This is a genomic window from Streptomyces sp. NPDC048461 (genome assembly GCF_055587105.1).
In genome coordinates, this window is sequence record NZ_JBVJGW010000005.1 from 58952 (window position 1) to 102298 (window position 43347).

The following is a 43347-nucleotide window of genomic DNA, read 5'->3' on the forward strand; positions in this document are numbered from 1 at the left end:
AGGTAGAGGCAGCTCACCAGCTGCGACACCGTGCCGAGCAGCAGGAACGACAGCGCCGGGTAGGCGTAGCCGGGGTCGACGAACTGCACGAAGAAGGAGAGCAGGAACAGGATGGCCTTGGGGTTGACCAGGCTCACCAGCAGCGCCCGCCGGTAGGGCCGGCCGGTGCCGCCCTCCGGCTCCGCGCCGGTCAGCAACTCCTCCTGCGTGGCCCTGCGGTCGCGCCACATGGCCCGCGCGGTCCGCATCATGCCCACGGCCAGCCACGCCAGGTAACCGGCGCCGAGGAACTTCACCACGCCGAAGAGCAGCGGGCTCGCCTGGAGCAGCGCGCCCGCGCCGGCGGCGGTCAGCACCATCAGGACGGCGTCGCCCGTGAACACCCCGGAGGCGGCCTTGTAGCCCTCCTTCACTCCGCCGCGCGCCGCCACGGACAGCACGTAGAGCGAGTTCGGACCCGGCAGCAGCACGATCAGCACCAGGCCGGCGAGGTAGGTCGGAAGATCTGTCACACCCAGCATGCGCAGGAGTGTCCCACAGGGTTGCACCTGTCGCGCCACCCCGTTTCGCCCACTGGAACCGGCCCCGTCCGCAGCGCCCCGGGAGCCCCGCGCGACCGCGCCCGTCAACCGGCGGCCCCCGCCCGTCAACCGGCCGCCCGCGCACCGCCGCACGCCCCGCCGCCCGGTCCGGGACGCGGCCCGGGCCCGCTGTTCACAAACCCGGGTGAATGCCCTGGACCTACGGAAAACCCCCCGGATCACCCGGCCGACCCGCCGGATCCCGTCCCGTCAGGCCGCGGGCCCCGCGGACCGGTTCGGCCGCAATTCCGGCCGCGCCGCGCGCCGGTCGGACACCTCCGCGTGGAACAAGCGGGTCCGGGACTGATAGAACCTTCCCCGGCCACCGCAGGGTGTGCCCCCGCCGTGAGCTCCTTCGAACGGCCGCGGGCGTCCCCCGGTCACAAAGGCGCAACATCCCGGGACTCAGTGCAACTGTCCTCGCGCCCCAGGCATCACCTACTTACACGACGTAGAAAACGGGGGACAGCAATGCAACGCCAGAGAGTCATAATCCGCACGCTTGGGGTGGTCACCGCCGTCGCGCTCGCCGCGACCGCCTGCGGACCGCAGAAGTCGGGGGCCTCGGGCTCCCCTTCGTCGGTTTCCGCATCGCCCACGGCGGGCGCCTCCCCCGATGCCTCCCCGAGCACCGACGACAAGCCGGGCGAGCCCTCCGCGTCGGCGTCGCCGTCCCCGTCGAAGTCCGCTTCGCCGTCCGCCTCCGCCTCGCCGACGCCGACGGTCAAGCAGGTCATGGCCAACGGCGACGACAGCGAGCAGGTGCGCGAGCTCCAGGCCCGGCTGAAGCAGCTGGGGCTGATGTCGGTCGCGCCGACCGGCTTCTACGGCTCGAAGACGACCTCCGCGGTCAAGTCCTTCCAGTCGAAGCACGGCCTGACCGCGACCGGGTCGGTCGACGAGCCCACCTGGAAGAAGATCCAGGCCGCCACCAAGAAGCCGACCGCCGACGAGCTGCGCCCGCCGACGGTCAACGAGCCGGACGCCCCGGACGCGCGCTGCATGGAGGGCCGGGTGATGTGCATCAGCAAGGAGAGCCGCACCCTCGCCTGGATGATCGACGGCAAGGTCGTCTCCACCATGGACGTGCGCTTCGGCTCGGAGAACACCCCGACCCGCGAGGGCGTGTTCAACGTGGGCTGGAAGGCCAAGGAGTGGACGTCGACGATCTACCACACGCCCATGCCGTACGCGATGTTCTTCAGCGGCGGCCAGGCGGTGCACTACTCGGCCGACTTCGCGGCCCGCGGCTACGCCGGCGCCTCGCACGGCTGCGTCAACGTCCGGGACAAGGGCAAGCTGTCCGCGCTGTTCGACCAGGTTCAGGTCGGCGACAAGGTCGTCGTCTACTGGTGACGCCCGCGGCGGCCGGTGGAGGTCCGCCGGCCGCGGTGACGGTCGGGAAGTAAAGGGCGCGGGCAGGGCCGGGGGAACGTGCCCCGCCCGCGCCGGTTGCGCAGAGCCCAGGGGTACGGGGGGAACCCCGGCTCATGCGCGGCCGATGACCAGTCGGCTCGCTACGTACTGCGTCACCGGTTCGAAAAGTGTTACAGGCAGGTCAGCACACCGATCAGCGGCGGTCGCGCAGGCCCGCACCGCCCGGCAGCGCCGGGGACAGGGTCGGGGCCCGGAAGACGCCGTCGTCCCCCGTGCCGCCCGCACCGCCGGACGCGCTCGTCCCGCCCGCGCGGCCGGGCGCCCCGGGAGCGTCGCCGGGCAGGCCGCCGGCGTCGGTGACCCCGTCCAGCAGCGCCTCGCAGTAGCGCGGGATGCGGGAGAGCCCCCGGGCCAGGTTCGACAGCTTCTCGCGGCGGTCCTTGTCGAGGTGCCCCGCCCGGTAGTCCTCGCAGAGGGTCGCCGCCCTGCGCTTCGCCCGGTCGTGGTCGCGTTCCTTGCTGCCGCCGTTGGCGAACGTGTTCCCGTTGCCCTCGGTGTCGCCCGCGTCGTCCTTGCCCGCGGCGGCGCCGCCCTCGGCGCTGCCCCGGTGATCCCTGCCGGTGCCGCCGGCGGCGAGCCCTCCGGTGGAGGTTCCGGTTCCGGTGGTGGCCGCGGCGTCCGGCTCCGCGGACCCGTCCGGTTCCGGCGTCGCCGTGGCGCCGCCCGGGTCGGGCTGGACGGTCGGGCCGCCGCGGAGCGGGGTGGGCGGCAGCTGCGGGGCGAGGGTGGGCAGGTCGCCGTCGGCGTCCGGGGCCGTGTCGGAGTCGGCGCTGACCGACAGCGCCGGTACGGGGCCCGCGCTGTCGAAGCGGTCCTGGTCCAGCAGCCCGGCTCCCGCCGCGGCGGCCAGCCCGCCCACGGCGACGCTCGCCAGCGCGGCCGCGAGGCCGAACCGGACGTGGCGCCGGGCGCGGGGCGCCGCGACGGGCGCGAGGCGGCCGAGGTCGAGCAGGGCGTCCCGGGAGGCGGCGGCCGGCAGCCGGGCCGGTGCGGGGCCGTGAGCGCCGCGCGCCGCCCGCGCGGTACGGAAGGCGGCGACCGCCGCGGCCTCGCCGGGCAGCTCCCCGCGGACGGGCGGCCGCTCCGCCAGGGCGTCGAGGGCCGCGCGCAGGCGCGCTGCCTCTCCCCGTGCGTGCGGATCGGCGGACGGTCCCACAGGTTCCGCCGGTTCTCCGCGCAGCAGTCTGTCCGCCGCGGCTCTGTCCAGCCACCTGTTGCGCTCGTCGGCCATCACATGTCCTTCTGCGTCCGCCAACGTGAATGCGTCACACCGGTTTGTTCTACGAGGCCCCCGCCACGGCCGCGTTGTGCGGGTACGGCGTCGAGATCCCTCCCGCCCCCGCCGTCCCGCGCCTGGCCACCGGCATTATGGCCGACCGGGGCCCGCTCGTCCGAGTCCGGTTCCGATTCCGTTTCCCGGCCCGGCGCGAACTCGCCCGTCACGCCCTGCGCGCCCAGCAGCTCCGCCAGCTTCTTCAGGCCCCGGTGCGCGGCGGTGCGGACCGCGCCGGGCCGCTTGCCGAGGGTCTCGGCGGCGGTCTTGGCGTCGAGTCCGACGACGACGCGCAGGACGACGGCCTCCGCCTGGTCCTGGGGCAGCTGGGCTATCAGGGCCATGGTCGACCCGGTGGCGAGGGACTCCATGGCGGCGCCCGCGGTGTCGCACTCGGCGGCCCAGCCGGTGAGCTCGGTGTCGTCGCCGCCGATGGCGGGGCGGCGGCCGCGCATGCGGATGTGGTCCAGGGCCCGGTTGCGGGCGATCCGGGCGGCCCAGCCGCGGAAGCGGTCGGCGTCGCCGGTGAAGGAGTCGAGGTCGCGGGCGATCTGCAGCCAGGCCTCGGACGTGACGTCCTCCGCGTCGCCGTCCCCGACGAGCGTGCGTACGTATCCGAGCAGGCGCGGGTGCACGGCGCGGTACACAGCACGGAACGCGTCCTCGTCGCCGTCCTGTGCCGCGAGCACCGCGGCGGTCAGCTCCGCGTCGTCCCCCAGCAAAGTCCCCAACCCGTTCACTGTCCTGTACCTCTGGCGCAAATCAGCACGTTACGGCTTTCAAGCACCTTCGTCCACGAGTTGTACAACCAGCAACCAACCCTGCGCGGAGCGAGGTGTGACACAAAACGCACTCGGGGCGCTGACAGGGGTACGGGCTTGTCGCACGAGTCCGTGACGGACGGCGACCGGGGCCTCTCCTGTGGGGGGTGGCGGCCTCGGTCGTCTTCCCCTTCCCGGTCCGACCGCGCCGGTCCCCCCGGACGGCCCGCGCGCCGTCCGAACGGCTGTCCCACACTCCGTACCAGGCGTCCACGTCATCCTTTCGGCTCTCTTCCGGGTGATTTCCCCGTGGGAGTACGACACACCCGACCCCACGTCGCTAGCGTGGCGGTACACCCGCGCCACGCCCCGAGGAGCCCCCCGCTGTCCAGCCATCTTCCGGCACAGGTCCGCGGAAGCTCCGACCCCGTACACGGCTCCGGGCTGACGCGGTTCAACGCCCTCTCCCCCGAGGCGGCCCACGCCGCCCTGCTGCACTGCTGCGGAAGCCGCCGCTGGGCCCACCGGCTGACCGTGCACCGCCCGTACCCCGACGCCGGCGTCCTGCTCGCCGCGGCCGACGAGGCCTCGTACGACCTCTCCCAGGCGGACCTGACGGAGGCGCTGGCGGGCGAGAGCTCGGCGGAACTGGAGCACGGCGCCTCGTACGCCGCACTGCTGGCCCTCGACGCGGCCCACGCCGAGTACGAACGCAAGTTCGGCCACGCCTTCGTGATCTGCCTGGACGGGCACCCGCCGGCGGAGCAGTCCGACCAGCTGCTGGCGGCGATCCGGCGGCGGATGGGGCACGAGGTGGACGAGGAGCGCTCGATCTCCGCGGACGAGCTGCGCCGGGTCGCGCAGGGCCGCCTCCTGGACCTGACACGCTGGCTGACGTCGGCCGATGGGCTGACTGCGGAGGAATTCGGGCTATTTGCCCCTGTGGGATAGTCCGTCCGTGCCTGTTTGATCACACCGATGACCCCCGCGCAAGGGAACCGACAAAGCGTCGCTACGATGTCCGGGGCCGGAGGACCGTACCCGGCCGGGCCCGACCGACAAAGAAGCCGGCTGGCCCCCGCCCCGCTTCCGGAGGGTTTTCCGTGCCGGCTGGAACGTTGTACCGCGGCCGGGAAGGAATGTGGTCCTGGGTGGCTCATCGAGTCACCGGCGTCCTCATTTTCTTCTTCCTGTTCGTACACGTCCTCGACACCGCACTCGTCCGCGTCTCCCCCGAGGCGTACGACGACGTGGTGGCTACCTACAAGACTCCGATCGTCGCGCTGCTGGAGTACGGCCTCGTCGCCGCAATCCTGTTCCACGCGCTCAACGGTCTCCGCGTCATCGCCGTGGACTTCTGGTCCAAGGGCCCGCGCTACCAGAAGCAGATGCTCTGGACCGTCGTGGGCATCTGGATCGTGCTGATGGTCGGGGCTCTCTACCCCGTACTCGGCCACGCCTACCTTGAACTGTTCGGGAAGTGACACGCATGTCTTCTGACACTTCTTCGCCCAAGGTCATCGGCGACGTCGAGGGCGTGTCCCTCTACGACGTCGACAACCCGGCCCCGTACATCGAGGCCCCGCGCAAGCGGACCGGCAAGACCCCGCGCTCGACCCGCGGCAACTTCGAGATGGCTGCATGGCTCTTCATGCGCCTCTCGGGCATCGTCCTGGTCGTGCTCGTGATCGGCCACCTCCTGATCCAGCTGGTGCTGGACGGCGGCGTCTCCAAGATCGGCTTCGCCTTCGTGGCCGGCCGCTGGGCGTCTCCGTTCTGGCAGGTCTGGGACCTGCTGATGCTGTGGCTGGCCATGCTGCACGGCTCGAACGGTCTGCGTACGGTCATCAACGACTACGCGGAGCGCGCCAACACGCGGCTGTGGCTGAAGGGCCTGCTCTACACCGCCACGGTGTTCACCATCCTTCTGGGCACGCTGGTGATCTTCACCTTCGACCCGAACATCCGCTAGGCAACGGGGCTGAGGCGTAACCAATGAAGATCCACAAGTACGACACCGTCATCGTCGGCGCGGGCGGCGCGGGCATGCGCGCCGCCATCGAGTCGACGAAGCGCAGCCGCACCGCCGTGCTGACGAAGCTCTACCCCACCCGCTCCCACACGGGCGCGGCGCAGGGCGGCATGGCCGCCGCGCTGGCCAACGTGGAAGAGGACAACTGGGAGTGGCACACCTTCGACACGGTCAAGGGCGGTGACTACCTGGTCGACCAGGACGCCGCCGAGATCCTGGCGAAGGAGGCCATCGACGCCGTCCTCGACCTGGAGAAGATGGGCCTGCCGTTCAACCGCACGCCGGACGGCACCATCGACCAGCGCCGCTTCGGCGGCCACTCGCGCAACCACGGCGAGGCGCCGGTCCGCCGGTCCTGCTACGCCGCGGACCGCACGGGCCACATGATCCTCCAGACGCTCTACCAGAACTGCGTCAAGGAGGGCGTGGAGTTCTTCAACGAGTTCTACGTCCTGGACCAGCTCCTGGTCGAGGAGGACGGCGTCACGAAGTCGGCCGGCGTGGTCGCGTACGAGCTCGCCACCGGCGAGATCCACGTGTTCCAGGCGAAGTCCGTCATCTACGCCTCCGGCGGCACCGGCAAGTTCTTCAAGGTGACCTCCAACGCGCACACCCTCACCGGCGACGGCCAGGCGGCCTGCTACCGGCGCGGCCTGCCGCTGGAGGACATGGAGTTCTTCCAGTTCCACCCGACGGGCATCTGGCGCATGGGCATCCTGCTGACGGAGGGTGCCCGCGGAGAGGGCGGCATCCTCCGCAACAAGGACGGCGAGCGCTTCATGGAGAAGTACGCGCCGGTCATGAAGGACCTCGCGTCCCGTGACGTCGTCTCGCGCTCCATCTACACCGAGATCCGCGAGGGCCGCGGCTGCGGTCCCGCCGGGGACCACGTGTACCTGGACCTGACGCACCTGCCGCCGGAGCAGCTCGACGCCAAGCTGCCGGACATCACCGAGTTCGCCCGTACGTACCTCGGCATCGAGCCGTACACGGACCCGATCCCGATCCAGCCCACCGCGCACTACGCCATGGGCGGCATCCCGACCAACGTCGAGGGTGAGGTCCTGCGCGACAACACCACCGTCGTCCCGGGCCTGTACGCGGCCGGCGAGGTCGCCTGCGTCTCCGTGCACGGCGCGAACCGCCTGGGCACCAACTCGCTGCTGGACATCAACGTCTTCGGCAAGCGCTCGGGCATCGCCGCGGCGGCGTACGCCCACGCGCACGACTTCGTCGAGCTGCCGGAGAACCCGGCGCAGCAGGTCGTCGACCTCGTCGAGCACCTGCGCAACTCCACGGGCCACGAGCGGGTCGCCGACCTGCGTCTGGAGCTCCAGGAGACGATGGACGCGTGCGTGATGGTGTTCCGTACGGAGCAGACCATCAAGACCGCGGTCGACAAGATCGCGGAGCTGCGCGAGCGCTACCGCAACGTGTCCGTCCAGGACAAGGGCAAGCGCTTCAACACGGACCTGCTGGAGGCCATCGAGCTGGGCAACCTGCTCGACCTGGCCGAGGTCATGGCCGTGTCCGCGCTGGCGCGCAAGGAGTCCCGCGGCGGTCACTACCGCGAGGACTACCCGAACCGCGACGACGTCAACTTCATGCGCCACACCATGGCGTACCGCGAGGTGGACGCCGACGGCAAGGACTCCGTCCGGCTGGACTACAAGCCCGTCGTCGTCACCCGCTACCAGCCGATGGAGCGTAAGTACTGATGGCCACCCCGACCCTGTCCAAGACGGACCAGATGGAGGCCGCGGCAGCCGCCTCGCCCTTCATCACGGTCACCTTCCGGATCCGCCGCTTCAACCCGGAGATCTCGGAAGAGTCGACCTGGCAGGACTTCCAGGTCGAGATCGACCCGAAGGAGCGCGTGCTCGACGGTCTCCACAAGATCAAGTGGGAACTCGACGGCACGCTGACCTTCCGCCGCTCGTGCGCGCACGGCATCTGCGGCTCCGACGCGATGCGGATCAACGGCAAGAACAGGCTCGCCTGCAAGACGCTGATCAAGGACATCAACCCGGAGAAGCCCATCACCGTCGAGGCCATCAAGGGCCTCACGGTGATGAAGGACCTCATCGTCGACATGGAGCCGTTCTTCCAGGCCTACCGCGACGTGATGCCCTTCCTCGTCACCAAGGGGAACGAGCCGACGCGCGAGCGCCTGCAGTCCGCCGAGGACCGCGAGCGCTTCGACGACACCACCAAGTGCATCCTGTGCGCCGCGTGCACGTCCTCGTGCCCGGTGTTCTGGAACGACGGCCAGTACTTCGGCCCGGCGGCGATCGTCAACGCGCACCGCTTCATCTTCGACTCGCGCGACGAGGCCGGCGAGCAGCGGCTGGAGATCCTGAACGACAAGGACGGCGTGTGGCGTTGCCGCACGACCTTCAACTGCACCGACGCGTGCCCCCGCGGCATCGAGGTCACGAAGGCGATCCAGGAAGTCAAGCGCGCCCTGATCACGCGCCGCTTCTGATCCGCGCTCCGCAGCAGTAGCCGTACCGGGCCCCGTGCCCCGGACCACCGTCCGGGGCACGGGGCTTCGGCGTGCGGGCCTTCGGCATGCGGGAACGGTCCGTTCTGAGCACGCGGGGTACGGGGGCGGGCCTGCCTGTGGAAGGATCGGCCGTATGAGCGAGCAGCAGCCGAACCCCTACGCGAGCGACCCGAGTCAGGGCGGCCAGAGCGGCCAGTCCGGCCAGGGCGACTACAGATGGGGTCCGGGCGAGGCCAGTTACGGCTACCCGCAGCCCTACCCGGCAGCCTCCGCCTACCAGCCGACCATCGGCGGCGCGGGCTTCCCCGTACCGGCGTACGGCCCGGGCACGGGCGGCGGCGGGGGCGCGATGCTGTCCCTCGGCGACATCAGCGTCGTGGGCGACCAGATCATCACCCCGTCGGGATCGATGCCGCTGCAGGGCTCGATGTGGAACGCGACGGACTTCTCGCGCACCGAGGAGAAGATCCCGACCCACGCCATCGTGCTGGCGGTCGTCTTCGCGGTCTTCTGCCTGCTGGGCCTGCTCTTCCTCCTGATGAAGGAGAAGGTCACGACGGGCTACATCCAGGTCACGGTCACCAGCGGCGGCCGCCACCACTCCACGATGATCCCGGCGGCGGACGCGCACGCGTACGCCTGGGTCATGAACCAGGTCAACTACGCCCGCTCGCTGAGCTTCTGAGGAACGGTCCGGGCCGGCTGCCGCCCCCCGGACCCCCATCCCGCCGCACGGGCCACCCGCACCTGCGGGGGCCGGGCGGCCATCGCCGCTTCCGCCAGTGCGGCCAGCGCGTGCGCCGTCGACGGGTCCGGCGGGAGCAGCGCCAGCGTCCAGGCCAGGCCGCGCAGGGCGTCGGTGTTGTAGGGGTCCCAGGGGTGGTCCCGCACCCCGCTGGCTCCGTCCACGGGCAGCGTGCGCGGGCTCCCGGCCAGACACAGCCAGCTCAGCACCGCCACCCGCGTCTCCTCGGCGCCCCGGGCCGCGATCAGCGCCCGCGCCGCCCTGTTCCACCCGCCCGTGGGCCGCGTGGCCTTCGCCGACCGGGCGTGCGCGAGCAGTGCGTTCCAGCGCGGATCGGCCATGGCCAGGTCCGCCCATGCCTCGCCCACGTTGAGCACCGGCTCCGTGAGCAGCCCCAGGACCCGCTCGACCCCCTCGGTCCGCACGGCCGCGAGGGCCGTACGCCGGACCCGTACGCCCCCTTCTCCCCGGGGCCGGCCATGCAGAACGCCGGCACGGACGCCCCGCCCGGGGTTGGGCGGGCTTTCGCTTGAACTTGTTCAAAAAACGCCCTAGAGTCAGTCCTGCCAAGCATTTGAACACGTTCAAGGGGGCTGAGGGCTATGGACCTCACCGTGGTCGCGTACGTCATCTACCTGCTCATCAGCATCGGCCTCACCGTCTGGGTGGCCCGCACGCTCAGCCGCAACGGCCGCGTCTTCATCGGCGACGTCCTCCAGGGGAACGAGAAGCTCGCCGACGCCGTGAACCACCTCCTGGTGGTCGGCTTCTACCTCGTGAACATCGGCTTCGTGACCCTCTACCTGCGCTCGGGCGAGACCATCCTCGACGCCCGCGGCCTCTTCGAGGCCCTGTCGCTCAAGCTCGGCGTCGTCCTGCTCGTCCTCGGGGTCATGCACCTCGGGAACGTCTGGGTGCTGAACAAGATGCGCCGCCGGGGCATCATGGAGCGCCAGCACACCCCGCCGGTCGCCCCCCAGGGGTGGACCGCGCCGGCCGGGGCCTGAGCCGGTGACGGCCGGGGCAGCGGTGCGCAGACTGACCGTCCTGTACGACGCGGGCTGCCCGGTCTGCGTCCACATCAGGCACTGGCTGATCGGGCAGCGCCACCTGGTCCCCATGGACCTGGTGCCCGCGGCTTCCTACGAGGCGCAGCGGCGCTTCCCGCGCCTCGACCACGCCTCGACGCTGAAGGAGATCACCGTCGTCGGGGACTCGGGTCAGGTGTGGACGGGCACCGACGCCTTCATCGTGTGCCTGTGGGCGCTGGCCGAGCACCGGCCGAAGGCCAACTGGCTCGCCACCCCGGCGGGCCGCCCCTTCGCCCGGGCCGCCCTGTACACCGCCTCCGCGTGGCGGCAGGCCGTACGGACGGAAGGCGGCCCGCCGGTGGCGGGGAACGACCCCGCCCGGACGGAGCCGCCGGTCTGTGACGACCGGTGCTCCGTCCCCGGATAGGCTCGTGCACCGTGACTGATCAGAAGGCTCCCAAGAGCGAGCAGACCCGCACGCTCATCCTCGAAACCGCGCTCCGGCTCTTCCAGGAGCGCGGCTTCGACAAGACGACCATGCGGGGCATCGCCAAGGAGGCCGGTGTCTCGGTCGGCAACGCCTACTACTACTTCGAGTCCAAGGAACACCTGGTCCAGGGCTTCTACGACCGGATCGGCGCCGCCCACCAGGCGGCGGTCCGGCCCATCCTGGACAACGAGACCGATCTGCAGAAGCGGCTCGCGGGCGTGCTGACCAGCTGGATGGACATCGCGGCCCCGTACCACGAGTTCGCTTCCCAGTTCTTCAAGAACGCGGCGGACCCCGAGAGTCCGCTCAGCCCCTTCTCCCCGGAGTCGGAGCCCGCCCGCAAGGCGGCGATCGACATCCACCGCGAGGTGCTGGCGGGTGCGAAGACGAAGGTTCCGGCCGAACTGGCGGACGTCCTGCCCGAGTTGATGTGGCTCTCGCAGATGGGCCTGGTCCTGTACTGGGTCTTCGACCGCTCGCCGGACAGTCAGAAGACCCGCGGTCTCGCCGAGCGCGGCGCGCAGCTGACGACGCGGGGCATCGTCCTGGCCCGGTTCCGGGTGCTGCGGCCGCTGGTGCGGGAGGTCCACGAACTGTTCGCGGACTTCCTGCCGGGCATGGCGCAGACGGTCGCGTCGAAGAAGCGGGCCTCGGACCCCGACCCGGACCGGGACGGCTCCTAGCCTGGCGGCGCCGGAGCCGCCAGGCGGCTCTCGCGCCGGCCCCGGGGCACGCCGCGCTGCCCGGCTCTAGAGCCAGTCGAGTTCCCACAGGCGCCACACGCCCGTTCCGTCGGACAGGTACTGGGCGCCGGTGACGGCCTCGCGGGACATCACGTAGTCCTTCTTCTGCCAGATCGGCAGCATCGGGACCTGCCGGGCGACCGTCTTCTGGAGCTCGCGGAAGTCGGCGTCCGCCCCGGCGCGTTCCGAGTGGGACTGGGTACGGGCGATCAGCGCGTCCACGGCCTTGTCGGAGAAGCCGTTGTTCATGGACGAGTCGGTGCCGACGAGCGGGGCAAGGAAGTTGTCGGCGTCCGGGAAGTCGGCGATCCAGCCGATCGTGTAGGCGTCGAACTCGCCCGCCGCGTAGCCCTTCTGGAAGTCCGCCCACTCCTCGACGGGCTTGATCTCCAGCCGGAAGAGGCCCGTGGACTCCAGCTGCCGCTTGAGCTCATCGGCTTCGGGGAGGTTCGCCCCGCGCGCGTTGACGCCGACGGTGAGGGTGACCGGGACGGCGGTCCCGGCGTCCTTGAGCAGCTTCCTGGCGGCGGCCCCGTCGGGCGTCGGGTAGGCGTCGAAGAAGGGGGTGCCGTGGGCGGCGATGCCCGCCGGGACCAGCGAGTAGAGCGGGGTGACCGTGCCCGAGTGGACCTCGCGCGCCATCTTCGAGCGGTCCAGGACGGTGGCGACGGCCTGGCGGACGGCGAGCGGGGCGGCCGGGGATCCGGGGCGGACGTTGAAGACCAGGGAGCGGATCTCGGTGCCGCCGGAGGCCTGGTAGCGGGTGTCCTTCAGGCCCGGGTTGAGGCCCGCGAGGACGGCGGGCGGCATCTCCCGGTGGGCGACCTCGATCTGGCGGTCCTTCCAGGCCCGGTCGAGTTCGGCGGAGTCCTTGAAGTACCTGACGGTGACGGGTGCCCGCGCGGGCTTGGCCTGGCCCTTGTAGGCGGGGTTGGGCTTCAGCTCCGCGCTCGCGCCCGCCGTGTACGCGCCGAGCGTGTACGGGCCCGAGCCGTCGGCCTTGCCGTCCGTGCGCAGGGCCTTCGCCGGGTACTTCTCCCTGTCGACGATCGAGGCGGCGCCCGTCGCGATCTTGAACGGGAAGGTGGCGTCCCCCGCGGAGAGGTTGAAGGTGATCGTGCGCCCCTCCGCCTTCACCGACCGCAGGGTGTTGAACAGGGGGGCCGGGCCCTGGTCGGAGTTGATGGCCCTGACCCGGTCGAAGGAGTGCTTCACGTCCTCGGCGGTGATCGCCCGGCCGCCCGGGAACTTCAGGTCGGGGCGCAGCTCGCACTGGTAGGTCGTGAGCTTCTGGCCGACGAACGCGCAGGAGGACGCGGCGTCCGGGACGGGCTCCGCGGAACCGGGCTTGATCGTCAGCAGCGACTGGTAGACGTTGCTGAACAGGGCCCAGGAGCCCGCGTCGTACGCGCCCGCCGGGTCCAGGGAGGAGACGACGTCGCTCGTCCCGACCCGGACGGCGCCGCGGCCGTTGCCGTCCTCGGGCAGCAGCTGCCAGGCGCCGGCGCCGGCCACGCCGAGGACCAGCCCGGCCGCGATCATCTTCGAGCGGACAGACCGCATCCCGTGAACCCCACCCCTGTACCGGTGACAGCAACACACTGTCCGATTACCGGTCATCCCATCACGGAAATTCGGCCCCGGGAAGGCCGAAATCCAATGGGTCACGGGCGGTTGGAGGGGATCAGGCCTGGTATGAGGCGAGTTCCACGACGGTGATGTCGGACGGTGCGCCCACCCGGACCGGGGGCCCCCAGGCGCCGGCTCCGCGGGAGACGTAGAGCTGGGTGTCCCCGTAGCGCTCCAGTCCGGCGACGGTGGGGTTGGCGAGCTCGGCGAGGTAGTTGCCCGGCCAGAGCTGGCCGCCGTGGGTGTGCCCGGACAGCTGGAGGTCCACGCCGTGCCGGACCGCGTCGTGGATGACGACGGGCTGATGGGCGAGGAGCACCGCGGCGCGGGCCCGGTCGCGGTCGCCGAGGGCGGCCCGGAAGTCGGGGCCCTGGCCCTCGCTCTCGCCCGCGATGTCGTTCACCCCGGCGAGGTCGAAGTACGGCAGCGCGCGGCGGGCGTTCTCCAGCGGGGTCAGTCCGAGCTCCCGGACGTGGTCGACCCACTGCGCGGCGCCGGAGAAGTACTCGTGGTTGCCGGTGACGAAGTACGAGCCGTGGCGCGCCCGCAGCTCGCGCAGCGGCTCGGCGGCATGCCCGAGGTCGTCGACGTTCCCGTCGACGAGGTCGCCGACGATGGCGATGACGTCGGGCTGCGTGCGGTTGACGGCGTCCACGATGCGCAGGGTGTGGGCGCGGCCGAGGACCGGGCCGAGGTGGACGTCGCTGACGACGGCGATCCGGAACCCGTGCGCCCCGCGCGGCAGCTTGGCCAGCGGCACCTTGACCCGCTTGACCGTCGGACCCCGCAGGACCCCGTGGGCGCCGTTCGCGACGGTCCCCAGGGCCACGGCGGCGGCGGCGCCGCCGACGGCGCGCGCGAGCGTACGGCGGCTCGGCCCGCTGACGGCGGGCCCGGCCGGCGCCTCGCCCGGCGCCCCGGACCGCGCCTCGGCGGGGGCGGGTGCCGGGGCGTCGGCGGAGGCCTTGCCGGCGGCGGCCGCCGGGGTGCTCGCGGGGGTGGCCGCCGGAGCGTGCGCGGGGGCGCCGGAAGCGGCGGGTACCGCCTCGGAGGGCGCCCGGTGGGCCAGACGGCGGAGCAACAGCGCGCGGATCGGCTCCGCGACCAGCATCGTCAGGGTCAGGTACAGGAGCACCGCGAGCCAGAGGAACCCGGGCCAGGCGACCGCCTGCTGGAGCCAGAACGGGGCCCCGGCGCGGCCGGTGGTCAGGGCGGCCACGGAGAGGAGGGGCAGGGCGATGGCCAAGGACGTGCCGATGCGGCGGGGCAGGCCGCCGGGGACCGTGGTGTCCCGGACCAGACGGATCCACAGCCAGCGGTGCACCAGGACCAGCAGGGCGAGGACCGCCAGCGCGACGAGGGCGAAGACCACGATCATCATGCGGCCGGCCCCGATCCGGTGTTCGCGTCCGTCTCCGGACGTGATCCGCGCCGCAGCGCCCGGACCCCGCGCAACCCGATCACTCCGACGGCCGTCCCCAGGAGAAAGGACGAGACCGCGAGGGTCAGGTGGACCCAGAAGTAGGAAGTGGGATCGCCCGCCGCGTCAAACGCCAGGCCACTGCCGTTCTTCCACAGGTTCCGGACGAAAGACACCCAGATGAACCAGCTCCACACTCCGAAGGCGAGTAGGAACCAGGAGGAGGAACGGCTGAGTTTCATGTCCTCAGTATCGGATTCGTCCCCAGGACGGACGCGCCGGGGTGGGCTGTCCCGGCGGTGGTTTCTTCGAAATGGCCGGTCAGGAGGGGCATGCAGCACATCGGGATGTACTTTCACCTGCGTGTCTGCAAAGAAGACCGCGCTGACGGTCCTTTCCGCCGCGCTGCTGATCCCCTCGGCCCTCGGGGTCCCCGTGCACGCGGCGCCCTCCCCGCCGGCCGACGGGAAGGGCGGGCCCGCCAAGGCCCCGTCCGCGGCCGCGCCGCCCGCCTCCATGTCCACGGTCGGCGGAGCGCTGCTGGGCCAGCCGGGGACCCAGGTGAACCTGCTGCCCGGCGCCCCCGCCCTTCCCGCGAACCTGTCGGGGCGGTCCTGGGTCGTGGCCGACGCCGAGTCGGGTGAGATCCTCGCCGCGAACAACGCGCACTGGCGCCTCCCCCCGGCCTCCACCATGAAGATGCTCTTCGCGGACACCGTGCTGCCGAGCCTGCCCAAGGACCGGGTCCACAAGGTCACCGAGGACGAGCTCTCCGGCGTCGGTTCGGGCAGCAGCCTGGTGGGCGTCAAGGAGGACCACGAGTACTCGGTCCACGACCTGTGGCTGGGCGTGTTCCTGATGTCCGGCAACGACGCCGTCCACGTGCTGTCGGCCATGAACGGCGGCGTCGAGAAGACCGTCCGGGACATGCAGGCGCACGCCGAGGAGCTCCAGGCCCTGGACACCCACGTGGTGTCCCCCGACGGCTACGACTCCCCGGAGCAGGTGTCGAGCGCGTACGACCTCACGCTCATCGCCCGCTCCGGACTGCAGAAGCAGGACTTCCGGGAGTACTGCGGCACGGCGAACGCCCAGTTCCCCGGCAAGCAGGACGCCGGGCGGGCCCGCGAGTCCTTCGGCATCCAGAACACCAACCGGCTGATGACGGGCGCACACGGCATGGCCCCGTACAAGGGCATCGCGGGCGTCAAGAACGGCACCACCACGATGGCCGGGTCCACGTTCACCGGCGTGGCGCAGCAGGGGTCCAGGAAGCTGCTGGTCACGGTGATGAACCCGAGCGCGGGCGGCGGCAACGCCGTCTACGAGGAGACCTCCGCGCTCTTCGACTGGGGTTTCGCGGCGGCCGGGAAGGTCAAGCCGGTGGGTGAGCTGGTGCCGCCGAAGAGCGAGGACACCACCCCGTACGGATCCCCCGCCCAGTCCCACGAGGGCGGTCCGGCGGCGGCCGGTACCGCCGGGGCCGGCGGCGGCGTGGGCACCGCGCTCGGTGTCGCGGGCGGCGCGCTGGCCGCGCTCGCGGGCGGCGCCTTCGTGGTGAACCGGCGCTGGCCGCGCGGCCGCCGCGGCACGGGCCGCGGCTGACCCGCAGCGGCCGCCCCGGGCCGCCGGTACGGAGCCCCGGCCTAGGAACGCGCGGGCTCCGGGCCGGCGGCCGGGCCGGAGTCCGGCGTGCGGTCCGGAGCCGGGTCCTCGGCGCCGTCGCCGTCCGCGTCGTCGCGCGTGGCGGTCCAGGACGACACGTAGAGCAGCAGCTTCGCCGTGAAGTTGATCCACAGCAGCAGCGCGATCGGCACGCCGAACGCCCCGTACATGCTTTTGGCCGCCACCTCCCGCATGTAGCCGCTGAGCAGCAGCTTCAGCAGTTCGAAGCCCACCGCGCCGATGAGCGCCGCCTGGATCAGGCGCCCGCGCGGCGGTTCGACCCCGGGCAGCAGGGTCAGGACGTAGAGCAGCAGGAGGAACGCCGCCAGGACGCCGACGAGGAACGCGCCGGACCGCAGGAGCGCGCCGCCCGCGCCGTCGCGCGGGATGCCCAGCCACTCGGCGGACTTCCCGACCGCGCTGGACCCCAGGGTCGAGGCCGCGGCCGAGGCCAGCCCCGCCCCGCCGAGGCCGAGGAGCACCAGGGCGTCCTTGCCCTTGCGGGCGAAGGGGTTCCCCTCGTCCTCGTCGTCCCGGTCCCACACCGCGCGCAGGCAGTCCCGCATGGCGCCGACCCACCCGATGCCGGTGAACAGCAGGATCGCGCCGGCGACGAGGCCGATCGTGCCCGCGTTGGCGACGAGCGCGTCGAGGTCGAGCTGGTCGGAGATGCCCGGGACCTGTTCGGCGAGGTTCTTCTGGAGCGTGGCCAGCTGCTCCTTGCTGAGCAGCGCCGCGCCCACGGCGGCGGCCACGGTGATCAGCGGGAAGAGCGCGAGGAAGCTGATGAAGGTGATCGCGGCGGCGAGCCTGGTCCAGTGCACGCGGTCGAGGCGTTCGTACGAACGCCACGCGTGGGTGCGCATGAGACGGGCCACCAGCGGCCCGATCACCGGGAGTTTCGTCAGCCAGTCCATGGAGTCACCGTAATTGAGCCGCAGGAAATAGCCGGGATTGTCGCTTTCGGGGACTACGGTCGTCGATTGTGACTTTTCGCCCTAAGGCCCGCCCGTTCCACTCCCTCGTCCTGCGCGGGCTCAGGTTCCGCACGCACCGGGCCCTGCGGCCGCTCCGTCAGGAGGGCCGTACGGTCGGCCCGGCGGCCGCGTCGGTCGGCGAGCCGCACTGCGCCGGGACGCCGGTCGGACCCGTCCCGAAGGGGTACTCGCGCAGCTTGCGCCAGACCCCGTCCGAGCCCTGCTCGTAGAGGGCGAAGCCTTCGCAGAGCCACTCGGCCGCGTAGTCGGCGAGCGCCTCGAACGCCACGTCCATCGCCTCTTCGGAGATCCCGTGGGCGACCGTCACGTGCGGGTGGTAAGGGAACGCCAGCTCGCGGCTGAGCGGCCCCGACGGGTCGCGCACCTCGCCCTGGAGGCGGGTGCACCCCGGGGCGCCCTCGGCGATCCGGACGAAGACCACCGGCGAGAGGGGGCGGAAGGTGCCCGTCCCCGACAGCCGCATCGCGAAGGCGCGGAACGCGGCCGCGACCTCGGCCAGGTGGGCCCGGATCTGCGGCAGCCGGTCCGCGTCGACCTCGGTCGGCGGGACGAGGGTGACGTGCGTGGGGATGCCGTGCGCGGCAGCGTCCCCGAAGCCGGCGCGCAGCTGCTGGAGCTGGCTGCCGTACGGCTCCGGGACCGCGATCGAAACGCCGAGCGTTACGGTCCCCACGTGTCTCTCCTCCGTGTGTCTGGTCGGACTGCTGCCGCCCAGTGTGGCGGCAGCACCCCCGATATCGCCAGGGCCCTCGGTCCGGTCAGTGCTTGGCGGGCAGGAAACCGAGGCGGTCGTACGTCTGGGCGAGGGTCTCGGCGGCGACCGCGCGGGCCTTCTCCGCACCCTTGGCCAGCAGGGAGTCCAGGGTTTCCGGGTCGTCCAGGTACTCCTGGGTGCGCTGCTTGAACGGTGTGACGAAATCGACCATGACGTCGGCCAGGTCGGTCTTCAGCGCGCCGTAGCCCTTGCCCTCGTACTTCTCTTCGAGGGACGGGATCGTCTCGCCGGTGAGGGTGGAGTAGATCGTGAGCAGGTTGCTGACGCCGGGCTTCTCCTGGGCGTCGAAGCGGACCTCGGCCTCGGTGTCCGTCACCGCGCTCTTGATCTTCTTCGCGGTGGCCTTGGGCTCGTCGAGGAGGTTGATGAGGCCCTTGGGCGAGGAGGCCGACTTGGACATCTTGATCGACGGGTCCTGGAGGTCGTAGATCTTCGCGACCTCCTTGACGATGTGCGCGGCGGGCAGGGTGAAGGTCTGGCCGAAGCGCTGGTTGAAGCGCTCGGCCAGGTCGCGGGTCAGCTCGATGTGCTGGCGCTGGTCCTCGCCGACCGGGACGGCGTTCGCCTGGTACAGCAGGATGTCGGCGACCTGGAGGATCGGGTACGTGAACAGGCCGACGGTGGCGTTGTTCGTGCCCTGCTTCGCGGACTTGTCCTTGAACTGGGTCATCCGGCTCGCCTCGCCGAAGCCGGTGATGCAGTTCATGACCCAGCCCAGCTGCGCGTGCTCCGGCACGTGGCTCTGGACGAAGAGCGTGCAGCGCTCGGGGTCCAGGCCGGCGGCGAGCAGCTGCGCGGCGGAGAGCCGGGTGTTCGCGCGGAGTTCCTTCGGGTCCTGCGGCATGGTGATCGCGTGCAGGTCGACGACCATGTAGAAGGCGTCGTGCGTCTCCTGCAGGGCGACGTACTGGCGGATGGCTCCGAGATAGTTCCCGAGGTGGAACGAACCGGAGGTGGGCTGGATGCCGGAGAGCGCGCGAGGACGATCAGAAGCCATGGCCCCATTCTCTCAGGTGCGGGGGCGGGCTCCGGCCCTCCGCTGGCCGGAACCTCCCGGGTCGCGCCGCTCCCCCGCCCGGCCCCGCACGGGTACCGGGCGGTAGTGCGGCGGCCGGATCCCGCCCCGGCCGAGCGACCGCTTTGCGCCGGTCCGGCCGCGCGGGGGCCGGACCGGCGGCGGGCCGTTACTGCGGCAGGCCGGGGGCCGGGAAGGCGGCCATGAGGTCGGCGACCTCCGCGCGGACGGCGCCGAGCGCCGGCTCGTCGCCCTTGGCGGCGGCGTCCACGGCGCGGGAGATCCAGTCCGCCACCGCCGGCATGTGCGCGGCGGTCAGGCCGCGGGAGGTCAGCGACGGCGTGCCGATCCGCACGCCGGAGGGGTCGAACGGCTTGCGCGGGTCGAAGGGGACGGTGTTGTGGTTGACGACGATGCCCGCCCGGTCCAGCGCCTTGGCGGCGACCTTGCCGGGAACGCCCCGCGAGGTGAGGTCCATCAGGATCAGGTGGTTGTCGGTGCCGCCCGAGACCAGGTCGAAGCCGCGCTCCAGCAGGGCCGCGGCCAGTGCCTTCGCGTTGGCGACGACCGCGTGCGCGTACGCCGTGAAGGAGGGCTGCGCGGCCTCGTGGAGGGCGACGGCGATGCCGGCCGTCGTCTGGTTGTGCGGGCCGCCCTGGAGGCCCGGGAAGACGGCCTTGTCGATGGCCTTGGCGTGCTCCTCGCGGCACATCAGCATCGCGCCGCGCGGGCCCCGCAGGGTCTTGTGCGTGGTCGTGGAGATCACGTCGACGTGGTCCGCCGGCGACGGGTGCGCGCCGCCCGCGATCAGGCCGGCGATGTGGGCGACGTCCGCGACCAGGACCGAGCCGGCCTCCTCGGCGATCGAGGCGAAGGCGGCGAAGTCGATCGTGCGGGGCAGCGCGGTGCCGCCGCAGAAGATCAGCTTCGGCCGCTCGGCGAGCGCCAGCTCCCGTACGGCGTCGTAGTCGATCAGCCCGGTGTCGGGGCGCACCCCGTACTGGACGCCGCGGAACCACGAGCCGGTCGCCGAGACGCCCCAGCCGTGGGTGAGGTGCCCGCCCATCGGCAGGGCCATGCCCATGACGGTGTCGCCGGGCTTCGCGAAGGCGAGGTAGACGGCCAGGTTGGCCGGGGAGCCGGAGTACGGCTGGACGTTGGCGTGGTCCACCCCGAACAGGCCCTTGGCCCGCTCGACGGCGAGGGCCTCGACGCGGTCGATGTTCTGCTGGCCCTCGTAGTAGCGGCGGCCCGGGTAGCCCTCGCTGTACTTGTTCTGCAGCACCGTCCCGGAGGCTTCGAGGACGGCCGCGGACACGTAGTTCTCGCTGGGGATCAGGCGCAGGGTCTGCGCCTGGAGGACTTCCTCCGCGGCGACGAAGGACGCCAGTTCGGGGTCGGTCGCGGACAGGGCGGGATGGCGGCTCGCGGTCATGCGGGCTCCTCCGGGGTCGATGGGAATCGGTACCCCGCGAGGCCCAGGCGAGCGGCCCTGTGTGCGGATCTGCCCGCACGACTCCCCCGGAGTCGCTTCTCCGTGCGCCAGTCGCCGTGCGTACCGCACACCTTAGCGGGCGCGCCGCACGGGAGGTTTCCGCGTCCGGAATACGAGCGACGATAAGACTGTGGCGCCACCCTCGTCACATGCTCACCCGGCAAGACGGACGATCGGAGACCCCGTGTCGACAACTGCTGATGCCATCCGCTCCGCCGAGGCGCACAGCGCGCACAACTACCACCCGCTGCCGCTCGTCGTCGCCTCCGCGGAAGGCGCGTGGATGACCGACGTGGAGGGGCGCCGCTACCTCGACATGCTCGCGGGCTATTCGGCGCTCAACTTCGGCCACGGCAACGGCCGTCTGCTCGACGCGGCCCGCGCGCAGCTGGAGCGGGTCACGCTGACCTCCCGAGCCTTCCACCACGACCGCTTCGCCGACTTCTGTACCGAACTGGCCGCGCTGTGCGGCAAGGACATGGTGCTGCCCATGAACACGGGCGCCGAGGCGGTCGAGACAGCGGTGAAGACCGCCCGCAAGTGGGGCTACGAGGTCAAGGGCGTGCCGGACGGGCACGCCAAGATCGTGGTCTGCGGCGGCAACTTCCACGGCCGGACCACGACGATCGTCTCGTTCTCCACCGACCACGACGCCCGCGACCACTTCGGTCCCTACACGCCGGGCTTCGAGATCGTCCCGTACGGGGACCTCACCGCGCTCGCCGCGGCCGTCACGGAGAACACCGTCGCCGTGCTGCTGGAGCCGATCCAGGGCGAGGCGGGGGTGCTGGTGCCGCCGGCCGGCTACCTGCAGGGCGTACGGGAGCTGACGCGCGAGCGGAACGTCCTGTTCATCGCGGACGAGATCCAGTCGGGCCTGGGCCGCACCGGCAGAACCTTCGCGTGCGAGCACGAGGGCGTCGTCCCGGACGTGTACCTCCTGGGCAAGGCGCTCGGCGGCGGTGTGGTGCCGGTCTCGGCCGTCGTCGCCGACCGGGACGTGCTCGGGGTGTTCCGGCCCGGGGAGCACGGCTCGACGTTCGGCGGCAACCCGCTGGCCTGCGCGGTGGCGCTGGAGGTCGTGGCGATGCTGCGCACCGGCGAGTACCAGCAGCGGGCCACCGAGCTCGGCGACCACCTGCACCGGGAGCTGAACGTGCTGGTCGGCGGCGGTGCGGTGACCGCGGTGCGGGGCCGCGGGCTGTGGGCGGGCGTGGACATCGACCCGTCGCGCGGAACCGGCCGGGAGATCTCCGAGAAGATGATGGAACGGGGGGTGCTGGTGAAGGACACCCACGGGTCGACGATCCGGATCGCCCCGCCGCTGGTGATCTCCAAGGAGGACCTGGACTGGGGGCTGGAGCAGCTCCGGTCCGTGCTGGCCCCCTAGGCGGCCGCGGTCAGAGGATCACGTGGGGCAGGAAGCGGGCGTACTCGTCCGTGACCGGCCCCGCGGATTCGCGGATGCCGAGCCCCGCCGCCTCGTCCTCGACGACCCACGCGCCGAGCACCACCCGGTTGCCGTCGAAGTCGGGCAGCGGGGCCAGGCCCTGGAAGCAGTACCGCTCGCCCTCCTCCGGCACGAAGGGCTCCCCGTCCCCGCCCGGCACGTGGAGGGTGACCCCGGCGCCCTCGCGGCCGAGCAGCGGCTTGGCGACGTACCCGCCCGAGCCGGACTCGGCCAGCTCGCGCGGGCCGTCGAGGTAGGCGGGCAGCAGGTTCGGGTGCTCCGGGAACAGCTCCCACAGGACGGCGAGCAGCGCCTTGTTGGAGAGCAGCATCTTCCACGCCGGCTCGATCCAGCAGGTGCTGCCGGTGCCGCCGCCGTGGTCGTAGGTGCCGATGACCTGCGGGCCGAACTCGTCGGCGGCCAGCCACTCCCACGGGTACAGCTTGAAGCAGCTGCGGATGAAGCGGAGCTTCTCGTCCACGAACCGGCCGGACAGGCTGTCCCAGCCGATCTGCTCGACGGACAGCGCCTGGGTGTCGATGCCGGCCTGCTCGGCGGTCTCCTGGAGGTAGGCGACCGTCATCAGGTCCTCGCCGAGCTCGTCGGTCTCGGAGTGCGCGAAGTGCAGCGGGCCGGGCGGCAGCAGCTCCGCCTGCCGGCGCCAGGCCTCGACGAGCCGCTCGTGCAGGGAGTTCCACTGGTCGGCGCCGGGGAAGCGCTCCTCCATCCAGAACCACTGCGGGCTGGCCGCCTCGACCAGGGAGGTCGGGGTGTCGGCGTTGTACTCCAGCATCTTGGCCGGGCCGCCGGCGCCGTCGTAGCGCAGGTCGAAGCGTCCGTAGAGGGACGGCTGGTCGGCGCGGCGGCGCCAGGACTCGGTGACCAGCGCGACCACCTTCGGGTCCGTGATGCCGAGGTCGGCGAAGCGGTCGTTCTCCACGATGTGCGCGGCCGCGGCCAGGCACATCGCGTGCAGCTCCTCGACGACGTTCTCCAGCGCCTCCACCTCGGGGAGCGTGAAGGAGTAGTACGCGCTCTCGTCCCAGTAGGGGCGCAGCGAGTCGTCGGGGTAGCGCGTGAGGGGGTAGATCAGACCCTGTTCCTCGACGGTCTTCTGCCAGTCGGGGCGGGGTTCGATGGTGTGCCGCTTCATCGTTCTGGGCTCCTCAGCCGCCGCTGGTGCCGGACTTGCTGCCGCCGATGCCGCCCCGCGTGACCGCCGACTTGTCGAAGCTGCCGCCGGAGACCTTGCCGGCGACGACGGTGCCGCCGTAGTAGTACGCGCCGTGGCCGCCGCTCTTGCACTCCTTGTTGTTCAGCTTCTCCAGCGTGGAGCGGGACGCGCACCGCTTGTCGGGCTCGTCGCTGCTGCCGCAGGCCACGAGCGTGGCCGCGAGGAGGCCCATGCCGCCGAGGGCGACGACGCCGGAGCGCATGCGGCGCTGGTTGGTACTGCTGCTGCTGTCCATGTCTGCTCCCCCTGGGTGGCGTGCTCCCGACAGACTAGAGCGGGCCCCCCGGGCGATGGAATCCGGCCGCCGTGAGATCTGTGACCTAGAGTCACTTCGTGCTGATTGGGATGATTTGTGCGCTCGGGGCCGCGCTGTGCTTCGGTACGGCCTCGGTCCTCCAGGCGGTAGCCGCGCGGGCGGCGGAGCCGGGGACCGGCTCCGGCGTGGACCCGGCGCTGTTCCTGCGGGCCGTCCGGCAGTGGCGCTACGTGGCCGGTCTGGGACTGGACGGAGTCGGCTTCGTGCTCCAGATCATCGCCCTGCGCCACGTCCCGATCTACGCGGTGGGAGCCGCGCTGGCCGCCAGCCTCGCCGTGACGGCCGTGGTCGCGGCGCGGCTGATGGGGGTACGGCTGTCCCGGACCGAGTGGGTCGCGGTGGGGGTGGTGTGCGCGGGGCTGCTGATGCTCGGGCTGGCCTCCGGGGAGGAGGGCTCGGGAACCGGCTCCGACGCGCTGCGGTACGGGCTGCTCGGCGTGGCGGTACTGGTGCTGCTCGTCGGCGCGGCCGCCGGGCGGCTCCCGGACGGCCCCCGCGCGCTGACCCTCGGCCTGGCGGCGGGCACGGGCTTCGGGGTGGTGGAGGTCGCCGTCCGCCTGATCGACGGCTTCTCGTGGAGCGAGCTCGCCAACCCGGCGCTGTACGCGCTGCTGCTGGGCGGCGCCGCGGGCTTCCTGCTACTCACCTCGGCCCTCCAGCGCGGCTCCGTCACGGCGGCGACGGCCGGCCTGGTGCTCGGCGAGACGATCGGTCCCGCGCTGGTGGGGGTGGTGTGGCTGGGCGACCGCACCCGCGACGGCCTGGCCTGGCTCGCCGTCCTGGGCTTCACGGTGGCGGTCACGGGCGCCCTCGCGCTCGCCCGCTTCGGCGAACCGGCCCCGGAACCGGGCGCTACCGCCCCCTGACCCCGTCCACGAACACGGCGAACGCCCCGGCCCCGACCTCCAGGACGGGCCCGCCGGGGTTCTTGGAGTCCCTGACGGGGACGACCCCGCACGAGGCGACCAGGTTGGTGGCGACCTCGACGCACGCGCCACCGTTCTCGCTGTAAGAGGACTTGAACCAGCGGGGGGATTCGGTCGTCACGGGGAACCCTTTCGAAGCTGTTCGATCATGGCCACGGATGCCGCCTGGGAGAGTGCTTCGGCCTGTAGCTGATGGTAGGCGGTCAACAGAGGCACTACGGAAGTACTGTCCCGCTCCAACTGCCCCCTCTGAGCCGACTCGGCATAGGACACCAGCGACCGGCTCTGCATGGTCAGGACGTAGAGCGGCAAACTGAGCGGACGTCGGTCGCCCATGCTGAACGGAGCCACCTGGAGCACGGTGTTCGGCAGTCCGGCGAAGTCGACCAGCCGCGCCAGCTGGGCATCCATCGTTTCCGGCCCTCCCACGGGCCGCCTGAGGCAGCTTTCGTCCAGCACGACGAACACGAGCGGCGGAGGCGTGCGCAGGATCGCTGCCTGCCGCTCCTTGGCAAGCGAGATCCGCTCCTCCGCCTGCTCGGGTGTGATCGCAGCCCGCTCGACGGCACGCAGGTTGAGTGCCGTCGCGTATTCGAGCGTCTGGAGCAATCCGGGCACGACGCCGACTTCGTAGAGCCGGATCTCTGCCGCGCGCGCCTCTTGCGCGACGTACTCCGGAAAGCCTTCCAGCAACGCCGTGTACCTGACGGCTTGGCTCTGCCGTTCCAGCCGATCACCGGTCCCGAACACCCTGTCGGCACTTGCGGCAAAGCGGCGAGTTGGAGGGCGTCGTCCGGTTTCGACAGCGGAGATGTGGGTGCCAGAGCACCCGATCCGCTCTGCAAGCTCCTCCTGCGTCCAGCCCCGCTCATCCCTCAGGGTGCGCACTCGTTGCCCGAAGGCCGCGCTCAGCGACTTCTCGGGGTCCAACTGCTTCCTGTTCACGCCACATCACCTAACTCCCCAATCAACCAACGCAAGTTGAAGACATCCCAACCCTAGGTCACGCTGAATCCACCCGGTAGCGAAACGACTACACAGAGGAGCGGCGCCATGCCCAACGCAGGCAACGAATGGCGGCAGCGGTTCAGCAGTACCCGGCGGGGCGCACGGCTGGCGCGGGAGCTGGCGCTGCTGGAACTGGCCCGGTGGGGCTACCCGATGGCCGGGGGCGACAGCGAGCGGGTCGCGCAGGTCGTCGCCGAGCTGGCGGCCAACGCCGTGGCGCACGGCGGCGTGCCCGGGCGGGACTTCGAGCTCGGGCTGCGGGAACTGGACGGCGTGCTGCGGGTGGAGGTCTCCGACGCGCGGGCGGGACGGCAGCCCCGGGTCCGGCCGGGGCCGGTCGAGCCCGCCGAGCACGGCCACGGGCTGCGGATCGTCGAGGCGCTCTGCGTCGCCTGGGGCGTCTCGGGCCGGCTGGTCGGCAAGACCGTCTGGGCCGAGGTGGCCACACGGGCGGCGGCGGCCCCGCGGACCCCGGCTACGGCAGCGCGGCCGTGAGCGCCGCCAGCGTCGGCGACCACGCGCTGGCGGCCGGGCTCCCGTAGCTCACGACCAGCGCGTCGCGCGCCGGCAGCTCCGCCCGCGGGTGCCGGAAGGCGGCGACGCCCTGGACGGCCAGGTCCTGCCAGGCCGCGGACCGGACCACCGCGCGCTCCGTCCCCTCCGGGAGGTCCAGCACCGCGTGCAGTCCCGCCGCGATCCCGGAAACCCCCACCCGGCCGGCCACGGCCGCGACGAGCCCGTCGCGCCGGCGGCGGTACCGCAGCCGCATCCCGCGCACGTGCCGGTCGTACGCCCCGGAGGTGATGAACTGCGCCAGCGTCAGCTGGTCCAGCGCGCCGGAGGTCGCGTCGCCCGCGGTCCGCACCGCCATCACCTCGTCCAGCAGACCCGGCGGGAGCACCATCCAGCCCATCCGCAGCCCCGGGGCGAGGGACTTGCTGGCCGTGCCCAGGTACACCACCCGGTCGGGGTCCAGCCCCTGGAGCGCCCCCACCGGCTGACGGTCGTAGCGGAACTCCCCGTCGTAGTCGTCCTCCAGGACCAGCCCGGCCGTGGACCGGGCCCAGTCGACCGCGGCCGACCGGCGGGCCGGGGTCAGGGCCGCCCCGGTGGGGAACTGGTGCGCCGGGGTCAGCAGGACCGCGCCGGGACCGGCGGTCAGTTCGCCCGTACGGGCCCCGTCCGCGTCCACCCCCAGCGGCCGGGTCCGCAGGCCCGCCCGTTCCAGCAGGTCCCGGTGGATGTCCAGCCCGTACCCCTCCACCGCCACCTCCCGGACGCGCCGCGCCCGCAGCACGCGCGCGAGCAGCGCCAGCGCGTGGGCGAAGCCCCCGCACAGCACGATCCGCTCCGGGTCCGCGTACACCCCGCGCGCCCGGGCCAGGTACCCGGCCAGCGCCTCCCGCAGCTCGGTCCGGCCGCGCCCGTCGCCGTACCCGAAGGCCTCGGCCGGCGCGTCGGTCAGCGCCCGCCGGGCCGCCGCCAGCCAGGCCGTACGGGGGAAGCCGCCCACGTCCGGGGAGCCGGGCATCAGGCTGTACGCGAGCCCCCGGCGCGCGGGGTGCCGCACCCGGGGCACCGCGGCGGGCCGCCGGGGCCGGGCCCGTTCGGCCACCCGGGTCCCGGAGCCCTGCCGGGCCGTCAGCCAGCCCTCGGCGACGAGTTCGGCGTACGCCTGGGCCACCGTGTTCCGCGCGATCCCGAGGTCGGCGGCGAAGGCGCGCGAGGACGGCAGCCGGGTCCCGGCGGGGAGCCGCCCGCTGCGCGCGGCCTCGCGCAGCGCCTCGGTGAGGCCGGCCCGCAGCCCGCGCCCGGAGACGAGGTCCAGATGGAGGTCCGCGCCGAAAGTGGCCCACGATTCCGTCATGGACATGGACCATAGCGGTGGGCTAACCGGCTCCTAGGCTGGAGCGCATGGCAACCACGGCGGAACACCCGCACTCCCACGACCGCGCCCCCGAGCACACCCCGCGCCTCCAGCTCGCGAAGCTCGCGCCCGAGGCCTACAAGGCCGTCCTGGCCCTGGAGATCGCCTCGAAGAAGGACCTGGACCCGGTCCTGGTCGAGCTGGTCAAGATCCGCGCCTCGCAGCTCAACCACTGCGCCTTCTGCCTCGACATGCACACCAAGGACGCCCTCGCCGCGGGCGAGAGCGTGGAGCGGATCGTCCAGCTCAGCGCCTGGGAGGAGTCGCGGCACTTCTACACGGAGCGGGAGCTGGCCGCGATCGAGCTGGCCGAGGCCGTGACGGTGCTGACGGACGGCTTCGTGCCGGACGAGGTGTGGGAGCGGGCCGCGAAGCAGTTCGAGGAGCGCGAGCTCGCCCAGCTCGTCACGGTGATCGCGACGATCAACGTCTGGAACCGCTTCGCCGTCGCCACCCGCATGGTGCCGGGCCACTACACGCCGGGCATGTACAACACCAAGGGCTGATCAGCCGGTCCGGAACGACTCCACGGCAGCCGTCAGGTGGGCGCGCACCACCTCGGGCTCGGCCGCCGGTCCAGCCGCCAGCAGCGCCCAGCGCCGGCCGTCGGGGGCGACGACGATCCGCTCGATGCCCCGGCGGCGGCCGCCCGCCTCGGCGCTGTCGTACTCGTAGACCAGCTCGCAGGAGCCGGCGGACAGCTCGCCGACGGACACCTCCCGGTAGCCCGGGTTCCCGTCGTCCAGGCCCCGCGAGGAGGTCCGCAGCAGGTCGCAGGAGCCGACGCCCGCGGGTTCGGTGATCCGGAAGACCTGGAGCAGCGCGCTGCGGTCGCCGGGCGGCCGGTAGAAGGAACCGCTCCCGGTCTCGCCGGTGCTCGGCCGCCAGCCCTCGGGCACGGCGACCGAGAAGCCGTCGTCGTTGCGGGCCACCGAGTACGACGGGCTCGGGGTGCCGGGCGTCGGGGACGGACTCGGGCTCGGGCTCGCCTCCCCGCTCGGCGGGGCGGTCGGCGGGCCGGAGCGCGTACCGGAGGGCCCGGACGCCGACGGGGGTGCGGCCGGGGCCTTCGGGTCGTCGTCGGCGAGGGCGAGCCAGCCCGCCACGGCGGCCCCGCTCAGCACCGCCGAGCAGAGGGCCACCAGCAGCGGCATCCGCCAGGGCCGCTGCGGGCCGGGACCCTGGCCGGGCCCGGGCGCGTACCCGGGCCCGGGCGCGTATCCGGGGTCGGCGCCGTCCGCGGCGTCGTCGCCGGTCCCCTCCGGCGGCCATCGCGGTGGCGCCGGCGGGAGCGGTGGGGGCGTACGGGGCAGCGGGGGCTGCTGCCCCGCCTCCTGAGCCGTCTCCCAGCGCTGCGCGTCCGGGTTCCAGCGCGCGCCGCCCGAGGCCACCGTCAGCCCCCCAGCGAGGCGAGCAGCCCGCCGAGCGCCGCGGCCGCGTTCACGGACTCCACCAGCGGGGCCCAGCGCTCCAGGGTGCCGCGCAGCCGGGCGGGCAGGCCGGGCCGGATCTCCCCCGTCTCCTCCAGCTCCCCGGCGGCCTCGTCCAGCTCGGCGTCGAGCGCCGTGCGGTCGGCGCCCCGGGGCAGCCGGACGAGGGCGGCGCGCAGCTCCCGTACGGCCTCCAGCAGTTCCGCCGCGCCGGGGCCGTCCGCCCCCGTGCCGCCGGAGTGGACGGTGGTGGTGTTGGTGTTGTTGCTGCCGCCGATGCTGAAGCTGCTGCCCTGCACGGTCCCGATGCGGACCTGCCCGGCGCCGGTGTCCGCGCCGGCGCCGGTGTCCGCCCCGGCCGCCCCGGTTCCCTCATCTGCCACTGCCGTTGCTCCCGTTCGTGTGATGGCTGGTGCGGTTGCTGTGGCCGCTGCCGCCGACGCTGAAGGCGCTGTGGTTCACCGACTGGATGAACACCCCGCCCTCGGCGACGTGGACCAGGCGCTGGTCGAACTCGTCGGTGTGCCAGCCGGCTTCGTGCAGGGTCTCCTTGACCCCGCCGGCCACCCGCTCCTGGATGGTCTTCAGGTACCGGTCGAGGTCCATGAGGTGGAAGAGCGACCCCTCGGGCTGCGCCGCGAGCTCCCGGACGGACAGCCCCGGCCCGGCCGGCAGCGCCCCCCGGTGGCCCGCCGTGGCCACCCGCCACACACTTCCGGTGCCCCCGAAGAGCGTGGCCAGCGAGGCGCCGAGCGAGCGGGGCGTGCGCCCCACGGCCGAGACCGCCTTCGCGAACGGGTTGTTGTTCCGGTGCCGGCGGGCGAAGTCGTCGGCCGCCTGGAACGCCTCGCCGACGGGCAGCAGCACGTGCGGCGCCACCTCCAGCATCAGCATCCGGCCCTGGGTGTGGACGCGTACGAACACGGTCACGACGAGGTTCTCGTCCCAGCCGCCGACCCGGATGCGCAGGAAGTGCCGCCGCTGCTCGCCGCCCTCCTCGACGGCGTCCGCGCGGTGCTGCTCGTAGGCCTCCGGGAGGAACAGCTCCGGCAGCCGGCCCGGGAGGCCCGCGGCGGGCAGGAACACGCACTCGTCGACGACGAGTTCGCGCAGCCGGTCCCGTACGGCGGCCTGCGCCTGCGGCGATCCGTGGGGCGTCGGCAGCCGCAGGCCCTCCAGCCGCGGCCGGATCCGGTCCAGGATCCGGGCGTTGTCGACGAGTTCCGGCGGCTCGGCGGCGCCGCGGTCGCTGCGCGGGCGCAGTTCCACGGCCAGGTGCCAGGGCCGGTACGGCAGTCCCGCACCGCAGAAGGGGTCGTCGAACCCGTACATGACCAGCCGGGAGTGCTGCTCGCGGCGGATGCGCTCCTGGGCGCGGGCGAAGCGCGCGCCGACGGCCTGTTCGGCGGGGTCGGATTCGGGGCGGGCGTACGCGCTCCGGTCCAGGTCCTGGAGGATCACCCGGGCGACGTGGCCGCGCTGGAGGCCGACGACGGTGGCCACGGCGGCGAACGCGGCCAGCACCCCCAGGCCGGTCCAGCTCTGCAGGAGGCCGCCGCCGGCGCCGACGTACACGAGCCGGGCCAGGCCCAGCGCGTCCAGCAGCAGGAACAGCGGCCGCAGGAACACCAGGAGCTGCACGCCGCTGCCGAGGGTGGCGACGGCGAGCACGAGCAGCAGCAGCCAGGCCCAGATCCGGACCAGCGCACCGGCGACCCGGCTCAGCACCCCGACGACCCCCCGGCCCCGGGAGGAGAGCCAGCCGGCGATGCCGAGCAGCAGGAACGGCACCAGCAGCACCAGCAGCGCGCCGCCGGTGAGCAGCACGCCCGCGAACCAGGCGAAGACGACTCCGGCGGCCCAGCCCAGCTCCGCCCGGCGGGCGCGCAGGGCGTGGGCGAGGACCCGGGCGGCGTCGAACCCGTAGGAGGGCGCGACGATGCGCTCCTCGTGGACGTACAGCTCCTCGATCACCCGGTCCCGGTAGTCCGAATCGAGGTAGGTGCCGGCGCACAGCAGGCGGCCCGCCTCGCTGTACGACGGGTGGACGGGCGACCTGTCGTCCGAGGTCGCGCCCGTGCCCGTGGTGGTGCTGGTGGTCACCGAATCCCCCTCCGGTGTGACGGAGGGCAACGGTAGGGGAGGTCGTGGCCGCCCGACAGGAGGGAACGAGCCAAAAGGCCCCGGCGCGCGGGGCGCCGGGGCCTTTCGGGTCGAGCAGGTGCTGCGGGTGGTGCGGGCGGTCAGATCAGGCCGAGCTCGCGGACCGCGTCGCGCTCCTCGACCAGCTCCGCCACGGACGCGTCGATGCGCGCACGGGAGAACTCGTTGATGTCCAGGCCCTGGACGATCTCGTACGTGCCGTCCTTGGTGGTGACGGGGAAGGACGAGATGATGCCCTCCGGGACGCCGTAGGAGCCGTCCGACGGGATGCCCATCGAGGTCCAGTCGCCGGCGGCGGTGCCGTTGACCCACGTGTGCACGTGGTCGATGGCGGCGTTCGCGGCGGAGGCGGCGGAGGACGCGCCACGGGCCTCGATGATCGCGGCGCCGCGCTTGGCGACGGTCGGGATGAAGGTCTCGGCGAGCCACAGCTCGTCGCTGACGACCTCGGCGGCGTTCTTGCCGGCGATCTCCGCGTGGAAGATGTCCGGGTACTGGGTGGCCGAGTGGTTGCCCCAGATGGTCAGGCGCTTGATGTCGGTGACGTCGGCGCCGGTCTTCTTGGCGAGCTGCGAGATGGCCCGGTTGTGGTCCAGGCGGGTCATCGCGGTGAAGCGCTCGGCCGGTACGTCCGGGGCCGCGGCCTGCGCGATGAGCGCGTTGGTGTTGGCCGGGTTGCCGACGACGAGGACCTTGATGTCGTCCGCGGCGTGGTCGTTGATGGCCTTGCCCTGCGGCTTGAAGATCCCGCCGTTGGCGGAGAGCAGGTCGCCGCGCTCCATGCCCTTGGTGCGCGGGCGGGCGCCCACGAGCAGCGCGACGTTCGCACCCTCGAAGCCCTGGTTCGGGTCGTCGAAGATGTCGATGCCCTTGAGCAGCGGGAAGGCGCAGTCGTCGAGCTCCATGGCGGTGCCCTCGGCGGCCTTCATGCCCTGGGGGATCTCCAGAAGACGGAGCTTGACCGGCACGTCCGCGCCGAGCAGGTGGCCGGACGCGATGCGGAAGAGCAGCGCGTAGCCGATCTGGCCTGCGGCGCCGGTGACGGTGACATTCACGGGAGTGCGGGTCATGGCCTTCTCCGTTAGACAGCTGGCGGTGGGGCGTCCCTGCCCCATGTGCTGGGAGGACGCCGCTCCCCGGCCCTGTGAATCTTGACGTGAAGAGACATCCGCCGTCAGGCTATCCGACCCGGGAGGGGGCCAATCCCCCGGTCCCTGTGGTCCGTGGCACACGCACGGCGAATCCGGGCCTTCAGACGGTGAAGACCTGCCCCGTCTGGTGGCCTTCGATCGACTTCACGTAGGCGCGGGCGGCCCGGGCCACCGGTACGGGTTCGAAGCCCGCGAAGGTGTCCCCGTACGCGTCGAGGGACTCCTCGAAGACGGTGGGGCTGACCGCGTTGACCCGCTGCCGGCCGGGGAGTTCGATCGCCGCGGCGCGCACGAAGGCCTCGACCGCGCCGTTGACGAGGGAGGCGACCGCGCCGGTGAGCAGCGGCTCGCGCGCCAGGATGCCGGTGATCAGGGTGTACGAGGCGTGCGCGGGCAGGTGCAGGGCGCCCTGGCGGACCAGCTCGATCTGGCTGACGGCCTTGCCTTCGAGCCCCGCCCGCACGTCGGCGGTGGTCAGTTCGGCCAGCGGCCGCCACGGGACGCTGCCGGCGGCGCTGGCCACCGCGTCGACCTCGCCGACCGTCTCGTACATCGCCCGGACCGACTCCGGGTCGGTGATGTCGAGGCGGACGTCGGCGCCCTCCCGGGAGGCGGTGAGGACCTCGTGGCCGCGTTCGCGCAGGGCCGCGTGGACCGCACGGCCGAGGGTTCCGCGGGCACCGACCAGGACGACCTTCTTCTTCTCGTTCATGGTTCCGAGCATCGCGCCGCCGAACCATGTAGTCCAGCTACCTCTGCTTCAGCAATCCTTAAGATGAACTCATGCTTGACGTGAAACGGATGGTCCTCCTGCGCGACCTGGCCGAGCACGGGCGGGTCACCGCCGTCGCCGACCTGCACGGCGTGACCTCCTCCGCCGTCTCCCAGCAGCTGCGCGCCCTGGAGGCCGAGGCGGGAGCCGCCCTCGTCGAGCGGGAGGGCCGCGGGCTGCGGCTGACCCCGGCGGGCGCGGCGCTCGCCGCCGCCTGCGAACCGGTGCTGGCCGCACTGGAGCGGGCCGAGGGGGCCGTACGGGCGCTGGACGCCGACCTGAGCGGCGAGCTGACCGTCGGGTGCGCGCCGAGCGCCCTGGCCACGGTCGCCGCCCCGCTCGTCGCCGAGCTGGCCGTGCGCCACCCCCGGCTGCGGCCGCGGATCGTCCAGGCCGACCCGGAGGAGGCCGTGCCGCTGCTGCGCCGCCGCCGGCTGGACCTGGCGGTGACGTACGCCTACCCGCTGCTCGGGGCGCCGCCCGCGCCGGGGACCGCGGCGGCGCCGCTGTTCGACGATCCGCTGTGCCTGGCGCTGCCGGAGGCGCTGGTGCCCGCGTACGACCGGGGCGGGCTCGCCGCGCTGCGGGACGGCGCCTGGGTCTCGGCGCCGGCGCCGAGCAGCTGCCGCGAGATGCTGCTGCACGCGTGCCGGGCGGCCGGTTTCACGGCGCGCGTCACGCACGAGTGCGCGGATCTGCGGGCCGGGCTGTGGCTGGTGGCCACCGGGCACGCCGTGTCGATCCTGCCGCGGCTGCTGTGCGACGCCCCGCCGCCGGGCGTCGCCGTACGGGAGCTGCCGGGCCCGGGGCGGACCCTGCAGGCTCTGGTCCGGTCGGGCACCGAGACCCAGCCGGCCGTCGCGGCGACGCTGGCGGCGCTCGGGGCCGTCAGCGGACCGTGAAGCGGACCGCCGTCTCCAGGAAGGGGATCTCCAGCCACGGCTTGGGCTCGATGACCAGCGCCAGCATGGTGATCGCCACGCCCAGCAGCCCGTACGTGGCCACGTCCGTGAAGCGGGAGCGCACCGCGAGCATGCCCACCGACGGCAGCAGCTGACGCATGGTGGAGGCGGCGATCAGGGCGACGCCCATCACCAGGCAGCCGGGCTTCGGGTACCCCACCGCGGTGACCAGCAGGCCGATCGCGGTCGCGGCGAGCACGCTGAGCATCGGCCACTGCCGGGCGGGCGCGGACACCGCGCCGGGGACGGCGCGACCGCTGCCCTCGGGGCGCGCGGTGTCCCGGGTGACGGACGGGAAGCGGCGGGACCTGGCCTGGGCCCGCTCGGGGGCCGGACCGGGCTCCGTAGCCGCGTCGGCGGCGGCCGGTTCCGGGGCGGCGGCCGGTTCCGGATCGGGGGCCGGGGAGGGGGCCGGGGAGGCCCCCTTCGCCGCGGCGGGCTGCGGTTCCGGCGCCGGGGCGGGCTCCGGCGTTCGCCCCGGCTCCGGCGCGGCCGCGGCCTCGGCGCCGGGGTCAGCCTTCACCGGTGGTCCGTTCCGCCGCCTCGACCACGTTGACCAGCAGCTGGGCGCGGGTCATCGGGCCGACGCCGCCCGGGTTCGGGGAGATCCAGCCGGCCACCTCGGCCACACCGGGGTGGACGTCGCCGACGATCTTCCCGGCCTCGTCGCGGCTGACGCCGACGTCGAGCACGGCCGCGCCCGGCTTCACGTCCTCCGGCTTGACCAGGTGCGGCACCCCGGCCGCCGCGACGACGATGTCCGCCTGGCGCAGCAGCCCCGAGAGGTCGCGCGTACCGGTGTGGCAGAGCGTCACGGTCGCGTTCTCGGACTTGCGGGTCAGCAGCAGGCCGATGGAACGGCCCACGGTGATGCCGCGGCCGAGGACCACGACGTGCGCCCCGTTGATGGCCACTCCGTGGTGGCGCAGCAGTTCGACGATCCCGTACGGGGTGCAGGGCAGCGGGCCCGGCTCGTTCAGGACCAGCCTGCCGAGGGACATGGGGTGCAGTCCGTCGGCGTCCTTGGCCGGATCCATCAGCTCCAGCACCCGGTTGGTGTCGATGCCCTTGGGGAGGGGGAGTTGGACGATGTAGCCCGTGCACTCCGGGTTCGCGTTGAGTTCCCGCACCACCTCCTCGATGTCCTCCTGGGAGGCCGTCGCGGGCAGTTCGCGCTGGAGGGAGGCGATGCCGACCTCCGCGCAGTCCTTGTGCTTGCCGTTCACGTACCAGCGGCTGCCCGGGTCGTCGCCGACCAGCAGGGTGCCGAGGCCGGGCGTGACGCCCCGGGCCTTCAGGGCCGCCACGCGGACGGACAGTTCGGACTTGATCGCGGCGGCGGTGGCCTTGCCATCGAGAATCTGGGCAGTCATGAACCCATACTCCCGGATGGAGTGGCCCCGGTTCCACTCAAGGCGTTCACCGGAGCAGGCGGTTCATTGCACTTGCACAACAAGTCACGGAGCAGACGGGAACCGGCTGGACAAGTCGTCGCCCGGCCGACGACGATGCAGTGATAAAGAGTGCCGCGGGCAGTACCGGGGGGGGTAGACCGCACATCGCAGTGTTTCCTCCGATAGTGCCGTGCGTCCCCGCACTTCCACGGAGGAACCACCCAAGATGAGCTTCGGCGACCCGAACAACCCGTACGGACAGCAGCCTCAGCAGCCGCCGCAGGGCCAGCCCGGTTACGGCTACCCGCAGCAGGCCCCCCAGGGCGTCCCGCCGCAGGGCGGTTACGGCTACCCGCAGGGCGCCCCCGCCGGCTACCCGGCCGGCCCCGGCGGCTTCCCGGGCGGCCCGGTCGAGATGCCCGGCGGCGTCAAGGGTGCGCGGATCATGCTCTTCATCCTCGGCGGCCTGCAGGCCGTCGGCGCGCTGATCACCATGGTCGCGTCCGCGTGGATCGCCGACATGATCTCGGAAGCCGACACCTCCGGCTCGCTGAGCAGCACCGACACCGACAACGCCGCCGCCCTGGGCGCCGGCGTCATGATCTTCGCCGGCGTGCTCATCCTGATCTTCGCGGTGTGGGGCATCCTCACCGCCGTCAAGCTGCCCAAGGGCCGCAGCGGTGTCCGCATCTCGGGCATCATCTACGGCTCGGTCATCACCCTGTTCAGCCTCTTCAGCCTGCTGACCGCGAACGTGTTCGCGCTCATCAGCCTGGTGCTCGGCATCCTCATCATCGTGTTCCTCGCGAAGAGCGACGCCAGCCAGTACTTCAGCCGCCCGCAGTACTAGGCGCCCCTGCAGTACCCGGCCCCCGCGGGCCGGTGAACGGCGAAGGCCGCGTCCCGCAGTGCGGGGCGCGGCCTTCGCCGTTGCGCGGGGACCTCGGCCGGTCAGTGGAAGAAGTGCCGGGTACCGGTGAAGTACATGGTCACGCCGGCCTTCTTCGCCGCCTCGATCACCTGCTCGTCACGGACCGAACCGCCCGGCTGGACGACGGCCTTGATGCCGGCGGCCGTCAGGATCTCCAGGCCGTCCGGGAACGGGAAGAACGCGTCGGACGCGGCGTACGAGCCCTGCGCGCGCTCGGCGCCCGCCCGCTCGACGGCGAGCTTCGCCGAGTCGACGCGGTTGACCTGGCCCATGCCGACGCCGACCGAGGCGCCGTCCTTGGCCAGCAGGATGGCGTTGGACTTGACGGCCCGGCAGGCCTTCCACGCGAAGGCGAGCCCGGCGAGCTCCGTGGCGGACAGGGCGTCGCCGGTGGCGAGGGTCCAGTTCGCCGGGTCGTCGCCCGGTGCCTGGAACAGGTCGCTCTGCTGGAGCAGCGCCCCGCCGGAGATGGGCTTGAGGTCGCCCGGCTGGTGCGGGGTGCCGTCCACCTTGAGGACGCGGATGTTCTTCTTCCTGGCCAGGACCTCGACCGCGCCGTCCTCGTAGGAGGGGGCGGCGATGACCTCGGTGAAGATCTCGGCGACCTGCTCGGCGAGCTCGACGGTCACCGGGCGGTTGACGGCGATGACGCCGCCGAAGGCCGACAGCGGGTCGCAGGCGTGCGCCTTGCGGTGGGCCGCGGCCACGTCCGTGTCGACGGCGATGCCGCACGGGTTGGCGTGCTTGATGATCGCGACGCAGGGCTCGTCGTGGTCGTAGGCGGCGCGGCGCGCGGCCTCGGTGTCCACGTAGTTGTTGAAGGACATCTCCTTGCCGTGCAGCTGCTCGGCGTTGGCGAGTCCGCCCGGCTGACCGTCCGTGTAGAGCGCGGCGGCCTGGTGCGGGTTCTCGCCGTAACGGAGGGTCGACTTGCGGTCCCAGGCGCCGGCCAGGAACTCGGGCAGGGCCTCGTCCCCGGCCTCCGGGGCGTACGCGTTCGTGAACCACGAGGCGACGGCGACGTCGTACGCGGCGGTGTGCTGGAAGGCCTCGGCCGCGAGCCGCTTGCGCGCGGTCAGGTCGAAGCCGCCGTTCTTGGCCGCGTCGAGGACGTCGGCGTACCGCGCGGGACTGGTGACGACCGCTACGGACGGGTGGTTCTTGGCGGCGGCGCGGACCATCGACGGGCCGCCGATGTCGATCTGCTCCACGCACTCGTCCGGAGTGGCGCCGGACTGGACGGTCGCGAGGAAGGGGTAGAGGTTGACGACCACCAGGTCGAAGGGCTCGACGCCCAGCTCGGCGAGCTGGTTGCGGTGGTCCTCCAGGCGCAGGTCCGCGAGGATCCCGGCGTGCACGCGCGGGTGCAGGGTCTTGACCCGCCCGTCCAGGCACTCGGGGAAGCCGGTGAGCTCCTCGACCTTGGTGACGGGCACCCCGGCGGCGGCGATCTTCGAGGCGGTGGAGCCGGTGGAGACGAGCGCGACGCCCGCCTCGTGCAGGCCGCGGGCCAGGTCTTCCAGTCCCGTCTTGTCGTAGACGCTGATGAGCGCACGCCGGATCGGCCGCTGGGTCGTGGTCGGGTCGTTGCTCTCTACGGCGGTCACTGGATTGTTACCTTTCGTCCCTCAATGCGGTAGCCGTGCCGGGCCAGGCGCCCCACGACATCGACGAGCAGTGCCCGTTCGACTTCCTTGATGCGCTCATGGAGAGCGGCTTCGTCGTCCTCGTCCCCGATCTCGACGACACCCTGGGCGATGATCGGACCGGTGTCCACGCCGGAGTCCACGAAGTGGACGGTGCAGCCGGTGACCTTCGCGCCGTAGGCGAGCGCGTCCCGTACGCCGTGCGCGCCCGGGAAGGAGGGGAGGAGGGCGGGGTGGGTGTTGACGAACCGGCCGCCGAAGCGGTCGATGAACGCCTTGCCCACGATCTTCATGAACCCCGCGGAGACCACCAGGTCCGGCGCGTGGGCGTCGGTGGCCGCGGTCAGGGCGGCGTCCCACTCCTCGCGGGTCCCGTACGCCTTGACCGGGCACACGAACGTGGGGATCCCGGCCTTCTCCGCCCGCTCCAGACCGGCGATGTTCGCGCGGTCGGCTCCCACGGCGACGACTTCGGCGCCGAAGCCCTCGGGTCCGCCGGGGTGGGCGTCGATGGCGTCGAGCAGGGCCTGGAGGTTGGTGCCGGAACCGGATACCAGCACGACCAGGCGGGAGGCGGCCATGGGAGGCCCTTTCTCGGGGGAACGCGGTGTTCGTCTTTGTGTGGTCATACGAAACTTCGGGGTACCGGTATACGGGGGACCCTACGAAGCCTCCGACCGCCTGCAACGATACCGGCACACCGGACAGCCCCCGAGGGACGGGGGCACGGCCGAGAGGTAGCGTCAGGCGTACACGCCGCAATCAGGCCTCACCTCGCCACGACGTCTCGCTCGACGTCCCTGACACAGGGGAAGAAACACACCCGATGCCGGACCGCCGCCAGCCCGACTCCCCCACCGACGACAACCCCTTCGCGGCTCCCCCGGAAGGCCGGCCCGATCAGCCGTGGCAACCGCGCAGCGGCGGCGACGGCAACGGAGGGGACGGCGACGGCGGGAACGGCCCGGGCAACAGCCCCAAGGACGGCTCCGGCAAGGGCGGCCCCGGCCGCTGGGACCCGACGGACCCGATCCAGCGCCACGCCCGGTACGCCCTGCTCGCCGGCATGTGGGGCTTCTTCTTCGGGATCTTCGGGATTCCGTCGGTGGGCCTCCTGCTGGGCGCGCTCGCCCTCTACTGGGGGATCAGCGCGCTGCGGGGCAGGCCCGCGGCGCCCGCCTCGTCGACGGCGTCGGTGGCGGACGTCACCGGCGGCCCCGGGGCCCGTTTCGGCGGCACCGGCGCGGCGGAGTCCACCGCGGCACGGGGCGGCCTGGCCTCGCTGGGCGCCGCGGCCCGGCCGCAGCGGACGGCGGCGGTGAGCGGCCTGGTCGCGGCCTCGCTGGCGATCCTGCTGGCGCTGAGCTCGTACGGGCTGCAGCTGGCGTACAAGGACTTCTACGTGTGCCGGGACGACGCCCTGACGGCGGCGGGCGAGCTGGAGTGCAACGACCTGCTGCCGGACAACTACGTGGGCGACGTGCTCAAGGTCCGCCAGTAGTCCGCCACGGGGACGCGTGAAGGCGGGGGCCGGCTCTGGAGCCGGCCCCCGCCTTCGTGCGTCGGGCGTCGTGGGTCGTGTGTCGGGGGCCGTGGGTCGGGGCGCCTGCGCCGGTGTCGGCGCGGGCGTCAGGCGTCGGCGTCGGGCTTCCGCCGGTTCATGACCCGGACGCCCGACGCGGGCGGCACCAGCGGCGGGCCGGGCGGAGCCGCGGGCGGGGCCGCCGGGGCGGCCGGGGCGGCGGGGGCGGCGGGGGCGGCGGGGGCCGCTGCCGCCGGGATCGGGATCGGCGTCAGGTCCAGGCTGAACCCCTGCGCGACCGTCACCGGGCGCGGCCGCCTCGGCGCGGCCTGCGCCTCGGGCGGGGCCGCCACCGGCGCCGCGGGAGGGGCCGCGGGGGCCGACGGGACCGGGTGCACCTGGAAGTCCTCGGGCCGCGGTGCCCGGGCCGGAGCCGGGGCCGCCGCCGGGGCCGGTGCCCGGGCGGGGGCCTGCGGCCGGGACGGGGCCTCGGACAGGGCCGGGGCCGGTGCCCGGGCGGGGGCCTGCGGCCGGGACGGGGCCTCGGACGGGGCCGGGGCCGGGGACTGCGCGGACGAGAAGTCCGGGATCAGGGTGCCCGCCGCACGGCGCAGCGCCGCCCAGCGCACCTCCCGTACGCCGCTGTCGTGCCAGCGGTCGTCCTCCGCCGGGTCCGCGGCCCCCGCGCCCTTCGCGGGGCGGGTCCGCCAGGCGTGCACCGACACCGCCACCGGCACGGCGAGCGCGAGCGTCCAGGCGAAGGCCGCCGCGCCCGTCGCCCACCACACCGGCCCGAAGTCGGCCAGGTCCCGGGAGCCCAGCGGCCCCGACGAGGCCGCCGCGAGCCCGGCCATGGCCAGCCCGCACACGAGCGCGCCCAGGGCCGCCGTGAGGGCGGTCTCCCCGTACGAGACCTCGCGCGCCCGGCGCACCGCGAACCAGCCCACCGCCAGCCCGGCCACCACCGGCACCCCGGCGGCCGCCCAGGTCAGCGGGGTCCCCGGTCCCTCGGGCGGCAGCGCCGCCAGCAGCGGGAAGCGGGGCAGCGCGGGCGAGCCGGCGAAGCCGAGCGGGGTCGCGGCCGCGCCGGTCCCCAGGGCGAAGCCGGGACCGAGGCCGTAGGCCGCGCCCCACACCATGGCGTTCGGGATCAGGGCGAGCGCGAGGAGCAGCACCGCGAAGCGGCCCGACCACACGCCGGTCAGCGCCAGGAAGGACCCCTGGACCTCCGCCCCGTGCCACGCGAGCGAGGCGCCGACGAGCAGGGCGCCGCCGCCCAGCAGGACCAGGGCCCCGCCCGCTCCGGCCCGCAGCGCCAGCGTGTAACGGGGGCGCACGAAGGCCCGCCGCACGCCCCCGGGCCACCAGGACGGCAGCGGACCGAGGGAACGGCCCCGGGCCGCCCAGACCCCGCCGCCCGCGGCGAGCACCGCGACGAGCGGGACGTGCCAGGCGGCACTGAGCGGGTCGGCGGGCATCGGCCCCCCGGCGGCGTACACGGTGGCGAGGGCGCCGACGGTCAGGTAGCCGCAGAGCACGGCGGAGAACACGGCGCTGGCGGGCAGCACGTCCTCGGCGTCCTCGTCCTCGCCCGCGTGCCCCAGCCGGGCGGCGCGCCGCATGAGCAGCACGGGCAGGGCGACGAGCAGCAGGGGCGTCACCCCGACGGGGGCGGGCACCCCGGACAGGGTTTCGTAGCGCACCAGCTCCGTCCCGTGGGCGAGGAGCCAGAGCCCGGCGGCGAGGTGCAGGGCCCCGCCGGGGCCGCTGTCGGGGTAGGGGGAGCTGATCCACAGCACGATGACGAGCACGGCGAGGAAGCCGAGCCCGAGGCCGGCCGCCACGGCGCCGCCCACCACGCACGCCGCGGCCGCCGGAGAACGGCGCCTCCCGGCGCTCCGGGGGGCCGCAGGCAACGGGGTCCCGCGTTCGGTCACTTGGGTCACCCCGCCATGGTGCCAACGACACGCGCTATGGGCGGGTAACAGGCGAATGCCCGTGGTGTCGCTCAATATACGTTTATGTACTTTATCGCCCAGGTCTGTCGGGTCACGGGGAGTGTGGCATGACACAAAGCGTCGAGACGAGCTCGGAACTGAGCCTCCCGTCCCCGAAGGAACGCCGCAGACTGCGCGAATCGGCCGCCCTGACGCACGACGAGGTCGCGGCGGCGATGGGCGTCACCCCGACCACCGTGCGCTCCTGGGAGACGGGCCGTACGGAGCCCCGGGGCCGCAAGCGCGAGGCGTACGCGAAGTTCCTGGACTCCCTCGCGAACCCCTCGGAGGAGTCGGAGTCGGAGTCGGAATCGAAGTCGGAGCACGGTTCCGGGCCCGGGGCGGAAGGGGCCGCCGGCCCCGTGGAGACCGGCCCCGCGGAGACCGACCTGGCCGGGACGCGGACCGCCGCGGACTCGGTCGCCGAGGCCGGGCCCGGCGCCGAGGCCGGCCCGGAGCCCGGGGAACCGCCCTCCGCGGCCCCGGCCGACCCGGCCCCCGCGCCGCCCGCCGGCACCGGCCTGCGGGCGGCCGGCGGCCCGCGGACCTTCGCGGCCGGCGGCCCGAACCACCATCCGAACCCGAACCCGAACCAAAGACAGGCATCCGGCGCCGGGACCCGCCCGAAACCCGCGGCCAAGCGCGCCTCGAAGCCGCCGGCCGGGCAGCCGCGCCACGAGCCCAAGCCGGCGTACGCCAAGGCCCTGGCCAGCGGCGCCACCGTCGCCCCGGGGCTCCCCCAGAGCACCGGAGCCACCGGGACCCCCGGAGCGACGGGTGCCGCCGGGACCTTCGACGCCCCCGAGGCCTTCGACGCCCCCGAGGCCGCGGAGACCGCATCCGCGCCCGAGGGGGCCGCAGACGCGCCCGCCGCGGCCGAAACCGCGCCGAGGGACACCGGCGCGGAAACCGCCGCCGGGACCGAACCGGACGCCCCGGCCGCCCCCGCCGGGGCCCGGCCCACGCCGGCGCAGGCCTTCGACGCCCTCTACGCCCACGCCGCCCAGGCCCTCACGCGCCAGACGTACCTGCTCACCGGCCGCCGCGGCCTCGCCCAGGAAGCGGTGGACCGGGCCTTCCAGCAGGCCTGGGCCCGGTGGCCCGAGGTCGCCGTCGACCCGGACCCGGTGGGCTGGGTGCGCGCGGCCGCGTACGAGTACGCCCTCTCCCCCTGGCACCGGCTCCGCCGCGCCCACCGGGAGCTCGACAAGCCCCCCGTCGAGCCCGCCGACCGGATCCTGCTGGACGCGGTCCTCACGCTGCCGCCCGCCCACCGCCGCACCGTCGTGCTCTACGACGGCGTCGGCCTCGACCTGCCGGACACCGCGGCCGAGACGGAGGCCACCACCCCCATCGCGGGCACCCGGCTCGTCCGCGCGCACGCCGCGCTCGCGGGCCGCATCCCCGAGCTGGCCGGCGTACCGCCCGAAAAGCAGTCCGCGCTGCTGCGCGACCGGCTCACCGCGCTGACACCGGCCGTGCGCCTCGAAGCGCGCTCCGCCTCCGTCGTACGGGCCGCGGCGGAACACCGCGCCCGGCTGTGGACCCGGGCCGCCCTCGCCCTGACCGCGGTGATCGCCGTCGCGACGGCCTACACCGCCTCGACCGCCCCCACCCGGTACGAGCCCCCGCGGTCACCCGGCGCCAACGTCTCCGGCGTTCCCCCGCACAGCGGCCCCCAGCGGTTGACCGACGAGAGCAGGGCGCTCCAGGACAAGCTGCGCGACGATCCGCTGGCCGGGCCCGGCCGCGTCACCCCGCGGATCGAATAGCGGATCGAACAGCGGCACGGAGGCGGCACGGCGAGGCGGTGTCACCGCGCCACCACGCCACGCAAACGGGCGTGGGGCCCCCCCCCCCCGGGGGGGGGCCCCGCCCCGCCCAACGGCCCGGGGTGGCCGGGCGGCAGGCCGGCGGCCGGG

Annotated in this window: 45 protein-coding genes and 1 riboswitch (1 of these 46 running past the window's edge); of the genes, 19 read left to right on the forward strand and 26 right to left on the reverse strand. The window is 73.1% G+C overall.

The genetic code is table 11. The annotated features are described in order from the left end of the window. Positions 1-521, reverse strand: partial view of a leucine efflux protein LeuE gene (gene leuE / locus ACZ6S8_RS10755; RefSeq protein WP_469454419.1) — the 5' portion only. 130 nt of this gene lie to the left of the window's left edge; the window shows 521 of its 651 coding nt (coding positions 1-521); the start codon lies at positions 519-521; its stop codon lies beyond the left edge, outside the window. A gap of 531 nt (positions 522-1052) precedes the next feature. Here leuE and ACZ6S8_RS10760 point away from each other — a divergent pair. Next, positions 1053-1937, forward strand: a complete 885-nt coding sequence (locus ACZ6S8_RS10760) for a L,D-transpeptidase family protein (protein ID WP_469454421.1) — start codon at positions 1053-1055, stop codon at positions 1935-1937. Positions 1938-2151: 214 nt separating this feature from the next. On the opposite strand, the gene ACZ6S8_RS10765 is transcribed toward ACZ6S8_RS10760, so the two are convergent. Further along, positions 2152-3249 (reverse strand): hypothetical protein, encoded by a 1098-nt coding sequence (locus ACZ6S8_RS10765; RefSeq protein WP_469454423.1) that lies wholly within the window; start codon positions 3247-3249, stop codon positions 2152-2154. After that, positions 3249-4013, reverse strand: coding sequence for an RNA polymerase sigma factor (locus ACZ6S8_RS10770; protein ID WP_469454906.1), 765 nt, complete (start codon positions 4011-4013; stop codon positions 3249-3251). Before ACZ6S8_RS10770 ends, ACZ6S8_RS10765 begins: the two co-directional genes overlap by 1 nt. Before the next feature lie 384 nt (positions 4014-4397). Here ACZ6S8_RS10770 and ACZ6S8_RS10775 point away from each other — a divergent pair, with 384 nt between their 5' ends. From ACZ6S8_RS10775 to ACZ6S8_RS10800, 6 genes are all read left to right on the forward strand, one after another. Next, positions 4398-5003 (forward strand): 2-oxo-4-hydroxy-4-carboxy-5-ureidoimidazoline decarboxylase, encoded by a 606-nt coding sequence (locus ACZ6S8_RS10775; RefSeq protein WP_469454425.1) that lies wholly within the window; start codon positions 4398-4400, stop codon positions 5001-5003. A gap of 152 nt (positions 5004-5155) precedes the next feature. Then, the gene (gene sdhC / locus ACZ6S8_RS10780; protein WP_078892868.1) at positions 5156-5536 is read left to right on the forward strand and encodes a succinate dehydrogenase, cytochrome b556 subunit; all 381 of its coding nucleotides are present in this window, start codon (positions 5156-5158) and stop codon (positions 5534-5536) included. A gap of 5 nt (positions 5537-5541) precedes the next feature. Then, on the forward strand, positions 5542-6024 hold the full coding sequence (locus ACZ6S8_RS10785; RefSeq protein ID WP_469454427.1) for a succinate dehydrogenase hydrophobic membrane anchor subunit: 483 nt from the start codon (positions 5542-5544) through the stop codon (positions 6022-6024). A gap of 23 nt (positions 6025-6047) precedes the next feature. Further along, positions 6048-7802 (forward strand): succinate dehydrogenase flavoprotein subunit, encoded by a 1755-nt coding sequence (gene sdhA / locus ACZ6S8_RS10790; RefSeq protein WP_469454429.1) that lies wholly within the window; start codon positions 6048-6050, stop codon positions 7800-7802. Next, complete coding sequence (locus ACZ6S8_RS10795; RefSeq protein WP_469454431.1) at positions 7802-8569, forward strand: succinate dehydrogenase iron-sulfur subunit; 768 nt, start codon at positions 7802-7804, stop codon at positions 8567-8569. Before sdhA ends, ACZ6S8_RS10795 begins: the two co-directional genes overlap by 1 nt. A 154-nt stretch (positions 8570-8723) precedes the next feature. After that, positions 8724-9275 carry a hypothetical protein gene (locus ACZ6S8_RS10800; protein WP_469454433.1) on the forward strand — a complete coding sequence of 184 codons (552 nt, stop codon included), beginning with the start codon at positions 8724-8726 and terminating at the stop codon, positions 9273-9275. Here ACZ6S8_RS10800 and ACZ6S8_RS10805 read toward each other — a convergent pair. Next, complete coding sequence (locus ACZ6S8_RS10805; protein WP_469454435.1) at positions 9251-9760, reverse strand: hypothetical protein; 510 nt, start codon at positions 9758-9760, stop codon at positions 9251-9253. The genes ACZ6S8_RS10800 and ACZ6S8_RS10805 overlap by 25 nt on opposite strands. Before the next feature lie 177 nt (positions 9761-9937). Between ACZ6S8_RS10805 and ACZ6S8_RS10810 the strand changes: the two genes are divergently transcribed. The 3 genes from ACZ6S8_RS10810 to ACZ6S8_RS10820 are packed head-to-tail and all read left to right on the forward strand — an operon-like array spanning position 9938 to position 11539. Then, complete coding sequence (locus ACZ6S8_RS10810; RefSeq protein ID WP_351272302.1) at positions 9938-10342, forward strand: hypothetical protein; 405 nt, start codon at positions 9938-9940, stop codon at positions 10340-10342. A 22-nt stretch (positions 10343-10364) separates the two neighbouring features. Next, a complete protein-coding gene (locus ACZ6S8_RS10815) occupies positions 10365-10793 on the forward strand; it encodes a thiol-disulfide oxidoreductase DCC family protein (protein ID WP_469454437.1) in 429 nt (142 codons plus the stop codon). A gap of 11 nt (positions 10794-10804) precedes the next feature. Beyond that, positions 10805-11539, forward strand: a complete 735-nt coding sequence (locus tag ACZ6S8_RS10820) for a TetR family transcriptional regulator (RefSeq protein ID WP_469454438.1) — start codon at positions 10805-10807, stop codon at positions 11537-11539. 66 nt (positions 11540-11605) lie between these two features. Here the strand turns inward: ACZ6S8_RS10820 and ACZ6S8_RS10825 are convergent, their stop codons facing one another. The 3 genes from ACZ6S8_RS10825 to ACZ6S8_RS10835 all read right to left on the reverse strand — a co-directional run bounded on the left by ACZ6S8_RS10825 (position 11606) and on the right by ACZ6S8_RS10835 (position 14890). After that, positions 11606-13162 carry an ABC transporter substrate-binding protein gene (locus ACZ6S8_RS10825; RefSeq protein ID WP_469454440.1) on the reverse strand — a complete coding sequence of 519 codons (1557 nt, stop codon included), beginning with the start codon at positions 13160-13162 and terminating at the stop codon, positions 11606-11608. 121 nt (positions 13163-13283) lie between these two features. Next, positions 13284-14609: a metallophosphoesterase gene (locus ACZ6S8_RS10830; protein WP_469454442.1), complete on the reverse strand. Its 1326-nt coding sequence runs from the start codon at positions 14607-14609 to the stop codon at positions 13284-13286. Beyond that, positions 14606-14890 (reverse strand): SCO4848 family membrane protein, encoded by a 285-nt coding sequence (locus ACZ6S8_RS10835; RefSeq protein WP_469454444.1) that lies wholly within the window; start codon positions 14888-14890, stop codon positions 14606-14608. The genes ACZ6S8_RS10830 and ACZ6S8_RS10835 overlap by 4 nt, the downstream gene beginning before the upstream one ends. A 121-nt stretch (positions 14891-15011) precedes the next feature. Here ACZ6S8_RS10835 and ACZ6S8_RS10840 point away from each other — a divergent pair, with 121 nt between their 5' ends. Beyond that, positions 15012-16253, forward strand: a complete 1242-nt coding sequence (locus ACZ6S8_RS10840; RefSeq protein WP_469454445.1) for a D-alanyl-D-alanine carboxypeptidase family protein — start codon at positions 15012-15014, stop codon at positions 16251-16253. 41 nt (positions 16254-16294) lie between these two features. Here ACZ6S8_RS10840 and ACZ6S8_RS10845 read toward each other — a convergent pair whose 3' ends face one another. The 4 genes from ACZ6S8_RS10845 to ACZ6S8_RS10860 form a co-directional block, all read right to left on the reverse strand. Then, complete coding sequence (locus tag ACZ6S8_RS10845) at positions 16295-17230, reverse strand: YhjD/YihY/BrkB family envelope integrity protein (protein WP_469454447.1); 936 nt, start codon at positions 17228-17230, stop codon at positions 16295-16297. Positions 17231-17387: 157 nt separating this feature from the next. Then, positions 17388-17984, reverse strand: coding sequence for a 2'-5' RNA ligase family protein (locus tag ACZ6S8_RS10850; RefSeq protein ID WP_469454449.1), 597 nt, complete (start codon positions 17982-17984; stop codon positions 17388-17390). 85 nt (positions 17985-18069) lie between these two features. After that, positions 18070-19083 (reverse strand): tryptophan--tRNA ligase, encoded by a 1014-nt coding sequence (gene trpS, locus ACZ6S8_RS10855; RefSeq protein WP_469454451.1) that lies wholly within the window; start codon positions 19081-19083, stop codon positions 18070-18072. Positions 19084-19270: 187 nt separating this feature from the next. Beyond that, positions 19271-20536 carry a serine hydroxymethyltransferase gene (locus ACZ6S8_RS10860; protein WP_469454452.1) on the reverse strand — a complete coding sequence of 422 codons (1266 nt, stop codon included), beginning with the start codon at positions 20534-20536 and terminating at the stop codon, positions 19271-19273. A gap of 34 nt (positions 20537-20570) precedes the next feature. Continuing rightward, a riboswitch (ZMP/ZTP riboswitch) is annotated at positions 20571-20661 on the reverse strand. 119 nt (positions 20662-20780) lie between these two features. On the opposite strand from ACZ6S8_RS10860, the gene rocD reads away from it, so the two are divergent. Next, entirely contained in the window at positions 20781-21986 is a 1206-nt protein-coding gene (gene rocD / locus ACZ6S8_RS10865) for an ornithine--oxo-acid transaminase (RefSeq protein WP_469454454.1), read from the forward strand. A gap of 10 nt (positions 21987-21996) precedes the next feature. Here the strand turns inward: rocD and ACZ6S8_RS10870 are convergent, their stop codons facing one another. Then, on the reverse strand, positions 21997-23199 hold the full coding sequence (locus ACZ6S8_RS10870) for a glutathionylspermidine synthase family protein (RefSeq protein WP_469454455.1): 1203 nt from the start codon (positions 23197-23199) through the stop codon (positions 21997-21999). A 13-nt stretch (positions 23200-23212) separates the two neighbouring features. Beyond that, a complete protein-coding gene (locus ACZ6S8_RS10875; protein WP_469454457.1) occupies positions 23213-23515 on the reverse strand; it encodes a hypothetical protein in 303 nt (100 codons plus the stop codon). Positions 23516-23625: 110 nt separating this feature from the next. Between ACZ6S8_RS10875 and ACZ6S8_RS10880 the strand changes: the two genes are divergently transcribed. Next, a complete protein-coding gene (locus ACZ6S8_RS10880) occupies positions 23626-24462 on the forward strand; it encodes a DMT family protein (protein WP_469454908.1) in 837 nt (278 codons plus the stop codon). Here ACZ6S8_RS10880 and ACZ6S8_RS10885 read toward each other — a convergent pair. Both ACZ6S8_RS10885 and ACZ6S8_RS10890 read right to left on the reverse strand, forming a co-directional pair. Next, the gene (locus ACZ6S8_RS10885; RefSeq protein ID WP_469454459.1) at positions 24449-24643 is read right to left on the reverse strand and encodes a DUF397 domain-containing protein; all 195 of its coding nucleotides are present in this window, start codon (positions 24641-24643) and stop codon (positions 24449-24451) included. The two genes, ACZ6S8_RS10880 and ACZ6S8_RS10885, sit on opposite strands and share 14 nt — an antisense overlap. After that, entirely contained in the window at positions 24640-25467 is an 828-nt protein-coding gene (locus ACZ6S8_RS10890; protein ID WP_469454460.1) for a helix-turn-helix domain-containing protein, read from the reverse strand. Before ACZ6S8_RS10890 ends, ACZ6S8_RS10885 begins: the two co-directional genes overlap by 4 nt. Positions 25468-25575: 108 nt before the next feature. On the opposite strand from ACZ6S8_RS10890, the gene ACZ6S8_RS10895 reads away from it, so the two are divergent. Then, positions 25576-26025 carry an ATP-binding protein gene (locus tag ACZ6S8_RS10895; RefSeq protein ID WP_469454462.1) on the forward strand — a complete coding sequence of 150 codons (450 nt, stop codon included), beginning with the start codon at positions 25576-25578 and terminating at the stop codon, positions 26023-26025. Here ACZ6S8_RS10895 and pdxR read toward each other — a convergent pair. Next, positions 26006-27397 carry a MocR-like pyridoxine biosynthesis transcription factor PdxR gene (gene pdxR / locus ACZ6S8_RS10900; RefSeq protein ID WP_469454464.1) on the reverse strand — a complete coding sequence of 464 codons (1392 nt, stop codon included), beginning with the start codon at positions 27395-27397 and terminating at the stop codon, positions 26006-26008. The two genes, ACZ6S8_RS10895 and pdxR, sit on opposite strands and share 20 nt — an antisense overlap. Before the next feature lie 47 nt (positions 27398-27444). Here pdxR and ACZ6S8_RS10905 point away from each other — a divergent pair, with 47 nt between their 5' ends. Next, on the forward strand, positions 27445-27963 hold the full coding sequence (locus tag ACZ6S8_RS10905; protein ID WP_469454465.1) for a carboxymuconolactone decarboxylase family protein: 519 nt from the start codon (positions 27445-27447) through the stop codon (positions 27961-27963). Here ACZ6S8_RS10905 and ACZ6S8_RS10910 read toward each other — a convergent pair whose 3' ends face one another. The 5 genes from ACZ6S8_RS10910 to ACZ6S8_RS10930 all read right to left on the reverse strand — a co-directional run bounded on the left by ACZ6S8_RS10910 (position 27964) and on the right by ACZ6S8_RS10930 (position 32913). Then, positions 27964-28848: a hypothetical protein gene (locus ACZ6S8_RS10910; protein ID WP_469454467.1), complete on the reverse strand. Its 885-nt coding sequence runs from the start codon at positions 28846-28848 to the stop codon at positions 27964-27966. Between the two features lie 2 nt (positions 28849-28850). Beyond that, entirely contained in the window at positions 28851-29270 is a 420-nt protein-coding gene (locus tag ACZ6S8_RS10915) for a hypothetical protein (protein ID WP_469454469.1), read from the reverse strand. After that, complete coding sequence (locus ACZ6S8_RS10920) at positions 29260-30990, reverse strand: hypothetical protein (RefSeq protein WP_469454471.1); 1731 nt, start codon at positions 30988-30990, stop codon at positions 29260-29262. The genes ACZ6S8_RS10915 and ACZ6S8_RS10920 overlap by 11 nt, the downstream gene beginning before the upstream one ends. A 140-nt stretch (positions 30991-31130) precedes the next feature. After that, positions 31131-32120 (reverse strand): malate dehydrogenase, encoded by a 990-nt coding sequence (locus tag ACZ6S8_RS10925; RefSeq protein ID WP_469454473.1) that lies wholly within the window; start codon positions 32118-32120, stop codon positions 31131-31133. A 181-nt stretch (positions 32121-32301) separates the two neighbouring features. Beyond that, positions 32302-32913 carry a short chain dehydrogenase gene (locus tag ACZ6S8_RS10930; RefSeq protein ID WP_469454475.1) on the reverse strand — a complete coding sequence of 204 codons (612 nt, stop codon included), beginning with the start codon at positions 32911-32913 and terminating at the stop codon, positions 32302-32304. Between the two features lie 71 nt (positions 32914-32984). Here ACZ6S8_RS10930 and ACZ6S8_RS10935 point away from each other — a divergent pair, with 71 nt between their 5' ends. Continuing rightward, a complete protein-coding gene (locus tag ACZ6S8_RS10935) occupies positions 32985-33875 on the forward strand; it encodes a LysR family transcriptional regulator (protein ID WP_469454477.1) in 891 nt (296 codons plus the stop codon). Here the strand turns inward: ACZ6S8_RS10935 and ACZ6S8_RS10940 are convergent. Both ACZ6S8_RS10940 and ACZ6S8_RS10945 read right to left on the reverse strand, forming a co-directional pair. Beyond that, complete coding sequence (locus tag ACZ6S8_RS10940) at positions 33862-34458, reverse strand: DUF3017 domain-containing protein (RefSeq protein WP_469454479.1); 597 nt, start codon at positions 34456-34458, stop codon at positions 33862-33864. The genes ACZ6S8_RS10935 and ACZ6S8_RS10940 overlap by 14 nt on opposite strands. Then, a complete protein-coding gene (locus tag ACZ6S8_RS10945; RefSeq protein WP_469454481.1) occupies positions 34448-35308 on the reverse strand; it encodes a bifunctional methylenetetrahydrofolate dehydrogenase/methenyltetrahydrofolate cyclohydrolase in 861 nt (286 codons plus the stop codon). The genes ACZ6S8_RS10940 and ACZ6S8_RS10945 overlap by 11 nt, the downstream gene beginning before the upstream one ends. 247 nt (positions 35309-35555) lie before the next feature. On the opposite strand from ACZ6S8_RS10945, the gene ACZ6S8_RS10950 reads away from it, so the two are divergent. After that, positions 35556-36179 (forward strand): hypothetical protein, encoded by a 624-nt coding sequence (locus ACZ6S8_RS10950; protein WP_469454482.1) that lies wholly within the window; start codon positions 35556-35558, stop codon positions 36177-36179. 101 nt (positions 36180-36280) lie between these two features. Here the strand turns inward: ACZ6S8_RS10950 and purH are convergent, their stop codons facing one another. Beyond that, positions 36281-37867, reverse strand: a complete 1587-nt coding sequence (gene purH / locus ACZ6S8_RS10955) for a bifunctional phosphoribosylaminoimidazolecarboxamide formyltransferase/IMP cyclohydrolase (RefSeq protein ID WP_469454485.1) — start codon at positions 37865-37867, stop codon at positions 36281-36283. Continuing rightward, complete coding sequence (gene purN / locus ACZ6S8_RS10960) at positions 37864-38487, reverse strand: phosphoribosylglycinamide formyltransferase (RefSeq protein WP_469454487.1); 624 nt, start codon at positions 38485-38487, stop codon at positions 37864-37866. Before purN ends, purH begins: the two co-directional genes overlap by 4 nt. 245 nt (positions 38488-38732) lie before the next feature. Here purN and ACZ6S8_RS10965 point away from each other — a divergent pair, with 245 nt between their 5' ends. Continuing rightward, complete coding sequence (locus ACZ6S8_RS10965; protein ID WP_469454489.1) at positions 38733-39407, forward strand: hypothetical protein; 675 nt, start codon at positions 38733-38735, stop codon at positions 39405-39407. 128 nt (positions 39408-39535) lie between these two features. Here ACZ6S8_RS10965 and ACZ6S8_RS10970 read toward each other — a convergent pair whose 3' ends face one another. Then, positions 39536-41374 carry a cell division protein PerM gene (locus ACZ6S8_RS10970; protein ID WP_469454490.1) on the reverse strand — a complete coding sequence of 613 codons (1839 nt, stop codon included), beginning with the start codon at positions 41372-41374 and terminating at the stop codon, positions 39536-39538. A gap of 119 nt (positions 41375-41493) precedes the next feature. Here ACZ6S8_RS10970 and ACZ6S8_RS10975 point away from each other — a divergent pair, with 119 nt between their 5' ends. After that, a complete protein-coding gene (locus tag ACZ6S8_RS10975; RefSeq protein WP_469454492.1) occupies positions 41494-43197 on the forward strand; it encodes a helix-turn-helix domain-containing protein in 1704 nt (567 codons plus the stop codon). The last annotated feature ends 150 nt before the right edge of the window (positions 43198-43347 follow it).

Excerpts from the sequence above, each read along its gene's own strand:
- ACZ6S8_RS10925 (WP_469454473.1), bottom strand. The coding sequence starts at position 32,120 with ATGACCCGCACTCCCGTGAATGTCACCGTCACCGGCGCCGCAGGCCAG.
- ACZ6S8_RS10945 (WP_469454481.1), bottom strand. The coding sequence starts at position 35,308 with ATGACTGCCCAGATTCTCGATGGCAAGGCCACCGCCGCCGCGATCAAG.
- pdxR (WP_469454464.1), bottom strand. The coding sequence starts at position 27,397 with ATGACGGAATCGTGGGCCACTTTCGGCGCGGACCTCCATCTGGACCTC.
- ACZ6S8_RS10975 (WP_469454492.1), top strand. The coding sequence starts at position 41,494 with ATGACACAAAGCGTCGAGACGAGCTCGGAACTGAGCCTCCCGTCCCCG.
- ACZ6S8_RS10965 (WP_469454489.1), top strand. The coding sequence starts at position 38,733 with ATGCCGGACCGCCGCCAGCCCGACTCCCCCACCGACGACAACCCCTTC.
- ACZ6S8_RS10935 (WP_469454477.1), top strand. The coding sequence starts at position 32,985 with ATGCTTGACGTGAAACGGATGGTCCTCCTGCGCGACCTGGCCGAGCAC.
- ACZ6S8_RS10835 (WP_469454444.1), bottom strand. The coding sequence starts at position 14,890 with ATGAAACTCAGCCGTTCCTCCTCCTGGTTCCTACTCGCCTTCGGAGTG.
- ACZ6S8_RS10825 (WP_469454440.1), bottom strand. The coding sequence starts at position 13,162 with ATGCGGTCTGTCCGCTCGAAGATGATCGCGGCCGGGCTGGTCCTCGGC.
- purN (WP_469454487.1), bottom strand. The coding sequence starts at position 38,487 with ATGGCCGCCTCCCGCCTGGTCGTGCTGGTATCCGGTTCCGGCACCAAC.
- trpS (WP_469454451.1), bottom strand. The coding sequence starts at position 19,083 with ATGGCTTCTGATCGTCCTCGCGCGCTCTCCGGCATCCAGCCCACCTCC.
- ACZ6S8_RS10795 (WP_469454431.1), top strand. The coding sequence starts at position 7,802 with ATGGCCACCCCGACCCTGTCCAAGACGGACCAGATGGAGGCCGCGGCA.
- ACZ6S8_RS10785 (WP_469454427.1), top strand. The coding sequence starts at position 5,542 with ATGTCTTCTGACACTTCTTCGCCCAAGGTCATCGGCGACGTCGAGGGC.
- ACZ6S8_RS10870 (WP_469454455.1), bottom strand. The coding sequence starts at position 23,199 with ATGAAGCGGCACACCATCGAACCCCGCCCCGACTGGCAGAAGACCGTC.
- ACZ6S8_RS10830 (WP_469454442.1), bottom strand. The coding sequence starts at position 14,609 with ATGATGATCGTGGTCTTCGCCCTCGTCGCGCTGGCGGTCCTCGCCCTG.
- ACZ6S8_RS10905 (WP_469454465.1), top strand. The coding sequence starts at position 27,445 with ATGGCAACCACGGCGGAACACCCGCACTCCCACGACCGCGCCCCCGAG.
- ACZ6S8_RS10845 (WP_469454447.1), bottom strand. The coding sequence starts at position 17,230 with ATGGACTGGCTGACGAAACTCCCGGTGATCGGGCCGCTGGTGGCCCGT.
- ACZ6S8_RS10930 (WP_469454475.1), bottom strand. The coding sequence starts at position 32,913 with ATGAACGAGAAGAAGAAGGTCGTCCTGGTCGGTGCCCGCGGAACCCTC.
- ACZ6S8_RS10810 (WP_351272302.1), top strand. The coding sequence starts at position 9,938 with ATGGACCTCACCGTGGTCGCGTACGTCATCTACCTGCTCATCAGCATC.
- ACZ6S8_RS10765 (WP_469454423.1), bottom strand. The coding sequence starts at position 3,249 with ATGGCCGACGAGCGCAACAGGTGGCTGGACAGAGCCGCGGCGGACAGA.
- ACZ6S8_RS10895 (WP_469454462.1), top strand. The coding sequence starts at position 25,576 with ATGCCCAACGCAGGCAACGAATGGCGGCAGCGGTTCAGCAGTACCCGG.
- ACZ6S8_RS10950 (WP_469454482.1), top strand. The coding sequence starts at position 35,556 with ATGAGCTTCGGCGACCCGAACAACCCGTACGGACAGCAGCCTCAGCAG.
- ACZ6S8_RS10800 (WP_469454433.1), top strand. The coding sequence starts at position 8,724 with ATGAGCGAGCAGCAGCCGAACCCCTACGCGAGCGACCCGAGTCAGGGC.
- ACZ6S8_RS10860 (WP_469454452.1), bottom strand. The coding sequence starts at position 20,536 with ATGACCGCGAGCCGCCATCCCGCCCTGTCCGCGACCGACCCCGAACTG.
- sdhA (WP_469454429.1), top strand. The coding sequence starts at position 6,048 with ATGAAGATCCACAAGTACGACACCGTCATCGTCGGCGCGGGCGGCGCG.
- ACZ6S8_RS10875 (WP_469454457.1), bottom strand. The coding sequence starts at position 23,515 with ATGGACAGCAGCAGCAGTACCAACCAGCGCCGCATGCGCTCCGGCGTC.
- ACZ6S8_RS10880 (WP_469454908.1), top strand. The coding sequence starts at position 23,626 with ATGATTTGTGCGCTCGGGGCCGCGCTGTGCTTCGGTACGGCCTCGGTC.
- ACZ6S8_RS10760 (WP_469454421.1), top strand. The coding sequence starts at position 1,053 with ATGCAACGCCAGAGAGTCATAATCCGCACGCTTGGGGTGGTCACCGCC.